Consider the following 57,671-nt stretch of genomic DNA (forward strand, 5'->3'; position numbering starts at 1 on the left):
TCAGCGGCGTCATGGTCGCGACCATGTCCACGATCTGGAAGCGCGCCTGTTTCCGGCTCAGGATACTCTTCTGGCCCGTGATCATGACCATCGGCATCGCGCCGAGCAGCGCATAGGCCGCGCCCGTGGTAAGGTTGAGCGCGCCCGGGCCAAGCGTGGACAGGCAGACCCCTGGCTGACCGGTCAGCCGGCCATGCGTCGCCGCCATGAACGCCGCCGCTTGCTCGTGGCGGGTCAGCACCAGTTCGATGGAGGATTGTCGCAGCGCCTCGACAAGGTCGAGGTTCTCTTCTCCGGGAACTCCGAAGATCCGGTCCACGCCTTCGTTCTCCAAAGCGGATACAAGCAATTCTGCGCCGTTCATGGATACACTCCTCAATCTGACCTGGGGCATCAGGCGGGACCTGTGGCCGGGCGTGACGACCCCAAGTTCGTCGGACCAGGAGAACAATTTTGCGTCCTGGACGTCGAGACCCTCGTTCTCCACAGGCACTGACTGATATTCAAACTTGCAAAATGGAGCGCTTTCCTCGTCAAGGAAAATCGGGATCCTCGAACCTGGCGCTACGACCCGCCAGCCGCAGCGCTCTTATCGGCGAATGCAGATCTGAGATGTCACTGACGTATCCCTATCAAGCGGCAACGTCCTGAAAACGATGGAGGCATCACGCCTTCAGCACATAAGTGCCGGGTGCATCGCAGAGGGCAGGGTAGCCCAGGGCCGGCGCTCCCAACATCGGCGGATCCGTGAGTTCGCCCGAATGCGAATCCAGCCAGCGGATCCATTCCGGCCACCATGAGCCCTCGAAACGAGGCGCGATCTTGATCCACGTGTCAGGATCCAGGTAGTGACCGACGGCGGACCGCGTCAGCACCTGGAAGTGTCCACCGGTTCTGTTCGGATCGGCCACGATACCGGCGTTATGCCCGCCGGTAGTGAGAAGGAATGTCACGTCGGTGTCGGCGAGCAGATGGATCTTGAACGTGGAACGCCATGGTGCCACGTGATCCCGCTCGGTGCCGACTGCAAAGATAGGGACGCGAATATCGCTGATGGCGATGGGACGACCGTCGACCTGGAAGCGTCCTTCGGCCAGGTCGTTGTTGAGGAAGAGCTGTCGCAGGTAGTCCGCATGCATGCGATAGGGCATACGTGTCGCGTCGGCGTTCCAGGCCATGATATCGTTCAGGGGCGTGCGCTCGCCCATCAGATAATGCCGAATGAGTCGCGACCAGATCAGGTCGTTCGAGCGTAGAAGCTGGAAGGCGCCGGCCATCTGCCGGGTGTCGAGATAGCCCTGGCTTCGCATCAGATCTTCGAGGAAGTGAAGTTGGCTCTCGTTGATGAACAGAGTGAGCTCGCCGGCCTCGCGGAAATCGGCCTGCGCCGCCAGGAGCGACAGCGTTGCCAAACGTTTGTCGCCATCCCGGGCCATGGCGGCTGCGGCGATGGAGAGAAGCGTACCGCCGAGACAGTACCCGACCGCATGAACTTTTTGATCGGGCACGACGGCATTCACCGCATCGAGCGCCGCCATCACTCCGAGCTTCCGGTAGTCGTCAAGGCCGAGATTGCGATCCTCTGCACTCGGGTTCTTCCAGGAGATGATGAACACCGTGAAGCCCTGGTCGGTGAGATAGCGAACCAGTGAGTTTTCGGGCGAAAGATCCAGAATGTAGTATTTCATGATCCAGGCCGGCACGATCAGGATCGGCTCCGGCCGAACCTTCTCAGTCGTCGGATTGTATTGGATCAGTTCGATAAGACTGTTGTGACAAATCACCTTTCCGGGTGTGATGGCCACGTCGCATCCGGGCTGGAAGGTCTCTGCGCCGGCCGGAGGCTTCGAGCGGACGATCCGCTCCCAATCGTCCAGGAAATTGCGAAGACCCTGAACAAGGTTCTGCCCACCCGTTTCCAGAATGCGCCGCTGCACGACGGGATTGGTTGCGATGAAATTCGACGGGGAGGCCATATCGAGGATCTGACGCATTATGAACTCGACGACCGCCTGATGCTGTTTGGTGACGCCATCGATATCGGTCGTGGCGTTGTCCCACCATTGTTGCTGCAGCAGGAAGCTTTGTTGAAAGAGATTGAATGGCCATCGCTGCCATTCCTTTTCCATAAAGCGGCGATCCTGAGGTAGCGGTTCGATGCACGGCTCACCTGTGCCGCCATCGATCGCACACCGGGAGGCGAACTGCATCAGCCGGGCCCATTTGCGAGCGCTTCTCGTGGCGAGTTCGACCTGCTTGCCCGGAGAGATGGCAAGGTGCGCGGTCCAGTCCATGAATGCGTCGACAATGGCGGCCGGCGACAGGCCTGCGGTCAGGCGCGCAAGACCGGCATGGGTGGTGTGGTCGAGGGCATCCCGGAGTTGATGGAGCTCTGCGTCGTCCCAGGATTCGAGCGAAACGGTTGGCGCCGAGATCGAGTCGCTCACTATCGTCGGATTGGCCATCAGGGCCGGCAGCGTCGTCGGTTGAGATTTGCGGCTCCCCTTGGACGTGGAGGACGTACGAGCCGGCATCTCAACCTCCCAGATTTTGGCCCTCATTCGAAGGCTGATAGCTGTCATACAGTGACAGGCGCTTTTGTTTTACACGGTGCTCGATCAAAGGATCGATTCCAATTTGGTCTAGATCATGGTCGACACCGGCAGTGCGAGCTGTCGTGTTTCAACAGGGGCGCAAAGCCCGATCATCGTTCCATCATCACGTCACAGGGCAGAACAAGTCGTGGACCGACAATAATATGTTGCTGCAGTGAATAAGTGGAAGATGCAAAAGATGGGTAAGTACAAATACTTAATTTGCCGCTTACAGCTTGTTATGCATTTCGCTCCACCATGAAAGAGGAGGTTGTGCGCAATCTTATTGTTATTTTTATCGGGTCTTGCGTTCCGGAGGGAAGGTTATGTTGGGTTTATTGTCTCAATCGCAATTTGAAATCAAGGCTAAACTTGAGGCTCTCAATAGGGTTCAAGCCGTTATTGAGTTTAATCTCGATGGGACAATCATTACGGCCAATGAGAACTTTCTCCGCACGGTCGGCTACTCTCTTCCCGAAATTCAAGGCAAACATCACAGCACGTTCGTCGAACCAGCGTTTCGCGAGACGGCTGCCTATGCCGAGTTCTGGAGGAGACTGAAGGCTGGAGAGTATCAGGCGTCGCGCTACAAGCGTCTTGGCAAGGGCGGCAAGGAGGTTTGGATCGAAGCCAGCTACAACCCTCTGCTTGGTCGCGACGGCAGGCCTTTCAAGATCGTCAAATTCGCGACGGATATTACGAAGCAGATGGAGGAGCAGGCGGAACTGAAGGGGCAGGTCGAGGCGATTGGAAAATCGCAGGCTGTGATCTCGTTCGATCTCGATGGACATATTCTCGATGCGAACGCGAATTTTCTCACGGCTGTCGGGTATACCCTTCCGGAAATTCAGGGCAAGCATCATAGCATGTTCGTGGAGCCAGGGATGCGGACCAGTCCGGAATATCTGGAGTTCTGGCGCCGGTTGAAGAATGGAGAGTTCCAGGCAGCCCAGTACAAACGGATCGGCAAGGGCAGGCGGGAGATCTGGATCGAGGCCAGCTATAATCCGATCCTCGATGCAAGCGGGCGCCCCTACAAAGTCATGAAATATGCAACCGATGTGACACAGCAGGTCAGCCTGCTGATCAATCTAAGGGGCATGATCGAGACCAACTTCGGTGAAATCGACGCTGCTGTCGGCGCTTCTACCCAGGAGGCGCGTTCCGCGAACCAGGCCGCGGCCGAAACATCCAGCAATGTTCAGATGATGGCCTCCGCCGCCGAGGAATTGGCCGCTTCGGTGCGCGAAATCGCCCAGAGCATGGCGACCTCTCGCACGGCGACCGATGTCGCGTTCGCCGAGGCTAGAAGCGCAAACGAATATACCGACAAACTTTCGTCCGCGGCAGAGGCGATGGGGGTATCATCAGCCTCATCCAGAGCATCGCCGGGCAGATCAACCTCCTGGCTCTGAATGCGACGATCGAATCCGCCCGGGCCGGCGAGGCCGGGAGAGGATTTGCGGTGGTTGCGAGCGAAGTGAAGAACCTGGCATCCCAGGCTGCGCGGGCGACCGAGCAAATCTCCACGGAAATCGATGCCGTTCGGAGCGTATCGAATGGCGTTGTCGAGGCATTGACGAAAATCCGCGACTCCGTTGAAACCATGCGAAATCACGTGATCGGAACGGCAACTGCGGTCGAAGAGCAAAGCGCAGTCACGCAAGAAATGTCGTCCAACATGCAGGATACATCTCAGGCCGTGACGCTTATCGCCACCAATATCGGGGCCATATCCGCCGCGGTTGGAAGAGTTTCGCAGGCTGTCGGAACAACGAAGGAGGCCGCGCGGGTCCTCGCCCGATAGGACGCTCTGGACGATTGAAGAGGTCGCGCATCTCGCCCTTTGATCTCTGTGTCAGAGCAGCGAGAGCGGCTTGCTTCGAGCTGCTTTGGGATAGATCAATCCGGGCCGCACAGGTGTGATATACAGGGAGGTGATCTTTCTGGTGCAGTCTTCAATTTATGAGGGAGGCTTCCTTGTCGCTCCGCCTTCATTTCTATGGTGCCGCCCGAACCGTCACAGGTTCCTGTTTCCTGCTCGAGACGGAGGCGGCCCGCGTCCTTATCGATTGCGGGATGTTCCAGGGATCCAAATCCGAGCGGGAACTCAATTATCAGCATTTCCCGTTCCGCCCGGCCGGCATCGACGCGCTCTGCCTCACCCATGCCCATATCGACCATAGCGGTCTCGTGCCGAAACTCGTGAAGGCAGGCTTCGACGGGCCGATCTATGCAACAGCCGGGACGACGAATCTGGCATCCATCATGCTCCCGGATTCCGGATATATCCAGGAGATCGAGGTCAATCAGCTCAACCGGCGCAACAGTCGCCGGGGCATGCCGACCGTTTCGCCCATCTATACGGCGGAGGATGCGCTTGCCTCTCTCGAACAATTTCGGACTGTGCCTTACGGCCATTGGCAGCCGGTTGCTCCGGGCATTCAGGCACGCTACTGGAATGCGGGCCATCTGCTGGGCTCGGCCTCCATCGAGGTCGAGGTGAAATCCGGTGACAAGGAAAAGCCGGTCCGCCTTCTGTTTTCCGGCGATATCGGGCCCGATCACAAGCTTCTGCAGCTGGATCCGGACGGGCCGCGCGATCTCGATTATGTGGTTCTCGAATCCACCTACGGCGACACGGATCGGGCCGGAACAACCATTGAGCGTCGGCGGCGAATGCTTCGCGACGAGGTCCGCGCGGCCATGCATCCGAGCGGGGCTCTCCTCATCCCGTCCTTCGCAGTGGAGCGAACGCAGGAGCTCCTCGTCGATCTGATGGAGCTGATGGAAGCGGGCGAATTGCCGGATATTCCGATTTTCATCGACTCTCCGTTGGCCTCTAAAGCCAGCGCTATCTTCAAGCAGCATGCCGGTGAGCTCAGGAACGGCTCCGATCTGGTGCAGGCCCTGGATTCGCGGTGGGTCCGCTTTACTGAGAGTGTCGAGCAGAGCAAGGCCATTGACCGCATTCACAGTTTTCACATCATCATCGCGGCAAGTGGCATGTGCGAGGCGGGCCGGATACGCCATCACCTGAAGGCATGGCTCTGGCGGGACGAGGCAACCGTGCTCTTCGTCGGGTTCCAGGCTCAAGGGACCCTCGGACGGATACTGCAGGACGGTGCCTCGAAGGTCAGGATCCACGGCGAGGAGATCAAAGTTCGCGCCCGCATGCGGACCCTGGATCTTTATTCCGGCCATGCGGATGGGCCGGAGCTGAAAGCCTGGTTGTCGGACCGGCTTCCGGTCCGACGAGGGGTCTTCCTTGTCCACGGTGAGGATCCTGCCCTGAAGGCGCTGCAATCATCTCTCGACGATCTCGGCCAGGTCCCTCATGCAACGATCCCTGAGATCGACGATGTCTATGATCTGACGGGAGAAAGAGCCGTTCGTGTCGAGCGTCGGGAGCAGCGCCTTGCTGGCACAAGTGCCGGACATCGTGATTGGCACAACGATTATGCGGAGCTGCTTCTCGAGATCGACGGCGCTCTCGAGGCGGCTGCCGACAAAAAGGCAAAGGCCGTCATCATCCGGCGCATCCGGCAGTCCTTGATGGATGAAGCGCGAGAGTAGACGATCCGGCGAAGCATATCGGGTGCGAGGAGTTGGAAATCGACGTTTCCCGCTCCTCACCCAGCGTATTATTGATTAGAATCGAAGCAGCAGAACGATCCAACTCTAAGCTTTGCCACATTGGTCAGGCCTATGAGGGACCCGCTTGGATTCGGGAGGGACAATTGCTCCACCACATCACGCTTCATCTCGCCCGCAGCAAGCAGTTCCCGGAAGGCAGTGCGCGTTATGGCTACGAGCTGACCGCGCCTCTCGATGAGGAGGGGCGGCTGGACCAAGAGGAATGGGCGCGCAAACGAGCTCTCTGCCGGGTTCGCCGCTTCTGGGCCGACGAGGGCGAGCGGCAGGGCGTTCTGGTGCATCGATCGGGCGGAGCCGGCGGAGCGACCTGGATGATCGACTACAACCAGGACCGGGCCGGCGATGAGGAGGCAGGCTATCGGCTCAACCAGCACCGTTTTGTTGAAGGCGAATACGTCACCATCCAGGATGAGGACGACAAGCCCTATACGTTCGAGGTCGTCTCGGTCCGAAATGCTGAACCGTCGCCAGCGGAAGGGCGCCGATTGTGAGGCGTCTGGCGTTCTGCTGCGTTGCCCTCGTCCTTGGATCCTCGACGATCATGGCCCAGTCCGGGCGTATTCAGCGCGGGTTGGCCTTCGCTCAGACCAACTGCGCCCAATGTCACGCCATTGGCCGTATAGGGGACAGCCCTGTTCCCGAGGCGCCGCCGTTTCGGACGCTGCATACCCGTTATCCCATCGAAGATCTGGCCGAAGCCTTCGCGGAGGGGATCACGACGGGGCATCCCTCCATGCCCCAGTTCCAGCTCGATCCGGCCCAGATCAACGATCTTATCGCCTATCTGAATTCCATTCAGGGCTAGGCTGCGCTGAGGATGTCCTTTTGCAGGCCAACCTTTCAGTAAGAGAGGAAAAGGGGCACCGGGCTATTTTTGAGCAGCGATTGTGTCGTGCCGCCCAGAAGCAACTCGCGCAGACGCGAATGCACATAGGCGCCCATGACGATCATGTCGGCGCGCGTCAGACGGACATGGTTGCGCAGCGTTTCGGCGACATCGCCATCCAAGGCAGGCAGATTTAGGACGCTTACATTGATGCCGTGCCACGTGAGATGCGGAACGATTTCCGATCCCGGCTCCGTATGGGCCAGATCCTTCTCGCTAGTGACGCTGACCAACTCGGCCTCCGAGGCGGCTCTAAATAGTGGCAGAGCGTCATTGAGCGCACGGGCTGCCTTGGCACTGCCATCCCACGCCACGACAATCCTGTTTCCCGCAAAAGCTTCTCGGCCAGGAGGCACGACGACGAGAGGACGGCCGCTCTCGGTGAGTATTGCCTCGATCAGCCCCCGATCGACGGCAAGGGAAATCGGTTCGGAATCAAGAACCGTCAGGTCATGAGTTCTGGCGAGGGAGGTGAAGCTTTTGACCAGATCGAGATAGGCCAATTGCGGCGCCTGGGTCGTACAGGCGACGCCCGATGCGGCGGCAGCGCGCTGGGATGTGTCCGCCACGGCATTCGCAAGAGCATCCAGCCGGCGGTTCTCAGCGGCGACGAGATCTTCCGCGATGCTGCTGATGAAAGCATGCGTGAGCGTCAGTTTCAGCGATGCGGCCTGGACCGTCACATGGGCGCTCGCCTCCTGGGCGAGCGAGAGTCCATAGGCCAGAGCGGAGGGTCTCTCTTCGGGATCTCCTTCCTCGGTGATGCCGATCAGGATGCTGTGGATGTTCTGGAGCATGGAGTTCTCCTTGTGGCGACACGAGATATGCGCCCTGCAACTCTGTTGTTCGGCTTCGCATCAAGGCACCAGAACGGCTGCGCCCTGCAGATGTCCTGATCGAAGATCCGCCAAAGCCACGTTGGCGGCCTCCAGCGGATAGCGCGCCGTTTGCGTTCTGATCTGCGCCCTTGGCGCGATAGACAGGAAGTCGCGGGCATCCTGTCGGGTCAGGTTCGCGACCGACAGGATCTGACGTTCCTCCCAGAGGAGTCGGTAGGGAAACTGCGGAATATCGCTCATGTGGATGCCGCAGACGACGCGCCCGCCCTTTCGCACCGCCTGGAGCGCTTGTGGCACAAGGTCGCCGACGGGCGCGAAGATGATCGCCGCATCCAGTCGCTCGGGCGGTTCCTGATTGGAGCCGCCAGCCCAGACCGCGCCGAGCGAGCGCGCGAAGTCTTGTGACGCGACATCGTCCGGGCGCGTGAAAGCGAAGACATGCCGACCTTGCCAGAGACAAATCTGGGTGACGATATGGGCCGCTGCTCCGAAGCCGAAAATGCCAATCCTTTCTCCCGGTCCGGCGGCGACGAGGGAGCGCCAGCCGATCAGCCCGGCGCAGAGCAGGGGAGCGAGAGCAACGGGATCGCCATCGTCCGGCATCTCGAAGGCGTAGGCCGCATCGGCAATTACGTAGGATGCAAACCCACCGTCACGGGTATAGCCCGTAAACAGCGGATCGTCGCAGAGGTTCTCATGGCCTGAGACGCAATAGGAGCAACGTCCGCAGGTGTGGCCAAGCCAGGGGATTCCAACACGCTCGCCGAGGACGCGATTGGTGATACCTGCTCCGAGGGCATCGACCCGTCCCACGATTTCATGGCCGGGAACGATGGGAAGCTTGGGATTGGGCAGATCTCCGTCGATGACGTGGAGGTCGGTGCGGCAAACGGCACAGGCTTCCACCGCGACGCGAATCTCATACGTGGCCGGCGAGGGCAGCGGACGCTCCTCGCAGATCAAGGGCGTGCGCGTCCTATGCAGAGTCATTGCCCGCATGGAGAAATCTTTCCGTGTCGGAGATCCAGGGCGAGCGGAGCGATACCTTTCGCTATCCGTTCAGCTGAAGGTCGCGTCGATCCGCTCCCGCAGTGTCATGAGTTCCTGGATATAAGGTGCTCGCCGTTCCCGATGCTGGTGCCAAAGGCTTGCGATCATCTCGCTTTTGCGCTCTTCGTCGGCCTCACTGTGCTTGATGGCCTCGAGGTTTTTCTCATAGGCGACATCGATGTCGGCAAGATCAGCCAGAACCGTTTGGAGTAGCGGAAGAATATCAGGTGAATAAAACCTGTCCCTGTTCGACACCTTCTGGAGATGGGAATGCTGGACATTCATGGCCATAGCTTCCTCCGGTGGTATTCTGAATCTTAGGAAAGCTTGAGCTTCCTTTGGATCGTTAACTTAAATTAAGTACATCACTTTGGTGAGGATTAGGCAGCTTGGCTTTCTAAAGGCGGGGCTTTGCCTGTATCCTGAAAAGATGGTCTGATAGCTTGACTGGATCGTCATTGATCCAAATCAAACACGCGTGTGGAATGCCCACCGTAATATTGTCCTGGCCCAAGACCAATCTGTCGAAAACGAAGGGCCGGAAGCGGAGCCCGTGGAGGCGCTCATGATCAGCTGGATCGTTCGGATATTGATGATTGCAGCCGGTGTCGTGACAAGTTGGTTTGTGGCCAAAGACGCCCCAATCTTCGGAGTGGCTCAGGTGATGGTGGCTCTCCTTCTGCTCACGTTCGTCGTCGCGGTCCTGGCTTTCTGGCCGCATCGCTGGACGATCGCCCTGAACCGCTCCCAGAAAAATCAGTGACCGGATAGACGCGGCATTCGGGAGTATAGGCCATAGCTGTTCATTGGATCTGTCTGTTCTATGGAAAAAGCTGGACTATCGCGGTGCACGTGAGGCCGTCTTTCAGGGTTTTCCTGCATCATCTTCAGGGAAGGCCCTGATCCGCTTGGAAGGAGGAGCGTGCTAAGCTGTTGTTGCGATGAGCGTCAGGCCAGCAACCGGTGCGTCCCACAGCAGTAACATCGCAGCGCGCCACCTCACTCCCTCGACATCGCGGCGGGCCCATTGGCTTCAGCACCGTGATGCGTGGGTGCCTTTCAGGAGCGTCCATCCATGTCACCGCTTCTCAATCACACCAGGAGTCTCCTTGGCTCGGCGGTTCTGGCGAGCCTCGTCGGGATCGGCGGAGTCACCACAAGTGCTTTCGCAATCACCGAGCAGGAGGCCCAGGATATCGCCGTCGAGGCCTATGTGTATTTCTATCCGATCGTCAGCTTGGATGTGACGCGCAGGCAGTTCACCAACCTCGAACCCGGCAAGGTCCCGGGCCGCGGTCCGATGAACATGTTCAACAACGTGCCGACCTATCCGCCGGGCGACGACAAGGGCGTGGTCCGCTACAATTTCGACACGCTCTACTCGTCGGCCTTCCTGGATCTCACCAAGGAGCCGATGGTGGTCTCGGTGCCGGATACGGGCGGTCGCTACTACCTGTTGCCGATGCTCGACATGTGGACGGATGTGTTCGCCTCACCGGGCTGGCGCACCACAGGAACCAAGGCCGGCGAGTATCTGATCGCGCCAGCCACCTGGCGGCCCGATCTGCGCGAGCGCTTCGACGAGTTCCGCCTGCCCGCCGGCACGCAGCGCATCGATGCCCCGACGCCGATCGTGTGGATCATCGGCCGCACCAAGACAGACGGACCGGCCGATTACGATGCGGTTCACAATATCCAGGCAGGCTACAAGATCACGCCCCTGTCCGAATGGGGGAAGACCCCGAAGGCTCCCGAGGTGAAGATCGATCCAAATATCGACATGAAGACGCCGCCAAAGGTGCAGGTCGATACGATGCCGCCGCTGAGGTACTTCGCCTATGCGGCGGACCTCCTGAAGCTCGCCGGCCCCCATCTGACCGATGAGCCGATCATCGCGCGCATGAAGCAGATCGGTATCGAGGCGGGCAAGAGCTTTGACGCCGAGAAGATCGATCCGGTCGTCAGAAAGGCGCTCGAGGCCGCGCCGGAGACCGCTCAGAAGCTCATGGAATGGAAGGTCAGGACGCTCGCCCGTGTCACGAATGGCTGGTCCATGAACACGGACACGATGGGCGTCTACGGCAATTATTATCTCAAGCGGGCCATCGTTTCGCAGCTCGGGCTCGGAGCCAATCTGCCGGAGGACGCAATCTATCCCATGAACCTCGCCGACGACACGGGCCGGCCGCTCGACGGTGCGAACAAGTACACGCTCCACTTCGAGAAGGGCCAGACCCCGCCGGCCGCGGCCTTCTGGTCGCTGACGCTCTACGACAGCGAAGGCTTCCAGGTGCCGAACAGCCTCAACCGCTTCGCCCTGAGCAGCTGGATGCCGCTCAAGTACAATGGGGATGGCTCTCTGGACCTGTACTTGCAGAACGAAAGTCCCGGACAGGGCAAGGAGGCCAACTGGCTTCCCGCGCCGAAAGGACCGTTCAACGTAATGCTGCGGCTCTACGCTCCCCGGTCGGACGCCCTGACCGGCAAGTGGAACCCGCCGCCCGTGACGAAGCTCGAAACCACATCGAGCATCACCGCGCAGTGAAAGGCCGTTGAGAGCGCCGGAGCTTCGGCTCCGGCGCGGCCTTGAGAAGTTTTGGATCGGGTCAACCCAGGAAGCAAAAGGTCGCCGGAAGGTCCGGCTTCAGACCTCTCGGAGATCTTTAGCGCAATCGGAATCAGGCGGCGCGACTGACCCGCTGTCCCGCCTGCTTCGCCTGGAGCGTCGCGGTCCGCGTCGCTTCGTCGGCCACCTGAATCGTAAGTTCGGCAATGCGCCGGCTGTTGTCGACGGTCTGCTCCAGGTTGTCCCGGATGAGAGAGCTTTGAACCGCAACAAGGTCGTTTACGGATCGGCAGCGGGCGAGGGCGTTCCACCCCTCGAGATTCGTTTGCAGGCGTTTCTGACTTAACTCGAACCATTCCCGTGAGACGTCTTGGAAGCCTCGCACCAGGACCGTATTGGATTGGGCCATGGCCTTGAATTTCTCTGATGCCTCTTCGGCGAGTCCGCGAGATTCCCCACCAGAGCGACTGAACATCTGCATTGCTTGACCTGTCGAGCTTCGGGCCAATTCAGAGAACGCTCCGAAGCTGTTCTCCACGACCTGTTGCATCGCCTGGGCGATGCTTTGCGCGTTCTTCGTTCCTGCGCGCACGGTATCGGCAAGGTCGCCGGCCACGCTTTGGACCGTTTCGATCTGCTCACGGGTGCGCTGGGCTTCAGACCGCTTCGTTTCGTCAATCGCTGCCACTGCATTCTCCACTTTCTCGACGACCGCTTCCGCCTCGTCTTCACTCAGAACCTTGAGCACGGCTGGAAGCAGTTCCTTCCTGTCATCCCGAATATGCTGCTGGAACACTGTTCTCAGCTCGGCCACCTTGCTGAGAAACGCGCCGCTGTCCTTGGGCATGCGCTCCAGGTCCGTCAGAAGCGCAGCGGTTTCCTCATTGTCGTCGATAGCCTGCCGCACAAGATCCTCCATCTCATGCCGGCGAAGGACCGGCAGGAGATGCTGCTCCTGAAGAGCTGCTAAAAGTTTCAGCTCTTCCCTCAGATCTGCGAACAGGCGCTCGCGGGTTTTGACGGCGCTGTCGGAGGTTGCGAGAAGTTTGTCGAAGAGTTCGCGTGCCCGGTCAGGCGGCGCATGAGTGATTTTTCGCGTGGTCATCAGTTGCTCTCGAGGTTCAGATAGGACATGGTTCAGCATCGAGCGAAGACGTTCCGACGCTGAAAGGTGAAGGGATTCTGCCTAGTGCTGAAGGCCTAACGGCCAGGGCGCAAAGAGGTTCGGCCGTCTCCAGAGGACGAAATGGTCCTGTGTTGCGAGATCCAGGTTCGCGTCTTTTTCCAGAAGTACGATTTGAGCTTCGATGGCTTTGAGTTCCCGCTCGAGCTTGGCTGTGCGCCGAGGCTCAGAGGAAGTGGGCTTTCTTTTTCTGCTCTTCATTCAGCACTCCATGGTCCGGCACGGCCCATGACCTTCTATGAAGATATGGGAAGCGCACGGATGGCCATGATTGTGCCCCCTGCGATGTGTTCATTCTGTGTTTGAGGCGAATGATACCGGAGCGCGGCCGTTCGTCTGTCAGAAACCCGACACAAGGAAATATTTTGTTAACACACGTTAAAGTGCCGCAGTATGCTGACGACAGGTGCTTTCGGGGCCGGAAACCGAATGCAGCGGAACTCGCGTACAGCCAAGGTGTTCATGCTTCAGGTCGGAGATCTGCTGCCTACGGCTCGCCCTTGGCGTCGACGAAGGTCGGCTCCTTCGATGGGGCAGCCCGCCTCAAAAAAATATGGAGGGCAAGGTGGTCAAACGCATCCTCCTCATCGCGGTCGCCGGTCTGGTTCTCGCGGCAGGCGTCTACTTCTTCCTATTCCGCTCTCAACAGCCGCCTTCGCAACAGGCATCGGGGGCTTCCGCGTTGCCAACGCCCCAGGTTGGAATCATCGTTGTCCAGCCGGCCGAAGTGCCATACCCGGTAGACTATGCAGGCCGGGTCTCCGGCTTTCGCGATATCGAAGTCCGCCCGCGCGTCGGCGGGCTCCTCCTCCAACGCGAATTTGACGAGGGCGCGCGGGTCGCGCAGGACCAGGTGCTCTTCCGGATCGATCCCGCCCCCTATCAGGTGGCGTTGAGCCGGGCGGAGGCCCAGCTGCTGCAGGCTCAGGCGGCTGTCCGCCAAGCGGAGGAGAATTTCAACCGGGTAGACCAGCTCGTTCGCCGCGGTGTGTCCACAGATGCGCAGCTCCAGGATGCCCGTTCCCAGCGGGATCAATCTCGGGCCGGCGTCCAGCTCGCCGAAGCGGAGATCCAGCATGCCAAGCTGAATCTGGGCTACACGACGGTGACCGCGCCCGGAACTGGGATCACGGCTCTGGAGTCGCCGCCGGTCGGTGCGCTCATCCAGGCACAGCAGACGCTTCTGACCACGATCTCCCAGATCGATCCGGCCTATGTGAACTTCTCCTTTACCGATGAGGAAAACAGGGCGTTCCGCGTCTTGAACGAGAGGCGGGAAAAGCCGCTCTCCGAAAAGGATCTGAAGGTCGAGCTGCAATTCGCCACTCAGACGAAATATTCCCAGACCGGGAGGATCGATACGGCAGCCCAACGAGTCGACCTGCAGACCGGGACGATTCAGGCGAGGGCCGTCTTTCCCAATCCGGATAATGTATTGCTGCCGGGTCAGTTCGTCAGGGTGAGGCTGATCGGCATAACCTTGCCCGATGCGATCGTCGTCCCGCAGCAGGCTGTCAGCCAGGGGCCGCAGGGACCTCTTGCCTATGTTCTTGGCGAGAACGATGTGGCACAGGCGCGCCCGATCCGCTTGGGCCCTGAACTCGCAGCGGGCTGGGTGGTGCAGGAAGGCCTGAAGGGTGGCGAAAGGGTGATCGTCGATGGTGTGATCCGCGTCCGGCCAGGCCAGCCCGTCAGGCCGGTGCAAGTGGATCCTCCGGCCGTGCAGACCACGGGCACCCCGAGTGCCCCCACGGCTGGGGCACGGCCATGATTTCGAAACTCTTCATCGACCGCCCGATCTTTGCTTCGGTCATCTCCATCGCGATCGTGCTCATCGGCCTGATCGCCATGCGGGTTCTGCCGGTTGCGCAATATCCTGAGATCGTTCCGCCTCAAGTCGTGGTCTCGGCGACCTATCCGGGGGCGAGCGCCGAGACCATTGCCGAGACCGTCGCTGCTCCATTGGAGCAGCAGGTCAACGGGGTCGAGGACATGATCTACATGCAATCGACCTCGACTGGCTCGGGGACCATGAGCCTGTCGGTCTACTTCCAGACCGGCACGGATGCCGACCAAGCCACCATCAACGTCAACAATCGCGTTCAACGCGCGATGGCGGTCCTGCCTGAAGAGGTGCGACGGCAGGGCGTGACGGTGACCAAGCGATCATCCTCGATCCTGCAGATCGTGACCTTGTCCTCGCCCGACCGGCGCTTCGATACGATCTACATTTCCAATTACGCGCTTATCAACATCATCGACGAGTTGCGTCGCACTCCCGGTGTCGGCGATGCCTCCCTTTTCGGCGCATCGGATTATTCCATGCGCATCTGGCTTCGCCCCGACAAGGTCGCGCAGTACAATCTGACCCCCGGAGACGTTGCCGCCGCTGTCCGCGAGCAGAACGCGCAATTCGCCGCCGGGCGCTTCGCGGAGGAGCCGACACCGAGCCGGCAGGCTTTCACCTATTCCGTCACGACCCAGGGCCGCTTCGCGGATCCCCGGGAATTCGAGCAGATCGTCCTGCGCTCCGATGAAAACGGCGGTGCGCTGCGGCTGAAGGATGTGGCGCGGGTGGAGCTCGGTTCGCTGAATTATTCCACCGTGGCGACCCTGAACGGGTCTCCGACGGTGCCGATCGGGATCTATCTCCAGCCCGGCGCCAATGCGCTCGATGTCTCCGGGGCTGTCGATGCGGCGATGAACCGGCTCGCGCAGCGCTTCCCCGACGGGCTGCGCTACGACGTACCCTACAACACGACGAAGTTCATCGAGGTCTCCATCGACGAGGTGGTCAAAACCTTCATCGAGGCCATCGTGCTTGTCGTGCTCGTGGTGTTTCTCTTCCTGCAGAACTGGCGCGCGACCCTGATCCCGCTTCTGGCCGTGCCGGTTTCCATCGTCGGCACTTTCGCTGGCATGTATGCGCTCGGCTTCTCGGTCAACCTCCTCACGCTTTTCGGCCTTATCCTTGCCATCGGCATCGTGGTCGACGATGCCATCATCGTGCTGGAGAACGTCGAACGCATCATGTCGACCGAGCATAAGGCGCCACGGGAGGCGGCTATCCAGGCCATGCAGGAGGTGAGCGGGCCGGTGATCGCGGTCGTGCTCGTCCTCTGCGCCGTCTTCATCCCAGTATCCTTCCTCGGAGGCCTCGCAGGCGAACTCTACCGGCAGTTTGCCGTGACGATCGCGGTATCGGTGGTGATCTCCGGCATCGTGGCGCTTACGTTGACTCCCGCTCTATGCGCGCTTCTCCTCAAGGAGGGGCACAGCGAGCCGTGGCTTCCATTCCGCGTCTTCAACCGGGGCTTCGATTGGTGACGCACACCTTCACCTCGGGGACGGCCTTCTTTCTGCGCCATGCCGCAATCGCTCTTCTGCTCATCGGTGGCATGCTTGGCGCGACCTGGTGGCTGTTCGAGCGGGTGCCCGGCGGGCTTGTGCCGGCGGAGGATCTGGGAAATCTCTTCGTCGTGACGGCGTTGCCGCCTGCAGCCTCCCTCGACCGCACCCTCGACATTACCGCGAAGGTGAGCGAGGAGCTGAAGCGGAATCCCGCCGTCGCCGACGTTGTGACGATTGCCGGGTTCGATCTCCTGTCCAATGCGCAGAAGACCAATTCCGGCGTCTCCTTCGTGACCCTCACGGATTGGTCGGAGCGGACCGATCCCCGGCTCGATGCGCGCAATCTCGCTCCGGCATTCGCCGCTCTCAATGTGAACTTCCGGGATGGAATCGTCTTCGGCTTCAACCCGCCGCCCATCACGGGCATGAGCACGACCGGCGGCTTCGAGTTCTACCTGCAGGACCGGTCGGGCGGCTCTCTCGAGAGTCTCTCGCAGGCGGCGCAACAGGTGGTTCAGGCCGCCCGGCAGCGGCCGGAGCTCTCAGGCGTCTCCACGACCTTCAACACGAACGTGCCGCAGTACCGGATCGATGTCGACCGCGACAAGGCAAAGGCGCTCGGCGTTCCGATCTCGGAAATCTTCGCCACGATGCAGAGCACGTTCGGCAGCTTTTACGTCAACGATTTCACTCTGTTCGGACGTACCTATCGGGTGAGCCTCTCCTCCGAGCCCGAATTCCGAATGACGCCGAACGATCTGCAATACGTGTACGTTCGCTCCGACAGGGGCACCATGGTTCCGCTCAATGTCCTTCTGTCCACCGTTCGCATCGTCGGTCCGGATGTGGTGGACCGGTTCAATGTGTTTCCGGCTGCGAAGATTCAAGGCAATCCGGCGCCGGGATATTCCTCGGGGCAGGCGATCGCCGCCATCGATCAGATCGTGTCGCAGAACCTGTCCTCCGACTATTCCATCGGTTGGGTCGGATCGGCCTATCAGGAACTGCAATCGGCAGGAACCGGATCGCGGGGGTTCCTCTTGGGTCTCGTGATGGTGTTTCTGATCCTGGCGGCGCAATATGAGCGCTGGTCCCTGCCGTTTGCCGTCATCACGGCCGTGCCCTTTGCCGTCTTCGGTGCCATCCTGGCCATCTGGCTGCGTGGCATCGAGAACGACATCTATTTCCAGGTCGGGCTTGTCACGCTCATCGGGTTGGCGGCCAAGAATGCGATCCTGATCGTCGAATTCGCGGCCGAGCGCTACCGGGCAGGGGAAACCGTCTATGATGCCGCCATGGATGCGGCGCGCCTGCGCTTCCGTCCCATCGTGATGACGTCGCTCGCCTTCATCCTCGGCGTCGTGCCGCTCGCGATCTCGACGGGCGCCGGTTCGGCAAGCCGGCACTCGGTGGGCACCGGCGTCATCGGCGGCATGCTGGCTGCGACCTTCCTCGCTATTCTCTTCGTGCCGCTGTTCTTCCGTCTGGTGACGCGGGAGCGGAAACAGGCCGACAAGGCAGCCGGCCCGGTGAGGCCTGAATCCGCACCAGCGAAAGAGGTTTAGAGCCGAGGGCCAGGCGCTGGGAACAGTGCCCGGATCGTCAGCGCTTGCGCAACCGCTCGATGGCCTCCTTGTGCGCGGCGGGATCGACATCGTACTCCTCGGCCAGACGCTGGATCTCGGCCTGCCTTTCTTCAGGAGACAGCTTTGGGCTGAGGCTTGCGACCGCAGCCAGGAAGGAAGCACCTGCAAAAACCGGGTCCCGGCGTCTCGCGGTCTGCTCCCGTTCCTTCTTCAGCTCCGCCTGACGCTGCTTGTAGGTTTCGAGAGGTCCGAGCGCTCGCACGGCGCGATTGCGCAGGGCCGGGATCGGAAGACCGTGCTCCTCGGCAATGTCAGGCAGGGCCTGTTCCGGGTCTTCACCGGCCATCAGGGCTTCGGCAAGTTCTTCGAGTGCGGATACGAACGGATCCATAATGGCCCCCTTCAAATGATTTTATCGTCAACGGATGGTGATCCGTTCGGTTCTGGGCAAAATGTCGCCCGTGGCTCTGCCTGACCAATAATCCTTACGATCGATTCTCGCCCGCCCGACATCATCAAACCGAACGGAACTCACAGCCATGGCCGAACGGATGCAGGAACGTCCCGATCCCTATCTCTGGCTGGAGGATGTGGAGGGCAAGGAAGCTCTCGCCTGGGTGCGCGCTCAAAACGAGATCACGAAAGCTGCCCTGTGCGATGCGGCGTTCGAGGCGGACAAGCGGACGATTTACGAAATCTCGACCCGGGCGGACAACATTCCCTTCATCACCAGAAGGCGCGGCCGGCTCTACAATTTCTGGCAGGATGTCACCTATGTGCGTGGCCTGTGGCGACGCACCTCGATGGACGAATATCGCAAGGCGGAACCCGCGTGGGAGACCGTGCTCGACATCGATGCACTGGCTCAGCAGGAGGGAAAAGACTGGGTCTGGAAAGGCTGCGGCACGCTCCAGCCAGAGCAGCGCTATGGCTTGGTCAGCCTGTCCCGCGGTGGGGCCGATGCCGTCGAGATCCGCGAATTCGACCTCGTCGAGAAGTGCTTTGTCGAGGATGGTTTCATGCTGCAGGAGGCGAAAGGCGGGGCGACCTGGCTCGACAGGGATCGGCTCCTGGTTTCGACGACGCTTGGGGAGAATTCCGCCACGGCATCCGGTTACCCACGCACCGTACGCCTATGGCATCGTGGTTCTGACTTCATGCAGGCTCCGGTGCTCTTCGAGGGCGAAGCCAGCGACATCTATATCTCGGCCTCCGTCGACCTGGAGCCGGGTTACGAACGCACTTTCTACCGCCGCCAGATCACCTTCGAGGAAGGGATCAGCTATCTCGCGCAGGACGATGGCGCGCCACTCCTCATCGACCTCCCGCTCGATGCCCGCTTCGACGTGGAAAAGGATTGGCTGGTCGTGAAGCTCAAGAGCGATTGGGCTTTGCCGGAGGGCACCTATCCGGCCGATGCCCTGCTGGCGATCAGCTTCTCGCGCTTCATGGATGGCGATCGGAATTTCGAGGTGCTGTTCGAGCCCGGCCCGAGGCGGGTTCTCTCCGGGTTCTGGTGGACCAAATCCAGACTGGTTCTGACGGTGCTCGACAATCTAGCCAGCCAGATCTGGCTTGGCATGCCTGGTGCCCCCTGGCACTTGGAGCGGCTGGAGGGGCTGCCGGATACCGCATCTGTCAACGCCATGTCGCTCGATGCGAGCCAGCTCGAACGCACGGACGAATTCCTGCTCTCGATTTCGAGCTTCACCGAACCCACGAAACTGGCCCTCGTGACCGAGGACAAGCGGATCGAGATACTCAAGGAAGCACCTGCCGCCTTCGATCCCTCGGGTCTTGAGGTGACACGATATGAGGCCGTGTCCGTGGATGGCGAGCGCATACCCTATTACCAGATCGGACCGAGGGAACAGAGCGACCCTCGCCCGACCGTGCTCTACGGCTATGGCGGCTTCTCGGTCTCCATGACTCCGGGCTATCTCGGCGGTATCGGCAAGACATGGCTGGAGCGCGGCAATGTCTGGGTCGTCGCCAATATCCGAGGCGGCGGCGAGTTCGGGGCGGCCTGGCACAAGGCGGGCATGCGCGAGGGCAAGCGTCTCTCTCATGACGATTTCGCCGCCATCGCCCAGGATCTCCTGAGACGCGGCGTTACGACGACGAGGCAGCTTGCGGCTTATGGCGGCTCGAATGGAGGCTTGCTCGTCGGCAACATGCTGACCCGCTATCCTGATCTCTTCGGAGCGATTTGGTGCACCGTGCCGCTCCTCGACATGCAGCGCTATACGCAGCTGCTCGCCGGCCCGAGCTGGGTGGCCGAATATGGCGATCCAGATCTGCCCGAGGACTGGGCCTATATGGCGGGTTTTTCCGCTTATCAGAACCTGGAGGAAGGGCGGAGCTATCCGCCGGTACTCCTGGTCACATCGCGACGGGATGATCGTGTCCATCCCGGTCACGCCCGCAAGATGGCGGCCAAGCTCGAAGCCATGAAGCAGCCGGTCTTCTTCTACGAGCCCGATGACGGCGGGCACGGCGCGGCGAACAAGGAGCAGGCGGCCTTCCTTTCGGCTCTGGGATTGTCCTTTCTCAAGAGGACGCTCGCCGGGGAGGCTGGCGCCTGAAACGCGGCAGGGGACAATGCGTTGCGGATGAGGGGCGATCATCGTCAGACAGGACCTTGATATTGTATTCTGCCGTCAACACATAGGGAGAGAAAGATTCGACAGCTCAATGCTTTAGCCTCATTCGGAGACATTGTGGGCCGACCCCGGCTAAAGCGAGCATCGTCACCCGAAAACATTTGCGCCTTTCCAGTGTTGATTCTGGCATGAAGCCGGAACCGTGAGCAGGCGCCTTAATAGGGCCGGAGCGGCAACCAGTGGCTCCGGCATGTGAAAGTTTGAATGTCCAAGAAGTCGAAAAATCTCGTCAGCCTCAATCATCTGCCAGGGATCCTGCTCGCCAGCGCCGCTGAATGCGAACGCTGGATTGAGGCCGGACTGATCCCGGTGGCTGAGCGGCGAACATTCCAGAAGCGCGGACACAAATACGAAGCGCCCCTGTTCGATCCGGACGTCGTTGCTCAGCTGGCGGCGGAGGTTCCGGCTTGGCGAGCGCAGACAGGTGGCGGGCCTGAAAGTCCTACCCCGGTCCGTCGGAAGGTTTCGGAGGATGACGCTTTGCAACCCGTTGACGATGCTAACCATCGTCGCCGGCAGAGCATTCTCGCGCCCGTTCGAAAGAACACGGGGCTCTTCATTGCCGAGGACATTCGTAAGATCGAACGCGGCCGCCGGAAGCCGGAGCGCGTGTTCGCGGGGTACAAGGCTGTCTTCAGCAAGCCGATGGAGATCCTGCCGAACAGCGCTCCCATCGACATCGCCATCGAATTTGCCTTCGCTGAACCATTGGAAGTCGCTGCTGTCGTGCTTTCGCCAGCTCGCGTGGAGCACAACGAGCTTGCCGCCGCCTCGGAAGCGCTCGAAGCCAGGCTCGTCGAATTGCGGGATGAAACCTTCGAGGCCTGCGAGCGGGAACTTGAAGGCTGGCGCGACGAGCTCGAAACCTATCTGGATGCCTATGAGGATCCGGAGGAACGCCAGGCCATTCTCGGCGGCATTCGTACGGCTCTCGATAAGCTCGATCGTATCCACGCCTCGGACAAGAGTGGTCCGGCAGGAGCAGGACGCACGCTGCGGCAAAAGCTCGACGACTTCCGCTCCCGGGCAGCCGCGAGACGACTCCGGCATCTGCGCGAGGCGCAGATCCGCGAGGCATCGGGCTATGAGCGCTATGCAGCAATCTTCCCGGTTGCTCGCTCTCTGAACCGTCGGTTCCTGTTCCTCGCGGGCCCGACCAATTCGGGTAAGACCCACGAGGCTCTCAAGCTTGCCGGGGAAGCCGAGACCGCCGAAATCCTCTCGCCCCTGCGACTTCTCGCGCTCGAGCACTATGAACGCTTAAGCGGGGACGGCTTTGCAGCCGGCATGATCACGGGCGAGGAACGGGTTCTGTCGGAAGGCGCAACGCATATCGCCCGTACCATCGAGACACTGGACCTGCATCGTGTCGTCGATGTCTGCGTGATCGACGAGATTCAGATGCTGGACGATTCCAGCCGTGGCTGGGCCTGGACGCAGGCCATGATCGGTGCGCCTGCTCATCTCGTCGTGCTGACCGGCGCGCCGGAGGCAATCCCCGTCGTCGAGCATCTTGTCGCCATGACCGGCGAGCCGCTGGAGGTGAAGATCCTCAAGCGCAAGGGCAAGCTTCGCGTGGAGGGTGTTCCCGCCAATTTCAACAAGCTCTCGCGCGGTGATGCGGTGGTGGCCTTTACCCGCCGGGACGTGCACGACCTGCGAACACGTCTGGTCGCGGCGGGGCGCACTGTTGCGACGGTCTATGGTGCATTAGGTCCCGAAGTTCGCCGGGCGGAGGCTGCGCGGTTCCGCAACGGCGAGGCGGAAATCCTCGTCGCGACGGATGCCATCGGCATGGGGCTGAATATCGGCCCGCTTCGGAGAGTCGTGTTCTCGACCTTGCGCAAGTTCGACGGTATGCGCGAGCGCCAGCTCACCGCCATGGAGGTCAAACAGATTGCAGGCCGGGCAGGGCGCTTCGGCCACCATGACGAAGGGCTTGTGACCGCGCTGCAGGATGCAGGCGCCTATGCCCAGGTCGAGACCGTCATTCGTAACGCGCTGAATGGCGATGCCGCAAAGCTGCGAGGCAAGGCCTATGTCCGACCGAACCAGGAGACGGTGCTCTCGGCAAGCGAGGTGCTGCAGACCGACCGGCTCGGCCGTGTTCTCCGCCACCTGAATGACACGCTTGTGGCCGGACACCCGGATCTGCGCATGGCCGATATGGAGGAGATGATCGAGCTGGCGACGCTTCTCGATACGGTCGACATGCCGATCCTTGACCGGCTGTCCTACGCGATGGCACCGGTCGATACGCGGGAGCAACTGGCTGTCGAACTGCTGCTCGATTGGGCGCGGCAGCATGCGCGCGATGGGCGCGTCCAGGCGCCGGACTTCGGTGTGAACACGGATCTTCTGAAGCTTGAAGCCAGGGTGAAGATTGCCACCAGCTGGCTCTGGTTGGCTCAACGCTATCCGGATGTCTTCGAGGATGTAGACGTTGTGGTCGAGCTGCGCGCGAGCCTCAACGAGAAGATCGAAGAAAAGCTCGTTGCCACCTCCGTCTCCCATCGTCGCAAACCCGATGAGAAATTGCGGCGCGGCAGAGGCGAGAAGCCACAGCGGCAGCGAAAGAATCGGCGCGCCCGGGGTGCGGCCGAGACGGCAGAGGTCGAGCAGTATCGGGTCAGAAGACGGTAATCCTCAGACTGCGAGTTCCTGCTCCACGAGAGCAACCCAGAACGCGACGCCGGTCGGAATGGCTTCGTCGTTGAAGTCGTAGGCCGTGTTGTGATGCAGCGCTCCATCGACGGCCGGGCCGTTGCCCAGCCAAACATAGGCTCCAGGCGCGAATTCGCCGAAGAAAGCGAAATCATCGCCCGCCGTCGATGGCTCGAAATCGATCACCACCTTGGCACCACACACAGCCTGCGCCGCCTTGAGGGCGCGGGCTGTCGCGTCCACATGGTTGATGACTGGCGGAATGCGACGGCGGAATTCATAAGAAACCTCAATGCCGAACATCGCCGCGACGCCTCGGGCTAAACGCTCGATTTCCACTTCGAGCTGGTCGCGGACCTCCGCCGAATAGGCCCGAGCCGTTCCCCCGATCTCCACGATATCCGGAATGACATTGAGCGCCCGCGGATCACCGGCTTGGACCGAGCAGGCGCTCACCACAGCGGGCTGTAATGGGTTGACCATACGTCCGACGATGCTCTGCAGGGCGGAGAGGAAATGCCCGCTCGCCGTGATTGGGTCCTTGCCGAGATGCGGCTTCGCGCCGTGGGTGCCGATGCCCTTGAAGGTGACATGCCAGGTATCGGACGAGGCGAGTTGCGGGCCGACCGTCACCGCCATCTCGTCGATGGCGAGACCTGGCATGTTGTGCAGCCCATAGACTGCATCGCAGGGAAAGAGTTCGAAGAGCCCGTCCTCCACCATCTTCTTCGCCCCGCCGCGACCTTCCTCTGCCGGCTGGAAGATGAAATGCACTGTCCCGGAGAAGTTGCGGGTTCTGGCCAGATGGCGTGCGGCCCCGAGCAATAGGGTCGTATGCCCGTCATGGCCGCAGGCATGCATCTTGCCAGGAAATTTTGACTTGTAAGGCCGCTCCGCCTGTTCCGGCATGGCCAGCGCATCCAGGTCGGCACGAAGGCCGATGGTTCGCGTGCCGCTGCCGACCTGCAGCGTGCCGATGACGCCCGTCTTGCCCAGACCCCGATGCACGCGAAGGCCGGCCTCCTCCAGCAGGGCGGCGACGATGCCGCTTGTCCGCTCCTCCTCGAAACCGAGCTCCGGATGAGCATGCAGGTCTTGGCGGAGGCTGCGCAGGAATGATAGGTCGGCCTGGATGAGATTCTGTTCGGGCATCGTGCTGTCGTCCTGGGGCAATGGCAGCCCGTTCGATAGCGCGGTGACGACCGGGCCACAATTGCCCTTGTCTTGAGAGCGGAAAGAAACGAGCGATGCAGCCTCACGATTTCTGGCAGGAGATCCACCCGCCTGCGACCTTCGCAAGCGATCCGGCCGAGGGGCATCGCGGATTCTATCCGGCCGCATTCGAGGACGGGCGACAGCTCCGCCTGCCCATCCGCGAGCTCGCGGACGGGGAGCATGCGCTCGCTTCCCTCATCATCAACCAGGCGAGGTTTGCCGTCGAGGATGCGCTCTGCGGCGTGCTGGCGGAGAAGGTCTCCTCCTTCGAGCCGGAAGTTGTGATCGGGCTTCCCACCCTCGGCCTGACGCTGGCGAGCGGCACGGCGAAGAAGCTGGGGCACAGCCGCTATATCCCGCTCGGGACGTCGCGCAAGTTCTGGTATCGCGAAGAACTTTCGGTACCGATGACCTCGATTACCAGCCCGGAGCAGGTCAAGCGCCTCTATCTCGACCCGCGCATGCTGCCCGTGATCGAGAACCGGCGGGTTCTGCTCGTGGATGACGTGATCAGCAGCGGTCGGTCCATCGTTGCGGCCCTGAAGCTCCTGGATTCCTGCGGCGTGCGGCCCGTCGCCATCGGCGCGGCGATGCTGCAGACCGAGGCCTGGCGGGAGCCGCTTGGGGCTTTCGGCGCACAATGGCCCGACCGTGTCGTGGGCGTTCTCCGGACTCCCCGCCTGACGCGGACGGCAGCCGGCGGCTGGGCCGCCGAATAGCCTTCCTCGAATTGCAAGTTTTTTGGGCAAAATGGCGGTAAGGTCGGCGAAGTCTTGGTCGGGCAGGGCTTTCCCAGGGCCGTGGTTGTGTTAATGCGTGGTGCCTGTAGGGCAGTCATAGCCCTTGTGAAGGGTATCGGCACCTATATCCTTGGCTGTGAAACAATAGAACCTAGGAGATCCTGAGATGGTAGGGCGTTGGCGGAAACCGATTGCGAGCATGGCTCTTGTTCTGGGGGCGCTGACTGCCGCTCCGGTCATGGCCCAGAACAAGACTCTCACGATTTCCTGGTGGGGCTTCAACGGCGACAAGCTGGAAGAGATCATTCTCAAGCCGTTCCGCGCCCAATGTGGCTGTGAGCTCGTCTTCGAGACGGGTAACAACGCCGACCGCCTGAACAAGATCAAGATCCGCGGCGGCAGCGGCGTGGACGTCGTCTATCTCACCGACAGCTACTCGCAGATCGGCATCCAAGAAGGTCTGTTCCAGCCGATCGACCGCTCGAAGATCCCGAACGTCAACGGCATCTACGATCTCGCCAAGGAGCCGCAGGGCAAGTTCGGCCCGGCCTACACCATCGGCCGTGTCGGCATCATCTACGACAGCGCCAAGGTGTCGGCTCCCATCACCTCCTGGAACGATCTGTGGCGTGACGATCTCAAGCGCCGCGTGTCGCTGCCCGGCATCACCACCACTGCTGGTCCGATGACGGTTCTGGTCGCCGCCAACAAGGCGGGCGTCGATCCCTACAAGGATGAAAGCGCCGCGTTTAAGGCACTTGAGCAGCTGAAACCGAACGTGGTGAAGAACTACAATACTGGTTCCGAGCTCGTGAACCTGTTCTCGACCGGCGAGGTTTCCGTCGCCATGGCGCAGGACTTCACCCTGGCCCAGATCCAGGCCGCCGTGCCGACCGTGCGCTGGGCCGAGCTGAAGGAGGGCGACTACGCCACCCTCAACACGGTGAACATCGCCAAGGGCGCGGCCAACCCCGAGTTGGCGCACCAGTTCATCAACTTCATCCTCGATCCGAAGATCCAGCAGACGCTGGCGCAGCGCGGCGTGGACGCTCCGGTCGCGACCGCGGTTCAGCTGACGCCCGAGGAGGCTTCGCGCTGGACCTACGGCCCGAAGATGATCGCGTCGCTCAAGCGCCTCGACTACGAAAAGCTCAATGCGGCCAAGAACGACTGGCTCGACGCTTGGAGCGAGGTTTTCGGGAAGTAATCCGGCCATCATGACCGCAAGACGTTTTTGGCGCCGTTCCGGCGCAACAGGGTGGGCGCTGACCGCGCCCGCCACACTCGCCGTGATCGGGTTCCTGATCGTGCCCATCGCGGCCGTGATCGCGGGGACCTTCATGGATCCGCGTGGAGCCTTTGCCCCCTACATCTCCTATTTCAACAGCGGCTTCCGCACGACCGTCCTGTTCCGGACGCTGCAGATCTCCGCCTTTACGACGATCATCTCGCTGATCTTCGGCTTCATGACGGCCTATGTGGTCTCACGAGCGCCGGGCAAGCTGAAGAGCCTTCTCATCGTCGCGGCGGTGTTCCCGCTGCTGACCGGTGTCGTGGTTCGCGCCTTCGCCTGGCTCATCATCCTCGGCCGCAACGGCATTCTCAACCAGACCTTGCTTTCGCTCGGCATCGTCAACGAGCCGCTCGAGATGCTCTACACGCAAGGGGCGGTCGTCGTCGGCATGGTCTATCTGTTTGTGCCGCTGATGGTTCTCTCCCTCGTCGGCGTGCTGGAGAACATCCCCAAGGACGTGCTGCAGGCCTCCTCGTCTCTCGGGGCGTCCCCGATGGCGACCTTCTGGCAGGTGCTGCTGCCGCTCGCCGTGCCGGGCCTCATCGTCGGCGCCGTGCTCGTCTTCACCGGCAGCTTCACGGCTTATGCGACGCCGCAACTGCTCGGCGGCGAGCGCCAGACCGTGCTCGCGACCCTGCTCCAGCAACGCGCCATGGTGTCCTTCGACTGGGTCGGCGCCTCGACGATCGCGACCATCATGACGGTGATCACCATCTCCATCGTTCTCGCGATGAGCCATATCGCCCGCCGCATCAACCCCATGGCCACGTGATGTCCGACAGACCTCATTTCCTCCTGATCGTCGTCACGGCGCTAGTCTACCTTTTCCTGATGGTTCCGCTCGTCATCGTCGTCGGCGCGGCGTTGAGCGACACCACCTACCTGACCTTCCCGCCGCAGGGGCTGTCCCTGCGCTGGTTCTCGAACATCTTCGAGATCAGCGCCTTCCGGCGCACCATCGTCACGAGCCTGCAGATCGCGCTTCTCGGAACGCTCATCGCTCTCCTGATCGGCATTCCGGCCGCTTATGCGCTCAACCGCTTCCGGATCGAGCTGCCGAAATGGCTCGGCACGCTGTTCGTGCTGCCGATCCTTGTGCCCGAGATCGTGTTCGGCTTTGCCCTGCTCAAGTCGCTGACGGTCGGCACCGGCGCGCCGATCTTCCTCTCCCTTCTCATCGGGCACACATTGATCGTGCTCCCGTACGTGGTGCGGGTGATCAGCGCGAGCCTTGCCTCCTTCGACTTCTCCATCGAGGAGGCGGCGATCAGCTTAGGGAGCGCACCGGTGAAGACCTTCTTCACCATCGTGCTGCCGAATGTGCGGGCAGGGGTGATCGCGGCCTTCATCCTCGCCTTCATCACCTCGCTCAACGACGTGTCGGTCTCGCTCTTCCTGACCGGGCCGGGGATCAGCACCCTGCCGATCCAGATCCTTGCCCATGTGGAGCAGTTCTTCGACCCAACCGTCGCCTCCGTTTCCGTGCTTCTGATGTTCCTCACCGTGGCCGTGATGGCCATCGTGGAGCGGACCCTCGGCCTCACCTTTCTTGCGAAGTAGCTTTGACGTGACACAGCCTCTCGACATCAACGCCGTCTCCGCCCATTACGGGACGACCAAGGTTCTCGAAGACCTTTCGCTCTCGGTCCAAGCCGGCGAGCTCGTCTCGCTTCTCGGTGCCAGCGGTTGCGGCAAGACCACCACCTTGCGCCTGATCGCCGGGTTTCTCTCGCCGACCAGCGGATCCATCTCGCTCGGCGGGCGCGACCTGACGCGGCTGCCGACCCACAAACGCGATATCGGCCTCGTCTTCCAGAACTACGCCCTGTTCCCGCATCTCTCCGTTCTCGACAATGTCGCCTTCGGCCTCAAGCAGCGCGGCATCGGCGCGGACGAGCGTCGCAAGCGGGCGATGGCGATGCTTGAGCGTGTGGGCCTCGCGCCTCTGGCGGAGAGGGCGCCCGGCGCACTCTCGGGCGGGCAGAAGCAGCGCGTCGCTCTCGCCCGGGCGCTCGTGATCGAGCCACCGCTCCTGATGTTCGACGAGCCGCTCTCCAACCTCGATGCGAAGCTTCGGGTCGACATGCGCGTCGAGATCCGCCAACTCCAGCGGGCCAACGGCACCACCTCGGTCTATGTCACGCACGACCAGGAGGAGGCCTTCTCGATCTCCGACCGCGTCGCGATCATGAATGCCGGACGGCTGATGCAGTTCGATCGGCCGGAAGTGCTCTACCGGCGCCCTGCCAACACCTTCGTGGCCCGCTTCGTCGGCTTCGAGAACATCATTTCGCTCAAGGTGGTCGCCCGCGACGGCGACGTCGTCACCGCCGAGACTGCGGGAATGCGACTGCGGCTGTCTCAAAGCCTGTTCGGCAGTATCCCGGATACCTTCCTGCTGGCGACACGCCCGGACGGTCTGGTGGTGTCGACAGATCCCGCAGCCGAGGGGCTTCCGGCGCAGCTCGGTCTGCGCACCTATCTCGGTCGCGCCTATCAGTATCAATGCGAGACGCCCGCCGGGCATCTGATTGCCAATGGCAGCCTCACGACGCCGCTCGAGGCCGGCACGAACGTGAAGCTCGTGCCGATGCCGGAGCAATGCACGATCCTTGCCGCCGAGGATGCACGCTGATGGCCTCGATCCTCATCAGGAACGCCTGCCTGCTCCCCATCGACGAGGCGATGAGCGTCATCGAGGGCGGCTGGATTCATATCGAGGGCGGCACGATCCGGGCGCTCGGCGCCAGCGAGCCGCCGCAGGTGGATGGCGCCGAAGTGATCGACGTCGGCGGCGATGTGGTCATGCCCGGCATGGTCAATCCCCATGCCCATCTGGCGATGACCTTGTTCCGCGGCCTTGGCGAGGACGTGGACGACCGGCTGTTCCGCTACGTGCTGCCCATGGAACGCAAGTTCGTGACGCCGGAGATGGTGCGCGTCGGCACGCTCCTCGGCGCGCTCGAATCCATCGAGGCCGGCGTCACCACCATCGCCGACATGTATTATTACGAGACGGAGGTCGGGCGGGCTCTGGACCAGGCCGGCCTGCGCGGCGTGGTCGGCCAGACGCTCGCGACCTTCGATCCGCCGGACCACAAGGATATCGACGAGGGCTTCGCGCTCGTCGAGGAGCTCGTCTCGGTGTTTTCCGGTCACGAGCGGATCGTTCCTTCCATCGCGCCCCACGCGCCGTACTCGACCGATGTCGCAATCATGGCTCGCGTCGCCCGCTGGGCCGAGGCGCATCCCGGCGTGCCGGTGCAGCTCCATCTCGCCGAGATGGACAGCGAGATGGAATGGTGTCGTAAGAACCACGGCCTGCGCCCCGTCGCGGTGGTCGAGAAGGCAGGCCTTCTGATCCCCGGTCTGATCGCCGCCCATTGCCTGCATATCGACCCGTTCGAGATCGAGCAGATGGCGAAGGCCGATGTGCGCGTCGCCCATAACGCGCGCTCGAACGCCAAGGCGGGGCGCGGCATCGCGCCCATCGAGGCCATGCGCGCCGCCGGCATCAAGGTCGGCATCGCCACCGACGGGCCGATGAGCGGCAACACTCTCGACCTGTTCAGCCAGTTCGGCCCGGTGTCGATGTTCCAGAAGCTGCTCGGGCACAGCCGCAAGCCGATGCCGGCGGCGCAGGTGATCCGGATGGCGACGCTGGAAGGGGCGCAGGTGCTCGGCCTCGACAGCCGCATCGGCTCGCTGGAGCCCGGCAAGCAGGCGGATCTCATCCGCATCGACGTATCGGCGCCGCGCATGCAGCCAATCTACGACATCTACGCTACGCTCGTGTTCTCCGCCATGGCGGTCGACGTACAGGACGTGATGGTCGGCGGCCGCTGGATCATGCGCGGCCGCAATGTCGAGAGCCTGGAGCGCAAGAAGATCCTGCGCGATGCGGGCCAGATCGCCGCTGCGTTCAAGGCCGAGATGGCCCGGATCGACGCCGCCGGCTGATCCTACCAGACGACCGGGTGAACCTGCCCGGTCGCCACGTTCACGAATCCCTGCGGCGCAGCCTCGCAGGGCGCGACCAGAACCCAGCGCCAGGGCGCGCAGGTCAGGGTCGCGAATTGCAAGCGCTCGGGAAAGCCCGGATACCAGCGCGGCGAGAAGCTCGGCTCATAGAGCCAATCGATTGTTTCCGCTGCCGCATAAAGCTGCTGCATCTCGGCATCGAGTTCTTCCGCCGGGCGCTGGGTCATCAGGCCGCCGATCTCGTGGCGCACTTCCGCCAGCACCTTGCCGCCGCTGACGAGGACCCAGCCGCCGCCGATCTCCGCGACGCGGTTCGCCACCATCGCCATGGCTTCATCGGAGGAACCGACGATCCAGAGATTGTGCTTGTCGTGCGCGACCGTGCAGCCGACCGCGGTATCGGGAGTCTTCGGCCCGCAGCCGAGCCAGAACATGCGGGAGATCTTCGCCTCGCCGGAGAAACGGTCGACGATGGAAAACTTGGTGACGTTCCGGGTCGGATCGCGCTGAACCTCGCCGCTGTCGACGGGCAGCTCCATGGTGATGAAATCGTCATGCCAGTGGAAGGGGCGCAGCAAAGCCGCCTGCATGGTCTCCCGGCCGGTCTCGGCGGCGATGGCGAAATCCTTCGGTTCGACACGGCGCTTGATATTCATCGTGTTCGAGGCCCATTCCGGCCAGTCGATGGCGGGCAGGGGACCGATATAGTTCATGCCCTTCGAAACGGGCTTCCCGTCGGCCCAGACCTCGGCGATGGAGAGCGTCTCCAAATCGTCGAGCAGCACGATGTCGGCGAATCGTCCAGGCGCGATGCTTCCGACCCAGGGCGTCAGCCGCATATGGCGCGCTGGGTTGATGGTGACGCATTGGATCGCGATCTCAGGCGAGAGTCCCGATCGGATCGCAAGACGCACATTGTGATCGGTCGCGCCCATTTTGAGCGTGTCCGAGGCGCTGCGGTCATCGGTGGCGAAGGCCACCTGCGACCAATCGGTGAGGCCGCGCTCGATCAGGCCCTGGAGAATCTCCGGCATGGAATGCGGTCGGATCTCGATGAAGATGCCGTGGCGCAGCTTGTCCCACACTTCCTCAGCCGTCCAACCCTCGTGATCGGAGGCGAGGCCCGCGGCGGCGAAGGCGTTGATGGAATCGAGGTCGCGCAGGCCCGCGCCATGGCCTTCGACCACGCCGCGCTTCTCGAACGTCGCCTGGACCATGCCCCAGAGCCGCTTGTGCGAGGGGTTCTCCGGGTTCCAGACGGCCGGCCAGTCCATCACTTCGTCGAGGCCGGCGACCATGAGGCTCTCTTTCAGAAAGCCCGCCTGCTCGTCGTAGCCGTAATAGCCGCCGCCCCATTCGTAAGCCGTCGGCGGAACGGCCGAGCCGGGCAGGGGGAAGATTTTCATGGGCGAACCGTGCCGCCGGGCGGTGAGCCAGAATGCGAGGTTGTTGGCGCCGTCCACATTGGAGAATTCGTGGCTCGCCTCGCAGGTCCAGGTGTTGCCGCGCGGCAGCACGAGCGCGGCCTCGTATTCCGGCGTGACATGCGAGCTCTCGATATGCTTGTGGACCTCGCCGAAGCCGGGAACGGCGCTGAGATCCGGTCTTTCGGCACGCGCCGCGGCGGTTCCGGGAAACGATCCCGCCGGCCCCGTCCAGGCGATGCGCCGGCCGCGGATGGCGATCTCCTGATCGTCGAGCCAGGTCCGGGTGTGAACGTCGAGCAGGCGGCCGACGCGCAGAAGCATATCCGCAGGGCGCTTGCCCAGCGCGACCAGAACGAGATCCTGGCGGATTGTCACCTCATCCGCTGCATTCACCAGAAGGTCGTCGGGAAGCGGGGAGGAATGGGTCAAAGATCACCTGTGGATATGGTCAAACGCCGTCCGCTGTCGGATAAGGGGCGGCCGATTCAAAGGAAGGTTTCTACCCCCATCATGTCCCATGCAAAACCCCGCCTGATCGTCATCGATACAGATCCGGGAATCGACGATGCCATCGGCATCCTCCTGGCCCTCTCCTCGCCGGAGCTTTCGATTGCCGGCATCACCACCGTGGCCGGCAACATCGGGATCGAGACGACGACACGCAATGCGGGCCGGCTTCTGGCCTTCGCGGGCCGGGAGGATATTCCCGTCTTCGCAGGCGCTGCAGCACCTCTCTCGCGTGAGGGGCCGGAGCCGCTGAACCTGCATGGTGAGGACGGCATCGGCAGCGTGAATCTGCCCGAGCCCGTCCGCGAGCCCGAAGCCCGCCCGGCCGTCGAATGGCTCGCGGAACTTTTGCTTAAAGAGCCGGCGGGCACCGTCGATGTGCTGGCTCTCGGACCGCTCACCAATCTGGCGCAGCTCGTTCTCGAAAAGCCGGATGCGGCGAAGCGTATCGGCCGGATCGTTGCCATGGGAGGCGCTGTCCACGAGCGCGGCAATGTGGGTCCGCGCTCCGAGTTCAACCTCTGGGCCGATCCGGAAGCGGCGGCGACCGTCGTGGAATCGGGGTTGCCGCTCGTGCTCATCCCGCTCGACGTGACCCGGCGCGTGCGCGCCTCGCGTGAGTTTACGGATGCCCTTTCGAAAAGCGGAGAGTCTGCGGCCGCGATGGTGGCGAGCCTCATCGAATCCTATTTCGAGGCCGCGACGCACCAGGAGAGCCGCCCGCTGCACGATCCCTGCGTGATGCTGTTTGCCCTCGCGCCCGATCTCTTCCGTCTCGAAGAGCTTCGCCTGAGCGTCGATGTCGGCGCAGCCGAGAACGCGGGAGCGCTCGCAATCGACGAGAATGGATCTCCGGTCCAGGTCACCCTGGGGGTTGATGCACCTGCCGCTCTCGATCTTCTCGCGCGGCAGCTGACCGCTATCTAGAGGATCGGACGAATTCGAGAGCATGCGATGCACAATGACCCGACCAAGCCGCCGGAACCGGACGAGGAAACCATCGCCTTCGCCCAGCGCGTCTTCCAGCATGCGCGGGCAGGGCAGGTGCAGGAACTCGGCGACTTGCTGCGCATGGGCCTGCCACCGAACCTGCGCAACGAGAAGGGCGACTCGCTCCTGATGCTCGCGAGCTATCACGGCCATGCCGATGCGGTGCAGCTTCTCATGGAGCATGGCGCCGATCCGGAGCTTGCCAACGACCGCGGGCAGACGCCGCTTGCCGGCGCTGCCTTCAAGGGAGACATGGCGACGATCTTGAGCCTTCTGGACGGTGGAGCGGACGTCAATGGCCGCAGCGACGGTGGAAAGACGCCGCTCATGATCGCGGCCATGTTCAACCGCAGCGAAATCGTCGAGGTTCTGCTCGCGCGCGGCGCGGATGTGCAGGCGCGGGATGCGGGCGGCCTGACCGCCGCGCAGCTTGCCGGTGCCATGGGAGCGGCGGAAACGGCGGAGCTGCTCCTGCGGTTCTAGGTCCCGCTCGAGGCCGGCTTGCAGGCCGTAAGAAGACCGTAACGCATCGAGCCTGTGGCATAGGCCAGCCAGATGCGCGGGAGGCTCAAGGCGAAGATGCGGTTCTTGGAGCGCGCATCGAGCAGGTAACGCCGATAATGCGAATGGGTCAGGAGCTTCTTCGCGACCCGTCCGGCGCAGACAGACCAAGTGCGTCGCACCTTCGCGCTGAGATCCTCGAACCCCTCGATCCTGAAGCCGGCCTTTGCTGCCCAATCGCAGTATTCCGCCTTGGTTCCCAAACCCGGCAGCCGACCTTCGCGGCAGATCGGCTCCAGCAGATAACGTTCCTCCCATGGAAGAGCATTGTCACGGGCGAGCCAGGCGTAGATGGCCAACCGTCCACCGAGACGAAGGACTCTATACGCTTCGTCGAAGAACCGTTGCTTGTCCGGCATATGCTCCGAGCTTTCGATGGCGATGACATGATCGAAGGTGTCATCCTCGAACGTGTTCGTGAGCCAATCCTGCCGCATGAAATGGAGAAGGGGCGATCCGGCGGCGCGTCGCTCCGCCTGCCGCAGTTGCGCCGAGGACAGAGTGATGCCGGTGACCTGCACGCCATGATGCGTGGCGAGCCATTCCGCAGTCGCGCCGTAGCCGCAGCCGATGTCGCAGATGTGCTGTCCGGGCTCCAACGCCAAGCCGTCCGCCAGATGCGCAATCAGTGCTTCGACCGCCCGATCCGGCGTCTCGTGACCAGTGATCCAGAGGCCATGATGGACGTGCTCGCCCCAGATCTCGCGATAGAACGGATCGAGTTCGTCATAGTGCTCGGCAACGTCCGCGGAGGTCTGGATCTGCCGTGGAACGATCATCGGGTGATACATGCTCCGGTCACGGAGGTTTCCTGCACCCGGGTCAGTAATGTCATGTGGCGCATAGCGTCAGGCCATACGCGACAGAGATGAAATACGGCCTGCCGGCCTAGGCGATAGCGCACGGCGGCGTTCAGGGCGGATGCGAAGTGGAGCGAGCGTTGAATGTCCTCCCGAAGCCGGCGGTGGAAGATCGAGCTGGCTTGCCCCTGCGCGAGAAAGGTCGAGGCGGCGAGGCAGCCGCTGTGGAGAGCGATCGACATGCCGTCGCCAGTGAAGGAGGGGATCACGGCGGCTTGGTCGCCAACGCGGAACAGACCCCGCGGCTCCCCGGGATCCGTGGCATGGAGATAGCCGTAAGGGATCTGGAAGATCGACAGCGGCCGTTCGAAGAGCGGCTCTGCACCCTCCATGCGCTCGCCCAGATGAGGGCATTCATGGGCGATGCGGTCGAGCAGCCCGCCCCAGCTCTTGCCGATATCGTCGAAATATTGTCGTGTCACCACAAGGCAGAGATTGGCGATGCCGTCTTCGACGAGCTGCAGTCCGGCGTAGCCGCCAGTGAAAAGGATCACCTCGACACAACCTTCAAGCGCGATCTGTTGTGCTTGGGCCAGCCGATAATGCCCTTTGAAACCGATGAGATCGTTCATCGTGCCTCCTGCCCATCGCTTGGCACCGCGCACATCATGCTTGCCCGATGCCAGAAAGAGGATCTCCGTCTGGATTCCGCCATAGGTGCCCGCATCGAGGCAGATGCCTGTGCCCTCGGGCGAGATCGCTTTCACGGCGACGCCGCGGAGGATCTCGGCTCCACGGGACATAGCCTGCTGCAGCAGGGCTTCGTCCAGGATCTTGCGCGACAATCCGCGGGCGCGGAAAGGCAGATCCGCCTCAGTCGAATATCGGCCATGGGCGAGGCGAATGTGCGCGATGCGGCTTGCTCCCAGTCTGTCGAGGTCGATGCCGAGATGGGCCAGATAGGTCTGCGCCTCGATGCTCAGAAACTCTCCACAGACTTTATGCCGTGGCTCGGGATCGCGCTCGATCAGAAGTGCACAGCGTCCTGCGTCTGCAAGGATGCAGGCAACCGATGCACCGGCAGGACCGCCGCCGACGATCACGATCTCTTCGTTGCGTTCTCCGCTCATTTCAAACGGCTCACGCAGAGGCGGAAGGATGGATACCAGCGGATCCGAGCCGCTCCGGGTTCGATGCCTGCGGAAGCCAGGATTGCCTCCCAATCCTTCCGACGGAAGCTGCGGGCTATCGAGATCGGCCCGTCATGCTGGACGAAGCGATGCCATCCGGCGGCCCAGGACAGAACGCGGAAGAAATGGAACGGGATGGGATGGCGGTAGAGATCGGCGATGAACCAGCCGCGCGCGGCGACCTGCTCTATCCAGCGAACGAAGTCTGCAAGCTCCCCGTTCGACATGTGATGCGTCGTCTGCGAGCAGATGATGAAGTCGATCGGGTGCTCAGGTTTGAAATCGAAGACATTGCCGGTCCGGTAATCGATGGAAACACCAGAGGGCGTCGCAGCGCGGGCAATCGGCTCGCTCATGGGATTGAGATCGACTCCGATCAGGTCGACGGGCCGGTTCCGACGGCGGCTCCATTCATGGATCCGCCGCAGCAAGTCGCCGTATCCATATCCGACATCGAGAATCGTCACGCGCTCGTCTGACGCGAGGGAGCGGGTTGCCCGGTTGAGCCATTTGAGAATCGGACCATGGGTCATGGTCACGACATTGACGGTGGCGAGGTCCTTCAGGCAGGCACGGTAATCGCCGAGGCTGACGGACTCGGTGTCCATCCACTCGGTCTCGGGGCTGCGTTCCGCGAAGCTCCGGCCCATGGTTTGCTTCTATCCGGCAAGGGTGAAACGGAAAGTCTCGGCCACCAGTCCCGGGCCGAATGCCATTCCGAAGCCGTTCGATGTGGGCGGGGCATCCTGCATGATGCGCCCGAGGACGAACATCAGCGTGGCGGAGGACATGTTGCCGAAGTCCCGCAGCACTCCGCGCGACCAGCGCAAGGCCTCGGGGCCGAGATCGAGCCCCTGTTCGACCGCATCGAGGATGGTCCTCCCACCGGCATGCACCGCCCAGAGGTCGAAATCGTCCTTATGCTGCCCGCGCAGGATACCGCCGTCGTCGTTGCGGGTGGCCTCGTGGCGAAGGGCCTTCTCGATCTGCTGGGGCACCTGCCCGGACAGGCTCATCTCGAACCCGGCATCGCCGATGCGCCATGTGATGAGGTCGCGCGTATCCGGAATGGTCGTGACGCGGAAATCCTTAAGCGCGATCCCTTCCGGTTCCGCCGAGACGAGGCTTGCGGCGCATCCGTCGCCGAAGAGCAGGGCGCTGAGGATCACTTCAAGGTCGGAGGTCTCCTGAAGGTGGAGCGTGCAAAGTTCCAGATTGACCACCAGAACCTTGGCCGATGGCTCTGACCGGACGATGTGGTGGGCGACCTTGAGCGCATTGACGGCGGCGGCGCAGCCCATGAATCCCACCATGGTGCGCTCGATCGATGGATTGAGGCCCAAACGCTCCAGGATCTGCTGGTCAAGTCCCGGAGTTGTAAATCCGGTGCAGGAAGCGACCACCATGTGGGTGATGGACGTGAGATCCTCATTCAGGTCGAGAGCCTCGATGGCCTGCTGCGCGAGATCGACCGCATGGGTCTCGAAACGCTGCATGCGGGGGCCTGTCCCGGCAAACTGCCCCGGTTGGAAAAAGCCTTCCCGATCGGCCGCTGCTTCAAGGTTCTCGCTGGGAGTGAGGGTCGAGTAGCGATGCTCGATGCCGGACCGCTGGACCATCCGGCGGAAGATCAGCTTGTCCTTCCGGTCGGGTAGAAACTGGTCGACGAAGCCGATGAAGGTCTGGTGGACATCGTGCTGTGGAACGGCTGTGCCGATCCGGTTGATATATGTGCCTGCCAAGGGAACCACCCTGCCAACCTTGGCCCTGACTCCTGTACAAGCACTCAGAGCCTTCGAGATCGAAGATAATAGGGCAGCCCATAGCGGGAGGAAACAAAGGCCGGCGCAGAAGTCGCACCCGTAAGATCAGAGGGCCGTCAGTGCGGTGTCGGTTTGGCCATCGCTCCGGGCCGGGCAAGCTCGGCCGAGGGCGTTGCCTGGGGCTGGCCGCGCTTAAGAGTCTGTTCCCGTGCGAAAATGAACAGCCCCGCCGCAACGACAATGAAGATGCCGACCAGCGCCAGCGCGTCAGGCCATTCGTCGAAGAACAGCGCCCCGATCGCCAGTGCCCAGAGGATCTGGCTGTACTGCGCGGCCCCGAGCCGGTCAGCCGGCGCGTACATGGTCGCGATGATGAACAGAGCCTGAGCCACGAAGGCGGTGGCAGCAAAGGCGAGCAGCAGCACCCATTGATGCATCGTCGGCCAGGCGAAGCCCGGAATCATCAGGATTCCGGCCAGAACGGTGGTCGCGAGAAAGACGGTACCGATCAGGGTGAACCGCTTCTCCGTGTGACCGATCATCCGGCCCGTGATGACGCCGCCGGCCGCGCACAGGGCGGTGGCGAGGGCGGCCAGATGACCGGGGAGGAATTCCTTGAAACCCGGGCGCACGATGATCAGCACGCCAATGAAGGCCGCACAGACGGCCAGTCCACGACGCCATCTGACATGCTCCTTCAGCACGAAGATCGAGAGAATCGTGACGAGGCTGGGCATGAGGAACAGAAGGGCGAAGGCCTCTGCGAAGGGTAGGCTGCGGAAGGCCATGACGCTGAGCGGCGTCGTGATGGCGATCAGGAAGACCCGTAGCCCCATGAGCCAGGGTCTGTTCCACCGCACGAGGTCCACGATCCTATCGCCGGGCTTCATGAACACGGGCGACAGGAGAAAGGGGATGAGATATCCGAAGAAGGTCACCTCGAACGGGTCAAGGCCATGCCCGATCTCCTTCACCACCGCATCGCCCCAGGCGAAAACGGCAAAGGCGAGGAAGGCAAGGATGATACCTTTGACCATGTTCGGACAATCCCGTGGGAGGGCGACGGCAGGAGGCGGAAGGAGTAGCGGTTGCGATCGGCGCGCCCGGACGGGATGGGAGGATAAGGGAATTATCTCGGCATGACGAGGCGAGGGCGCCTGCGCTCAACCACTACGACCTTAGGCCCTTCGCTCCGCTCGTGCATGGGGAAACGCTCGGGCAGACGCTCGGGACGGCGGATCTGGGATGCCGATCGCAGGACGACGGGCCGCACCTCGTCGTGCGAAAGCCCCATCAGTTGTGCGGCGATCTCGACTTGGCTTTCGATATCATCCGTCAGCCCCTGAGCGGCGACAACCGCCTCCTCAAGGACAGGAGGTTCGACGCGCGTCACGCGCCGGTTTCGGCTCTCGGAGGATTTCTTCTTTGCTAGCATTGGGCTTCTCCTGCGCAGACCCCTTAACCCATTGAACTTCCGATTGCGTAGTGCGCGATTGAGACGGCAGGGCTGCGCTCAGCGCAAGCGAGGCCGAAGCCCTGTCGCTGCTGTTGAACGCGGCCCGGAGAAACTTTGATCCACGGCAAGCCGCTAAAAATGCCAAGGCAGAGCGTTTTTGCCGCGCCCGCGGACAAAAGGCATGTGGGCCCTTGCCCTATGTGAATAAGGCCGATCTTGCCTGTATGAACGAACCGGGACTCGACCCTGCCGCTTCCGCCGGCCATTGAGCATTTGAAGGCGATGCCCTTCCCTGTGGTTGAAAGAATTGAGTTTTTGCGCAATGTCGTCCCGACGCAGCCGCCCGGCCCTGAATGAAAGGCATTCCCGTGTTCACAGCCAAGATTCTCCTTCTCGGATCGGGCGAGCTCGGCAAGGAGTTCGTCATCTCGACCAAGCGATATGGCTGCTACGTGGTGGCCTGCGACAGCTATCCGAACGCTCCCGCCATGCAGGTCGCGGACGAGTCCGCGGTCTTCTCCATGCTCGATGCGGAGGCCCTCCGCAACGCCATCGAGAAACACCAGCCGGACTTCATCGTACCGGAGATCGAGGCGATCCGAACGGAGGTCCTGCAGGATTTCGAGGACAAGGGCTTCACGGTGGTTCCCTCCGCCCGGGCCGCGTCGCTGACCATGAACCGGGATCGCATCCGCGATCTCGCAGCAACCGAACTCGGTCTGCGTACGTCCAAGTATCGCTATGCGGAGAGCCTGGAGGAGGTGAGGGTGGGAGCCGAGCACACCGGCCTGCCCTGCGTGATCAAGCCCGTCATGTCCTCATCCGGCAAGGGGCAGAGCACGGTGCGCACGGCCGATCAGCTGGAACAGGCCTGGAACGACGCCGTGGCGAACATGCGCGGGGACCGGAAGAAGGTGATCGTGGAGGAGTTCATCGCCTTCGAATACGAGATCACGCTGCTCACGATCCGTTCCCGCGAGGGCGTCTCCTTCTGCGAACCTATCGGTCACTGGCAGGAGCGAGGCGATTATCAGGAATCCTGGCAACCGACTCCTATGACCGAGAAACTGTTCAACGACGCCAAGGACATGGCCCGGAAAGTAGTCGACAATCTCGGTGGTTACGGGATCTTCGGGGTCGAGTTCTTCATCACCCGTGACGAGGTGATCTTCTCGGAATTGTCGCCACGCCCACATGACACGGGGCTCGTGACGCTACTTTCCCAAAACCTGTCAGAGTTCGACCTTCATGCCCGCGCCGTGCTGGGCCTGCCGATCCCGCCGGTCCGGTTGCACGGCCCCACCGCCTCGGCCGTGATCCTGGCCGATCGCGAGGCCGAACGATTCACTATTGAAGGATTGGCGGAAGCCCTCGCCTTGGGCTCGGCGGATGCGGACGTGGAGGTGCGCATCTTCGGGAAGCCCACGACTCGCAGGCACCGCCGCATGGGTGTCGCATTGGCCTCCGGGGGGACGGTGGAGCAAGCGCGCGAGCGGGCGCGGCAAGCGGCGGCGAAAGTGCAGATCAAATACGAGACCTGAGCGGACGCTTAGAGCATTTTTCGGCGAACCGGATCCGGTTCGCCGAAAAATGCTCTAAGCAAAGAAAAGAACAGCTCTAATCGACCTCTCACAGGGCATTGCGGCCTTCGAGCGCCACATAGGCCACAGTTACACGGTGAGTGGTTAGAGTATCGTTCAGAGCGAAAAACCGGGTCCGCTTTCCACTGGTGTGGCCCTTCGGTTCCGCACGATGCGCTAACCTAACGGCGCCACTAGATGATGTAGAAGTGGCTGTATTTCAGCTCAAGACCTGCCTTGATCTTGGCGAACTCCACTGCCTTCTTGGCGCCCGAGCCATCCGCATCATAGGACAGGACACCCGCCTTCTTGTTGTAGATCAGGTGGTCGTTCTTGTCCTTGGCCGAAGTGCCGATTGTGAAGAAGTCCTTCTTCATCTTGACCGGCTTCGATGCCATTCCTTTGCCGAGATTCTTGAAGATAGCGTTATCGAGATAGAAGCTGTCGTCCCTCACGCTGAAGTCGCTGACGCTGTCGAAGTTCACCTTCCGGTCCGTCGCAGCCGTTCCCAGCTTCGTGTCGAACACGAATTTGTCCTTGCCGGATCCGCCGGAGAGAATGTCGTTGCCGAAGCCGCCGGAGACCACGTCATTGCCCTGGCCGGCCTTGATCGTGTTCTTGCCAGCATTGCCGGCGATCACATTGTTCAAATTGTTGCCCGTGATATCGATGGCCGTATCGCCCGAGGCCGCCACGTTTCTGACATCCGCGGCAAGGGTCAGGCTGCTGGACGTCACCAGCGTCGTCTCGTCCAGGAGCCACTGGAGATCTCCGGCAAAGGCCTGAGGTAGTGTGATCCCCTCAGGGATGTCGTCGCCGAAGATGTAATCGACACCGCCTGTGCCATACAGCCTGTCGGAGCCGCTTCCACCAACGATGAGATCGTCGCCGCCATTGCCATAGCTGATATCGTCGCCTGTTCCGCCGAGCATGGCATCGCGGGTGTTGCCGCCGAACAATTGATCGTCACCGTCCTTGCCGTTGAGGCCGTTGACGCCCTCATTGCCGTAGAGGTTGTCATCACCTGAGGCGCCGATCAACTTGTCCTTGTCGTTGCCTCCATAGCGGTTCAGGTCTTTGCCCAGCTCGCGCCACTCGTAGCTACGAAGAGCGACCTGCCGGTCGTCGTTGGACTGGGAACCTGCCGGTTTCTTGCCGGCCATGCCCAGAAGCTGAGAGAAGCTGAGGACCGTTCCATCAGACAGCTTGATGGCCGTTGCCGTGCTGGTGTCCAATCCCGAATAGTCGTTGAAGAGGATGGCGCCGCCATCGCTGAAGGTCAGCGCGAGCTTGTTGTGCTTGGGGGTGTCGATCCAATTGGCGATCTTGCCGACCCAGGTCGCCTTGATATCCGCGAGGGAGTAACCGGTCAGCTCGATGACATCGTCGCCCGGCCTGAAGTCCCAGATCAGGTCGACGCCATCGCCCTTGGCATAGCGATAGGTATCGCGGCCGTCATTGCCATAGAGATTGTCGCCGATGAGAACCTTGTTCAGTTTTCCATTGCCGGGATTCCAGGCGATCTCACCGCGATCGGTCCCGCCATAGATCGTGTCGTCGCCGCCTTCACCCTGCATTTCATCGTTACCGCTGCCGCCATGGATGAAGTCGTTGTCGTCGCCGGCTTCGATCAGGTCGTCATTTCCTGCGACGGGAGGCGTGATGATCACCGGCGGCGTGGTCTCAACCTTATACAGCCCGGCGTCGATCGCTCTGACGTCCTTGTTGGTATCGTCGATTTTGTAGGCAGCCGTGCGCCCGGTTATTGCATCGGCGTCGCTGTCCTTGTCGTCAGAGCCGATGTCCTTCGCGGTAAACTTGTACGTGCTGCTGTCGAATTGGACCTCATAGGACCCATAGGACAAGTTGTCGAACAGGTAATCGCCAGCATCCCCCGTCGTGGTCTTGAGAACACTGCCACTCGCGCCGATCAGCGTGACCTCGATCCCCCTGACGCCAATTTCCTGACCGTCGTCGTCCTGCACGCCGTCCTTGTCGAGATCCAGCCAGACCCGACCGCCGAGAGAGCCGGTTGGGGCCGGCGGTGTGATGGACGGTGCCACGGGAGCCAATCCCCAGAGCTTGAGGCTGTCGCCGCGGTTGGACCCTGCCACGCCCACGCTCGTGAGCCGCGCGCCGAAGCCTTGTTGAGCAAGGTGCTCGAGCGTCAGATCGTCGGTAGCATGATTGAGGAGGAAGGTTACCGATTTAACATCGTCATGCCCGATGCCGGACGTTCCGATGCCAACGCCGACATCGTACGGCGTGAGCGGACGCCCGTTCATATTGTCGCTGTTGCTGCCCTCCGGAACATCCTTGACGCCCTCGGCGCCGAGTGCGATCCCCTGAATGTAAGGCGCGCTGCTGCCCAAGCCTGTGATCGACAGGCCATTCAGCCAGGTTTCGTCGGCGGAATTATTGTCGATGCCTGCGATGTGAAAGAAGATACCTCTGATGTCAGCAGTATCCACATCGCTGTCGCCGTCGTTATCAAAGACAGCGGCAGTCACTCTCAACGTTCCATCATCGAGTTGCTCGATGAGAAACTTGATCGCCGGGCTCCCGATCTCGTAGACGGTTCCGCTGTTCCCGATGCGCTCATTCTGATCGATAATGAAATCGATGGAACGCACAACGCTCGACATGTCTCAGCCCCTCAAATCAAGAGCGAGCCGGTGTCAGCGCAATATGAGCCAGGACGAGCTACTCTGGAAGATAATCTACCTATCAACTCTGACTCTGCCCTAAAGTCAATAACAGTCAAAATGAGAACCGAATTGTCCGCTGGCTTTGGCGTTCAGAATGTTACTTAGTTTCGAAAGGCTCAGTCAGTCCTGTTTTGATGATTCTTCTTGGACAGTCCTGCGCTTAAGCGCGCCTTGATCTCTCCGATAATAACGTTGAGTTCGCGCTGGAGGCGGTTCAGTCGAGACAACAATTCACCGTCTGGCATCCCCGTCGGATTGGGTCGGGACTCACCATTGGGGGCGGTGTGCGTCATGCTGCGCAACTCCTCCAATGTTGTTGGGCCGATATTGGGGACGGTCAGCCATTGGGCATCTGAGATGCTGGCAACTTCGCGGATGGTGGGGCACCGTCCTTGAAATTCCGCCAGGATCGCTCCCCGGACGCGTCCGGAGCATTTCTCGATTGGAAATGGATCGTCCAAACCCATCTCACGCCCTCGCACACCTAACAGTGAGATACCGTCAATCAACGCCCGAACCGCCTTGGAACTTAGCTTTTTAGGACACTCCATGCGTACCGATTATACGGGGAAAAGAGCAGACGACCTTAAGGAGATGACGGCATGCGTAAGGAGTAGCCAAATTGGTGCTGGCTAAGGCTTTGCGATTTTTGCGTTTATCCTGGGACCCTAAGGATTAAGCCGCTCTTCCTGGCAGAACGCCGGGGCGTAGACGGCTCCAAGACTCAGCCTTCCCGACAAGGACATCGTCCATCCGTGGCGTCCGGGGCGATTTTCTGAAGATTAATCCGGTACATGATCATTATTAGCCGGCAACCTTATTGCCGTCGCGCCAAATGGCCGGTAAGCAGGGAGATTGTGCCTTATCTGTCGAATCCAGAGGATTGAATGTCTGCAACCTCCGTCTTGATCCACCTTTTCGGTGAGATTGCCCTGCTTCTATGGGGCATCAACATGGTCAATAGCGGGGTTCAGCGCGCCTTCGGCAGCGATCTGCGCTGGATCCTTGGGATGGCACTGAGGACGCGCCTGCAAGCCTTTCTCGCCGGTGTCGGCGTGACGACGGTTCTGCAAAGCAGTACGGCGACGGCCTTGATGGTGGCCTCCTTCACGGCAGGCGGGGCGGTCGACATCGTGCCGGCTCTGGCCGTGATGCTCGGAGCGAATGTGGGCACGACGCTCATTGTGCAGGTTCTGTCGTTCGACGTGTCCCTGATTTTTCCCGCTCTGATCTTCGGCGGCTTCGTGGCCTACCGGAGGGGGAGGACGAGTCGGACTAAAGATCTGGGTCGAGTCGCTATTGGTCTCGGATTAATGCTGCTTTCGCTGCACCTCCTAACCGATACGATACGGCACATCGAGTCCTCCGCGATCCTCAAAGAGGTTCTCACGGTTGTCGCTTCCGATCCGCTGATCCTGGTGCTTCTGTCCGCAATTTTTGCGTGGCTTGCCCATTCCAGCGTCGCCGCCTTGCTGTTCATCATGTCGCTTGCGGGCGCTGGCGTCATCGATGCACACTCAGCCCTGGTAATGGTCCTGGGCGCCAATCTCGGCAGCTCTCTCAACCCCCTGCTGGAGGGCACCGGAGGAGATCCCGTCAAACTGCGCGTGCCGTTCGGTAACTTCGCCATGCGGGTGATCGGCTGCCTCGTGACATTCCCGCTGATCGATCCGATCCTGTCGGCGATGTCGGCTTTCGATCCGCATCCGGCGCGTCTGGCGGCGAATTTCCACACGCTGTTCAACGTTGTGGTGGCTGCGATCTTCATCCTGCCGCTGCCTTGGATCGCACAGCTTTTGCTCAAGATCTTTCCGGAGAAGCTCCGCGCTTCCGATCCGGGCACGCCGCAATATCTCGACAAGGATGCTCTCGATACGCCCTCCGTCGCGCTTTCGAACGCGGCCCGCGAAGTCCTGCGCATGGTCGATACGGTGGAAACCATGCTGCGGAGTTCTCAGGATCTCTTTCGCGAGGACGATATCAGCCGGGTCGATCAGGTGAGTCGCACGGACGACGTGCTCGACCGGCTCTTCAGCGCGATTCGCCGCTATCTGAGCTCGATCAACCACGAGGCCTTGAGCGAGGCGGAGGCGAAGCGTCTGTCCGATATTCTCGCCTTCGCCATCAACCTGGAACATGTGGGCGACATCATCGACAAGAACCTGATGGAATTGGCAGCCAAACGCATCAAGAATCATCTGCGCCTGCCGAAGGACAGCCTGGACGATATCACCAGCATGCATGCGAAGCTCCTGGAGCATCTACAGCTGGCAGCTTCCGTACTGATGTTCCAAGACCACGGTTCCGCGCGCAGGCTCGTTGCCGAGAAGGAACGATTCCGGGATCTTGAGCGCGCGGTCGCACAGAAGCATCTCGAACAGCTTCGGTCCGGCAGGACTATGGGCGATACGAGCGCGATCCAGCTCGACATCGTGCGAGATCTCAAGCGAATCGAGGCACATATCGCCTCCACAGGGCATTCGCTCCTCGAGGAGAGCGGAGAGCTTAAGCCCAGCCGCCTGACGTCCTGACCAATGGGCTATCTTTCTCGTCCTTCAGGGCGCGCCAATCCATGTAGCGGATCGGCTCCGGGAGACCGATGTCACGCCTCTCGTGATCGGAGAGATGGCTCAGATCGGCGATGATCGGTCTCTTTCTCGGATGGTCTGAACGGAACCAGAGCTTCAGGCGCAGCCAAACGCTCTCGACGCTGCGAAGGCGGCGGGCATCTTCGTATCTCATCATAGCCTACCGTGGTTGTTTGTCGGGGCCTCATGGCCCTCGGTGATGGGATTGAAGATGCGCCTGCCGGGGGAGCTTGACAAAGCAAATGCCAATGGGCTGGCATAAGGTAGCCTTATGGATCGTCATGTCTAAACTGCCGTCAAAACTTCCCCCGATGAGCGCCGTCAGAGTCTTCGAGGCGGCCGCCCGCCATCAGAGCTTTACCCGTGCGGCTGAAGAGCTCGGCATGACGCAGGCTGCCGTGAGCTACCAGATCAAGATCCTCGAGGATCGCGTCGGGGCGCCGCTGTTCATCCGCTTGCCGCGTCAGGTGACGCTCACGGCGAAGGGCAGGAAGCTCGCTCCGGCCGTGACGGAAGCTTTCGAGGCCCTGCGCAATGCATTCGCAGGCGTCGAGGAGGTGGTCCAGTCGACGCTGTCGATTACCACTCTCTCGACCTTCGCATCGAACTGGCTGGTTCCGCGTCTGGGACGCTTCCGGCAGCTCCATCCCAATATCGCAGTTCAAATCTCCGTCTCGACCGAGATGATCGAGTTCACGCAGAGCGAGTTCGACATCGGAATCCGAAGCGGCACAGGAGACTGGCCGGGTCTTGAGACGCATGTTCTGTTTCCCAACCAGTTCGTACCCGTCTGCAGCCCGGAGTTGCTCCAGGAGGTCGACCTGCGAGAGCCCGTGGATATTCTCAAACTTCCGCTCATCTCACCGAGCGATCCATGGTGGCAGGATTGGTTCGCGGCGGCCGGATTGAAAGATGTCGATCTCTCGCGGCGTCCGGACAATTCGCTTGGGGTGCAGCAGTTCGAGGGGATGGCGGCCATCGCAGGTCAGGGTGTGGCGCTCATCAATCCCTTCTTCTTCCCTGACGACCTGGCGTCGGGCAGGCTCGTGAAACCGTTCGATCTCCTGGCGATGACGGATCGGAGCTATTGGCTGGTCTATCCGAAAGCCCGCAGACGCTCCGCCAAGATCGAGGCTTTCCGCGACTGGGTATTGAGCGAGGTGGCGGGCGACAGCGAGAGAGCCTCTCCCACGGCCCAAATGCAAACCGGGGCCTGAAGCCCCGGTTTCGAGAGAGTACTACTCAGCAGCTTGAACCTCGGGAGGCTTGGCCTTCAGATGCACGAGCATGCCGATGAGCGCCCGGTCGTGCAGAACGACCATGCGTTCCTTGCCGTGCAGCCAGCTGACCGCATCGTCGATGGTCTCCGCATCGATCAGTTTGGCCTCGGCCAAGGCCCGCTCCGTTTCGATGACGCCGCGCTTGCGGGGCAGGGCGGGCGGAAGCATCGCCATATGGTTTTCCCTCAAGGTCGCATCCGCATAGATGGCCCGGAGGCTGTCGGCATCGTCGAAGCCGAAGGTGGCATTGCGGGCCTGCAACTCGTTGGCACGCATCGCAATGGCCGGCGGCCGATATTCTTCGGGCGTTCTCAGAAGTCCGAGCCGTTTCAATGCAAGTCCTGCCCCGAGCTGGCCGCTGAGCCACGACAGCGGGATTGCGAGCAGGAGGCCAATGATCGTGGGCGACATCCATAGGAACAGGGATGTGGCGATCATGAAGGCGGAGATGCCGGCCAGCGCGCCGAGAACCGTATGCGCCCGATGGCGACGGACGATATCCTTGAAGGGAATGGAGCCGTCGTCGCGACGCTGCGGCTGCCAGCCGGTGTCGCGTCCGAGCAGGATCTGGAACACCGAGCCCGACTGGATGAGCATCAGGATCGGCGCCAGGAGCGCCGAGAGGATGATCTCGATCGTTGACGAGATGATCAACCGGATGCCGCCGCCCGAGGCCCTACGATCATCACCACGAATGAGCATCAGCAGCAGTCCGAAGACTTTCGGTGCGAGCAGGATGCCCATGGTCAATGCGAAGAGCGCCAAGGCTCGTTCGGGGTCGAACCGGGGCCAGATCGGATAAAGGCGGAAGTCGCGGGCGAAATATTCCGGCCGGATGTAGGTCGTCTGCAGGACGAGCGCGATACCGACGATCAACTGGAATAACCAAAACGGCGAGGCCAGATAGGACATGATGCCGGTGGCGAAATGCTGCCGCGTCGGCAGCTTCAGTCCCTTGGCCCCGATGACCCGCATATGCTGCAGATTGCCCTGGCACCAGCGCCGGTCGCGGGCTGACAAATCGATGAGGGATGGGGGACTCTCCTCGTAGGAGCCTTGGAGATCCGCCAGCATGTAGACCGACCAGCCGGCGCGCCGCAGCAGCGCCGCCTCGACGAAGTCGTGGCTCAGGATGTGCCCGCCGAAAGGAGGCTTGCCCTTCAGGTCGGGCAGGCCGCCATGATCCGCGAAGGCCTTGGTGCGGATGATCGCGTTATGGCCCCAATAGTTGCCGTCGCGTCCCATCCAGACCGCAAGACCCATGGCGATGACCGGGCCCGTCACTCGCGCCGCGTATTGCTGGACGCGGGCGAAGAGCGTGTTGCGGTTGATGATGAGCGGTAGAGACTGGATGATGCCGGCATCGGGATCGGCTTCCATGGCGGCGGCCAGGCGCACGATGCACTCGCCCGTCATGAGGCTGTCGGCATCGAGCACGAGCATGTGCTCGTAATGGCCACCCCAGTGCGACACGAAGTCGGCGATGTTGCCGGCCTTGCGGTGGTGGTTCTTCTGCCGGTGGCGGTAATAGAACCGCGCTCCGGGCCCCAGACGTTCCCTTAAGGCCAGGAAAGCCCGCTCCTCGGCGACCCAGGCATCCGGATTTGTAGTGTCGGAGAGAATGAAATAGTCGAAATGATTGCCAAGACCTGTCGCCTGAACCGATTCATAAATCGCTTCCAGAGCGGCAAAGGTACGGTCCGTCTGCTCGTTGTAGACGGGCATGACGATGGCGGTGCGCTGCTGCAGCGAGGTGGGCAGCGGTCCCCGATGGCCTGGGCGCCTGAGCAGGGCAAAGAAGCCCAAGAGTGCACTGGTGAACGCGATTGCGATCCAGGAAAAGTTGATCGTGAACAGCGCCACGAGCACCCACTGAAGCGCAGTCGTGCGGCTCACCGACACGACCTGATACATCTCGTAGGTGCCGTAGGCCGTCAGCAGCAAGCCGCCTCCGAAGACGAAGAGACGGGCGAGCCAAGTCCCCATCCGGGGATGCTGCAAAAGTGGCTTACGCTCCTCCGGTTCCGACCAGCGCCGAAGCGACTGGGTCGGCATGTCGAGGTGCTTCTCGGGGGGCATAGAAGATGCAGGCCGCTCGAGGGCGGCTACATTCGGGTTTGAGTCGGGACTTACGGTGTCCAACGATAAAGCCATGTCTCGCTAATCGGTTTCCCGCCTGCTTCAAGGATCAGGCGCATCTCACACGCGTTTTCGTTGCCCGGGTCAAGCTCGAACGCAACGCGTACTGTCTTTCGCTCCGGATATGGCAAAAGTTTGAGGTTCTGGAACGTCCCAGGGGCAACGGTTAGGACCGATTTAAGGTCCGCCGGCAAATTGTCACCCAGCATATCTCCGGAAAAGTCGACCGTGAAACGCCGCCGGCGGCCCCCGCTGCCTCGGCCCGAGCGCGTGGCCGATACGGTTGCGAGTGGCGGACGCTCAGGCGAGTTCCATCCCCAATACTGCCGATACGCGACGGCAACCTCTGATCCGGCCGCCATCGGCGCCTTCGGGCGCCAATAGGTGAGAATGTTGTCGTTGATCTCGGCGTCGGTGGGAATTTCGAGCAGCTGAACGCTGCCCTGACCCCAATCGCCCAATGGCTCGATCCAGAGGCTCGGGCGGCGTTCGAAGCGCTGGTCATCGTCCTGGAACGATTCATAGGAACGATCCCGCTGCAGAAGGCCAAAACCGCGCGGGGAATTGTCGACGAAGGCCGAGATCTGGAGAGTCTCGGGATTGTGCAGCGGACGCCACAGCCATTCGCCCGAACCGTTCAACATCTGAAGCCCGGAGGAATCGTAGACCGCAGGACGGATATCGTCCGAGTTCAGGAGATCATTCGGTCCGTAAAGGTAGGTCGACGCAATGCCGCCCAGGCCCACGTGCTCGAGGTTGACGCGAGGGAAGAGAGTCATCTCCACATCGACGATGGTCATGTCGCCCGGACGGAACGTCATGCGCACCGCGCCCGTGGTCGATTCCGAATCGAGCACGCCATGCACGGTAATGGTATTGCTGCCCACGGCGGGGCGCTCGAGCCAGAACGCCCGGAAGACCGGAAATTCCTCACCGCGCGCTTCGGCAGGCCGCAAGGTCAGCGCTCTCGCAATCGCGCCGTAGGTCTGGCCGCGAGCGATCGCCCGAAAGAAGGTGCCGCCTTGAACGAAGGCGAAGTCGAATGGCTTGCCGTTTCCGAGCTGCGCGATCAGCTTGAAGCCTGAATAGCCGATATCCGGTATATTGTTCGGTACCGTGATGCGGCCGTAATCGAACTGAGTTGGGCTGAAGGCGAGCCGGCGGACGGCTCCATCCTCCACGAGGTAAAGGTCGACGGCATCCCTGAAGACGAAGCCGCGGTGAAGTGGCTCCACGGAGATGCCGCGGGCTTCCGTGCTCCAGATCGCCGGCTGGGTATATCGGATGGCGGAGTACTGCTCCTGATTCAGATTGCCGAAGACATCCGGCAGATCATTCGGGGGCGGCACATAGGGCTTCTTCGAGAGCTGCCGTGCGATGTCGACCACAACCGCCGGATCGAACCGCTGATTCTCGCCCATCCTCGCTGAAATCGTCGCTTGGGGTGTTTGGGCTCGGACGGCTGGCGCGTATGCGAGCCCGGCGACGGAGACGCCGATATAGGCCAGCATGTCGCGCCGGCGAGGATGGAAGGGGGACGGACCCCTTGGCGAAACCGGCACAGCGATACTCTTGTGTGAACGAGGCTCTTCAGCCAGACAGTTGGAATGCCTTATACATATCGTCAATCGTGAGCATGAAGTAAACGAGGCCACAGGCGGAAACCGCCTCATTGCTCATGAAATGATTGCCGAAATACCTCTTCTGATTTAGCTCGACGGCAAAGTGCCACCGGATTGAAACTGTATGACCTCGATTGATGCCTTCAAGACGCCCTCGTCCCGGAGCTGTCTCGCCATCGTGCTGGCCGCCGGTGAGGGCACCCGGATGAAATCCGGAAAGCCCAAGGTCCTGCATCAGGTCGCCAACCGCTCCATGGTCGGACATGTGCTCGCGACCCTCACGAAAGCCGGCGCCACGAGCGTCGCTGCGGTTATCGGACCGGATCGTGAGGATGTAGCGAAAGAGGTGCAGAAGAATTTCCCTGAGGCTCGGATCTTCGTTCAGAGGGACAGGCTCGGCACCGCCCATGCGGTCCTGAGCGCGCGGGAGGCTCTGGAGCAGAGTGCGGACGACGTGATCGTCGCTTTCGGCGATACGCCGCTCGTCCTGGCTGAGACCTTCGCCAAGCTGAGGGCGCCGCTCGCCCAGGGCGCCGGCGTGGTTGCCATGGGGTTCGAGGCCAAGGATCCCGCGGGCTATGGCCGCTTCATCACGTCGGGCGATGAGCTGTTGGCCATCCGTGAGCACAAGGACGCCAGCGAGGCCGAGCGAGAGATCACCCTCTGCAATGGTGGCCTGATGGCGATCCGCGGCGACCTGGCACTGACTCTGCTCGACCGGGTCAGAAACGACAACGCCAAGGGTGAATACTATCTGACGGATATCGTCGAGATCGCCCGCGAGCTCGGGCATCGGACGGCCATCGCCGTCGTGCCGGAAGAGGAGGTCCACGGTGTCAATGATCGGGCCCAGCTCGCGGCCGCCGAGCGCATGATCCAGGACCGTCTGCGCCACGAGGCCATGGCTGCCGGCGTGACTCTCGTTGCACCCGAAACGGTCTTCTTCAGCCATGACACCCAGCTCGGCCAGGATGTGATGGTCGAGCCGCATGTGGTCTTTGGTCCCGGCGTGTTCGTGGAGGCGGGGGCTGTCGTTCACAGCTTCAGCCACCTGGAAGGCACGCGGATTGCCTCCGGGGCCGGTGTGGGCCCCTTTGCACGACTCCGTCCCGGCGCTTCCATTGGCCCCAAGGCGAAGGTCGGCAACTTCGTCGAGATCAAGAACACAGAGCTAGGCGCCGGCGCCAAGGTGAGCCACCTGACCTATCTGGGCGACGCGACCATTGGGGCCGAGGCCAATATCGGCGCCGGCACCATCACCTGCAATTACGACGGCTTCGGCAAACACCGGACCCAAATTGGCGAGGGAGCCTTCATCGGCTCGAACTCCGCGCTCGTGGCACCCATCACGATCGGCAAGGGCGCCTTCGTCGGTTCCGGCTCGGTTATTACGGACGACATCCCGGATAACGCCTTGGGTCTCGGGCGCGGACGTCAGATCGTAAAGGAAGGCTGGGCTCTCGAATTCCGGGCAAAAGCCCTGGCGGCCAAGAAGAAATAAGGCCGTTTGTCACAATAGGTTACGCAAGTTGATTCCGCTGTGAGGTTGGGCCTCTGTAAGAGAGGCATCAAGCTTAGCGCTGTCGAATTGGATCAAGGAAGCTTTTGGGAATGTGCGGAATCGTTGGAATCGTCGGGAAAACCCCTGTCGCGCCACAGATCGTGGAGGCTCTCAAGCGGCTTGAGTACCGGGGCTACGATTCTGCCGGCGTCGCAACCTTGGAAGAGGGGCGGCTCGACCGCCGCCGGGCCGAGGGCAAGCTGCGTAACCTGGAGACCAAGTTGTCACAGGCCCCCCTGTCCGGCGTCATCGGCATCGGCCATACCCGTTGGGCGACCCACGGCAAGCCGAACGAGACCAACGCTCATCCCCACGCAACCGACAAGCTGGCGGTGGTTCATAATGGCATCATCGAGAATTTCCGCGAGCTGAAGACGGGGCTTGAGGCCAAGGGCATTCGGTTCGAGACCGAGACGGATACGGAAGTGGTGGCCCAGCTCGTCACTTACGAGATCCGCCAGGGCCGCCTGCCCATCGAGGCGGTTGCCGTGACCCTGCCGCGTCTGCGCGGCGCTTTCGCCCTCGGTTTCCTGTTCTCGGGCGAAGAGGACCTCCTGATCGGCGCCCGCCATGGAGCGCCGCTCGCCATCGGCTACGGCGAGGGCGAGATGTATCTCGGCTCCGACGCGCTGGCACTCGCGCCATTCACCGACGAGGTCGCCTATCTGGACGACGGCGACTGGGCCATCCTGACCCGCAAGGGCGCCGATATCCGCGACGAGTCGGGCAAGCCTGTGCACCGGACCCGCCACAAGATCCCGGTCGGCTCCTTCCTCGCCGACAAGGGCAATTACCGCCACTTCATGGCCAAGGAGATCCACGAGCAAGCCGAGGTCGTGGGACGCACGCTTGCGCATTACGTCAACTTTGCCTCAGAACGGGTTGAGCTTCCTCTCGAATTGCCGTTCGACTTCAAGGATCTGAAGCGCATCTCGATCTCGGCCTGCGGAACGGCCTATCTGGCCGGTCTGATCTCGAAATACTGGTTCGAGCGCCTCGCCCGCATCCCGGTCGAGATCGATGTGGCGTCCGAATTCCGCTACCGTGAGGCTCCGCTCCAGCCGGGCGGGCTTGCACTCTTCGTATCTCAGTCGGGTGAGACAGCGGACACGCTCGCCTCGCTTCGCTACGCCACGACGGAGAAGCAGCATACGCTCTCTGTCGTGAACGTGCCGACCTCCACCATGGCCCGGGAGAGCGATGTCATCGCTCAGACCCTCGCCGGCGTCGAAGTGGGCGTGGCTTCGACCAAGGCCTTCACCTGCCAGCTCACCGTACTCCTGTCGCTGGCCATCGCGGCCGGCCGTGCCCGTGGCACGTTGAGCGCGGAAGATGAGAGGGAACTGGTGAATGCTCTCATCGCCATTCCCGGTCAGATGACCGAGGCGATGAAGCGCGAGCACCAGATCGAAATCCTCTCCCGCGATCTCTCCAAGGCGAAAGACGTGCTCTATCTCGGCCGCGGCACGTCGTATCCGCTCGCCATGGAAGGAGCCCTGAAGCTCAAGGAAATCTCCTACATCCACGCGGAAGGCTATGCGGCGGGCGAACTCAAGCACGGCCCCATCGCGCTCATCGACGAGACGATGCCGGTCATCGTGATCGCACCGCACGACAACATCTTCGAGAAGACCGTCTCGAACATGCAGGAAGTGGCGGCCCGCGGCGGTCGCATCATCCTCATCACCGACGAGCGCGGCGCGCTGGAAGCCGGTCTCGACACCATGGCGACCATCGTGATGCCGTCCGTGCACCCGATCGTGGCTCCGATCCTCAACGCGGTTCCGATCCAGCTGCTCGCCTATCACACGGCTGTCTTCATGGGCAAAGACGTGGACCAGCCGCGCAATCTGGCGAAATCCGTGACGGTGGAATGAGCGTCGGCAACGCGACTGTCATTCCGGGGCGCTGCAGGCGAGCCCGGAATCCATAGCCGCTGCCGCGCAGAATTAAGTACAACGCCGCTCGCTCATTTCTGAGGCGTCGTGTTTATGGATTCCGGGTTCCGCTGCGCGGCCCCGGAATGACAGTGAAGCTGTTTCAGCCCGCCCGCAGCAGCCGGATCGCCGCATCCCGCTCGAACATGTAGAGCAGCACCCTCAACGCCTGCCCGCGTTCGCTGACGAGATCTGGGTCGCGGTCTACGATCAGGCGCGCGTCGTCTCTCGCCGCGCCGAGGAGGTCGCCATCCACCTCGAGACGGGCGAGCTTGAAGCCGGGCGTACCGGACTGGCGCGTGCCCAGCACCTCACCTTCGCCGCGCAGGCGCAGGTCCTCCTCGGCGATGCGGAAGCCGTCCTCCGTCTGGCGCATCATCTCGAGCCGCGCCTGGGCGACCTGACCGAGCGGGCCCTTGTAGACCAGAAGGCAGGTCGAGGATTTCGAGCCGCGGCCGATGCGTCCGCGCAGCTGATGGAGCTGCGCGAGGCCGAAGCGCTCGGCGTGCTCGATGACCATGATCGTGGCGTTCGGCACATCGACGCCGACCTCGATCACGGTAGTGGAGACGAGGATCTTGGTCTCGCCACTGGAGAAGCGCTCCATGGCGGAGTCCTTGTCCTTGCCGGCCATCTTGCCATGCACGAGGCCGACCTGATCGCCGAAGAAGCTTTTGAGCATGTCGAAGCGCTCCTCGGCGGCGGCGAGATCGATGGATTCCGACTCGCCGACGAGCGGACAGACCCAATAGACCTGATCTCCATTGGCGATGGCGCGCCCGATGCCGCCGACGACCTCGTCGAGGCGGTCGATGGCGATGAGCTTTGTGGCAATCGGTTTGCGGCCGGCCGGCTTTTCGCTGAGCACGGATACGTCCATGTCGCCGAAATAGGTGAGCGCCAGGGTGCGCGGGATCGGGGTCGCGGTCATGACGAGGATGTCGACGGCCTCACCTTTTGAGCCGAGCGCCAGACGCTGGTGCACGCCGAAACGGTGCTGTTCGTCCACCACGGCGACGCCGAGATCCTGGAACGCGACACCTTCCTGGAACAGGGCGTGGGTTCCGACCGCGATCTGGATCCTGCCATCGGCAAGCCCGGCAAGAATATTCCTGCGTGCCACGCCTTTCTCGCGTCCGGTGAGCAGCGCGATGGTCAGGCCGGCCTGTTCGGCCATCGGCGCAACGCGCTCGTAATGCTGGCGGGCGAGGATTTCTGTCGGGGCCATCATGGCTGCCTGGCGTCCCGCCTCGATGGCGCTCGCCATGGTGAGCAGGCCGACGACGGTCTTGCCCGAGCCGACATCGCCCTGGAGCAGGCGCAGCATCTTCTTGTCGGAGGTGAGGTCGTTGCGGATATCCTCGATGGCCCGGGCCTGCGAGCCGGTGAGCCCAAAGGGCAGGGCGCGTTTCAGGCGCTCGACCAGATGCCCGTCTCCGGCATTGACCCGGCCGGGCAGCCGGCGCATGCGGCTTCGAACCAGAGCCAGCGCCAGCTGGGAGGCCAGCAACTCGTCATAGGCAAGACGGCGGCGCGGGGCGGATTTGGCGAGCGCCTCCTCGGACAGCTGAGAGGCAGTGTCCGGCCTGTGGAGAGTAAAAAGCGCCTGCCGGAAATCGGGCAGGGCGTTCCGGTCGAGCCAAGCCGGATCCTGCCATTCCGGCAGCTGAGGGATCTTTTCGAGGGCCGAGCCGATATACTTGCCCACCATGCGCGAGGAGAGGCCCTCCGTCAGGCCGTAGACGGCTTCGACGGCCGGCAGATCCTCGATGCCGCGGTCGTCCAGAATCCGGTCCGGATGGACCATCTGGCGCCTGCCGTCCCATAGCTCGATCTTGCCGGAGATGTAGCGACGCTCGCCCACGGGCAGGATCTTTTCCAGGCGGGCCTTCTGGCCGTTGAAGAAGATCAGCGTCACGTCCCCGGTCTCATCCTCCACGAGGATCCGGTAGGGTGCGCGGCGGCCGGGCGGTGGGGCGCGGTGAGCGACGACGGTCACGGACAGCGTCACCGGCTCTCCGACGGGAGCGTCCGCCACCGATCCCTTCATCTCGCGCGAGATCCCGCTGGTCGGCACGTGGAACAGCAGATCCACGACGCGCGTAGGCTTGCCCGGCTCGCCGAGGAGGCGGTCGAGCAATGGGGTAATCTTCGGTCCGACGCCGGGCAGGGTGCTGGCAGGAGCGAACAGCGGATCGAGAATGGAAGGACGCAATGACATTCAAATGGGTGGCAACGGTGAGGGAGATGGTTATATAGCGGCCAAGCCGCCCGGAGGCGACGTTATCTTTGATTGATCGGAGCAATGTCATGAGCGGAACGACACGCAGCAGCGCCGGCCTCGACACCCGTCGCAGGCAGATCTTGTACCGCTCCTGGCACCGGGGCATGCGGGAGATGGACCTGATCATGGGCCGCTTCGCGGATGCGGAGATCGGCGAGCTCTCGGACGAGGATCTGGCCGAATTCGAGCGCCTGATCGAGGTGACCGACCGCGACCTGCTCGGCTGGATCACCGGCGAGATCCAAACGCCCTCCAATTACGACACACCCCTGTTCAATAGGCTGAAGGCGTTCCACACGTATACCTCGCCGATCCATAGCTGAGAGAAAGAGGTGTGAGCCGCTGTTGCTTCTCGTCATGGCCGGGCTTGTCCCGGCCATCCCGATGCGAAGAAGCGAGGCGCCTCACACAATCGGGATCACCGGCACAAGGCCGGTGATGACATGGAAGGGCGTCTCCCTAAGAGGAGACAAGCCATTTCAACCGGGGATGACACGCGGTCCTGCATCGGACTACACCATCCCTCTTTTCTGTTATCCAACGAACTGGGCCGACCAGCCCGCGTTCTTGTTATCTACGATCTGACAACCTGCCATGAAGCCAGCCCTGACCCGTGCTCTCGATGTCCTGAAGAAGGGCCAAAGCCTGACGCTGTCCAGCGTGCCGGACGGCTTCGACGCCCTTGCCGTCGCCGATCTCGCGAGGGGTCTGTCGGGGCAGGTGGAGGGACCAGCGGTTCTGGTCCATGTGGCCCGCGACGGGCAGCGGCAGCAGAATTTTGCCAATAGCTTGGGTTTCATTGCGCCCGAGATCGAGATCCTGACGTTCCCGGCCTGGGACTGCCAGCCGTATGACCGCGTGTCGCCCAACAGCGCGATCACGGCGCAGCGGATGACGACGCTGGCGCGGCTTGCCCGCTCCAAGACCTCCGAGGACAAGCCGCGCCTCCTCTCGACCACGGTGAATGCCCTGGTTCAGCGTGTTCCTCCCAAGGCCCGCATCGCCGCAG

General features: G+C 61.9%; 44 protein-coding genes and 2 pseudogenes (1 of these 46 running past the window's edge). 25 read left to right on the top strand and 21 right to left on the bottom strand.

Going from position 1 to position 57,671, the window contains the following annotated elements:
• Together ACS5Q1_RS07240 and ACS5Q1_RS07245 are read right to left on the bottom strand one after the other, a co-directional pair.
• Positions 1-364, bottom strand: a 364-nt coding sequence (locus tag ACS5Q1_RS07240) for a thiamine pyrophosphate-binding protein (protein ID WP_473097529.1), incomplete at its 3' end; no start/stop codon positions are given.
• A 301-nt stretch (positions 365-665) separates the two neighbouring features.
• Entirely contained in the window at positions 666-2,534 is a 1,869-nt protein-coding gene (locus ACS5Q1_RS07245; RefSeq protein ID WP_473097530.1) for a PHA/PHB synthase family protein, read from the bottom strand.
• Between the two features lie 386 nt (positions 2,535-2,920).
• Here ACS5Q1_RS07245 and ACS5Q1_RS07250 point away from each other — a divergent pair.
• From ACS5Q1_RS07250 to ACS5Q1_RS07265, 4 genes and pseudogenes are all read left to right on the top strand, one after another.
• Positions 2,921-4,401: pseudogene (locus ACS5Q1_RS07250) on the top strand (methyl-accepting chemotaxis protein).
• A 158-nt stretch (positions 4,402-4,559) separates the two neighbouring features.
• Entirely contained in the window at positions 4,560-6,170 is a 1,611-nt protein-coding gene (locus ACS5Q1_RS07255) for an MBL fold metallo-hydrolase (protein ID WP_473097531.1), read from the top strand.
• 164 nt (positions 6,171-6,334) lie between these two features.
• On the top strand, positions 6,335-6,742 hold the full coding sequence (locus ACS5Q1_RS07260; RefSeq protein WP_203439671.1) for a hypothetical protein: 408 nt from the start codon (positions 6,335-6,337) through the stop codon (positions 6,740-6,742).
• Between the two features lie 50 nt (positions 6,743-6,792).
• Positions 6,793-7,056: a c-type cytochrome gene (locus tag ACS5Q1_RS07265; RefSeq protein ID WP_473097532.1), complete on the top strand. Its 264-nt coding sequence runs from the start codon at positions 6,793-6,795 to the stop codon at positions 7,054-7,056.
• A 35-nt stretch (positions 7,057-7,091) separates the two neighbouring features.
• Here the strand turns inward: ACS5Q1_RS07265 and ACS5Q1_RS07270 are convergent, their stop codons facing one another.
• Genes ACS5Q1_RS07270 through ACS5Q1_RS07280 form a run of 3 tightly spaced genes read right to left on the bottom strand, consistent with a single transcriptional unit; the run spans position 7,092 to position 9,317 of the window.
• Positions 7,092-7,934, bottom strand: coding sequence for a universal stress protein (locus ACS5Q1_RS07270; protein WP_473097533.1), 843 nt, complete (start codon positions 7,932-7,934; stop codon positions 7,092-7,094).
• 60 nt (positions 7,935-7,994) lie between these two features.
• Complete coding sequence (locus ACS5Q1_RS07275; RefSeq protein WP_473097534.1) at positions 7,995-8,975, bottom strand: zinc-dependent alcohol dehydrogenase family protein; 981 nt, start codon at positions 8,973-8,975, stop codon at positions 7,995-7,997.
• Positions 8,976-9,035: 60 nt separating this feature from the next.
• A complete protein-coding gene (locus ACS5Q1_RS07280; RefSeq protein WP_473097535.1) occupies positions 9,036-9,317 on the bottom strand; it encodes a hypothetical protein in 282 nt (93 codons plus the stop codon).
• 274 nt (positions 9,318-9,591) lie between these two features.
• On the opposite strand from ACS5Q1_RS07280, the gene ACS5Q1_RS07285 reads away from it, so the two are divergent.
• Entirely contained in the window at positions 9,592-9,789 is a 198-nt protein-coding gene (locus tag ACS5Q1_RS07285) for a hypothetical protein (RefSeq protein ID WP_473097536.1), read from the top strand.
• 312 nt (positions 9,790-10,101) lie between these two features.
• A complete protein-coding gene (locus ACS5Q1_RS07290; RefSeq protein ID WP_473097537.1) occupies positions 10,102-11,571 on the top strand; it encodes a DUF1254 domain-containing protein in 1,470 nt (489 codons plus the stop codon).
• Between the two features lie 133 nt (positions 11,572-11,704).
• Here the strand turns inward: ACS5Q1_RS07290 and ACS5Q1_RS07295 are convergent, their stop codons facing one another.
• Entirely contained in the window at positions 11,705-12,697 is a 993-nt protein-coding gene (locus tag ACS5Q1_RS07295) for a phasin family protein (RefSeq protein WP_473097538.1), read from the bottom strand.
• 643 nt (positions 12,698-13,340) lie between these two features.
• On the opposite strand from ACS5Q1_RS07295, the gene ACS5Q1_RS07300 reads away from it, so the two are divergent.
• Positions 13,341-14,546: an efflux RND transporter periplasmic adaptor subunit gene (locus ACS5Q1_RS07300; RefSeq protein ID WP_473097539.1), complete on the top strand. Its 1,206-nt coding sequence runs from the start codon at positions 13,341-13,343 to the stop codon at positions 14,544-14,546.
• Positions 14,546-17,691, top strand: a pseudogene (locus ACS5Q1_RS07305) (efflux RND transporter permease subunit). The gene ACS5Q1_RS07300 and the pseudogene ACS5Q1_RS07305 overlap by 1 nt, the downstream one beginning before the upstream one ends.
• 37 nt (positions 17,692-17,728) lie before the next feature.
• Here the strand turns inward: ACS5Q1_RS07305 and ACS5Q1_RS07310 are convergent.
• Complete coding sequence (locus ACS5Q1_RS07310; protein ID WP_473097540.1) at positions 17,729-18,103, bottom strand: hypothetical protein; 375 nt, start codon at positions 18,101-18,103, stop codon at positions 17,729-17,731.
• Positions 18,104-18,251: 148 nt separating this feature from the next.
• On the opposite strand from ACS5Q1_RS07310, the gene ACS5Q1_RS07315 reads away from it, so the two are divergent.
• Positions 18,252-20,297, top strand: coding sequence for a prolyl oligopeptidase family serine peptidase (locus ACS5Q1_RS07315; protein ID WP_473097541.1), 2,046 nt, complete (start codon positions 18,252-18,254; stop codon positions 20,295-20,297).
• Positions 20,298-20,579: 282 nt separating this feature from the next.
• Positions 20,580-23,018 (top strand): helicase-related protein, encoded by a 2,439-nt coding sequence (locus ACS5Q1_RS07320; protein WP_473097542.1) that lies wholly within the window; start codon positions 20,580-20,582, stop codon positions 23,016-23,018.
• Between the two features lie 3 nt (positions 23,019-23,021).
• On the opposite strand, the gene ACS5Q1_RS07325 is transcribed toward ACS5Q1_RS07320, so the two are convergent.
• Complete coding sequence (locus tag ACS5Q1_RS07325) at positions 23,022-24,191, bottom strand: M20 aminoacylase family protein (protein WP_473097543.1); 1,170 nt, start codon at positions 24,189-24,191, stop codon at positions 23,022-23,024.
• Between the two features lie 95 nt (positions 24,192-24,286).
• On the opposite strand from ACS5Q1_RS07325, the gene ACS5Q1_RS07330 reads away from it, so the two are divergent.
• The 6 genes from ACS5Q1_RS07330 to ACS5Q1_RS07355 all read left to right on the top strand — a co-directional run bounded on the left by ACS5Q1_RS07330 (position 24,287) and on the right by ACS5Q1_RS07355 (position 30,248).
• A complete protein-coding gene (locus ACS5Q1_RS07330) occupies positions 24,287-24,973 on the top strand; it encodes a phosphoribosyltransferase (RefSeq protein ID WP_473097544.1) in 687 nt (228 codons plus the stop codon).
• A gap of 187 nt (positions 24,974-25,160) precedes the next feature.
• Complete coding sequence (locus ACS5Q1_RS07335; RefSeq protein WP_473097545.1) at positions 25,161-26,201, top strand: ABC transporter substrate-binding protein; 1,041 nt, start codon at positions 25,161-25,163, stop codon at positions 26,199-26,201.
• Positions 26,202-26,211: 10 nt separating this feature from the next.
• Positions 26,212-27,060 (top strand): ABC transporter permease, encoded by an 849-nt coding sequence (locus ACS5Q1_RS07340; protein WP_473097546.1) that lies wholly within the window; start codon positions 26,212-26,214, stop codon positions 27,058-27,060.
• A complete protein-coding gene (locus ACS5Q1_RS07345) occupies positions 27,060-27,848 on the top strand; it encodes an ABC transporter permease (RefSeq protein ID WP_473097547.1) in 789 nt (262 codons plus the stop codon). Before ACS5Q1_RS07340 ends, ACS5Q1_RS07345 begins: the two co-directional genes overlap by 1 nt.
• Before the next feature lie 7 nt (positions 27,849-27,855).
• Positions 27,856-28,923: an ABC transporter ATP-binding protein gene (locus ACS5Q1_RS07350; RefSeq protein ID WP_473097548.1), complete on the top strand. Its 1,068-nt coding sequence runs from the start codon at positions 27,856-27,858 to the stop codon at positions 28,921-28,923.
• The gene (locus ACS5Q1_RS07355) at positions 28,923-30,248 is read left to right on the top strand and encodes an amidohydrolase family protein (protein WP_473097549.1); all 1,326 of its coding nucleotides are present in this window, start codon (positions 28,923-28,925) and stop codon (positions 30,246-30,248) included. The genes ACS5Q1_RS07350 and ACS5Q1_RS07355 overlap by 1 nt, the downstream gene beginning before the upstream one ends.
• Positions 30,249-30,250: 2 nt before the next feature.
• On the opposite strand, the gene ACS5Q1_RS07360 is transcribed toward ACS5Q1_RS07355, so the two are convergent.
• A complete protein-coding gene (locus tag ACS5Q1_RS07360) occupies positions 30,251-32,125 on the bottom strand; it encodes an adenine deaminase (RefSeq protein WP_473097550.1) in 1,875 nt (624 codons plus the stop codon).
• 81 nt (positions 32,126-32,206) lie between these two features.
• Here ACS5Q1_RS07360 and ACS5Q1_RS07365 point away from each other — a divergent pair, with 81 nt between their 5' ends.
• Positions 32,207-33,130 carry a nucleoside hydrolase gene (locus ACS5Q1_RS07365; protein ID WP_473097551.1) on the top strand — a complete coding sequence of 308 codons (924 nt, stop codon included), beginning with the start codon at positions 32,207-32,209 and terminating at the stop codon, positions 33,128-33,130.
• A 27-nt stretch (positions 33,131-33,157) separates the two neighbouring features.
• Positions 33,158-33,676 (top strand): ankyrin repeat domain-containing protein, encoded by a 519-nt coding sequence (locus ACS5Q1_RS07370; protein WP_203439650.1) that lies wholly within the window; start codon positions 33,158-33,160, stop codon positions 33,674-33,676.
• On the opposite strand, the gene ACS5Q1_RS07375 is transcribed toward ACS5Q1_RS07370, so the two are convergent.
• The 6 genes from ACS5Q1_RS07375 to ACS5Q1_RS07400 form a co-directional block, all read right to left on the bottom strand.
• Positions 33,673-34,533, bottom strand: a complete 861-nt coding sequence (locus ACS5Q1_RS07375) for an SAM-dependent methyltransferase (RefSeq protein WP_473097552.1) — start codon at positions 34,531-34,533, stop codon at positions 33,673-33,675. The genes ACS5Q1_RS07370 and ACS5Q1_RS07375 overlap by 4 nt on opposite strands.
• Positions 34,530-35,684: an NAD(P)/FAD-dependent oxidoreductase gene (locus ACS5Q1_RS07380; protein WP_473097553.1), complete on the bottom strand. Its 1,155-nt coding sequence runs from the start codon at positions 35,682-35,684 to the stop codon at positions 34,530-34,532. The genes ACS5Q1_RS07375 and ACS5Q1_RS07380 overlap by 4 nt, the downstream gene beginning before the upstream one ends.
• Complete coding sequence (locus ACS5Q1_RS07385) at positions 35,681-36,394, bottom strand: methyltransferase domain-containing protein (protein ID WP_473097554.1); 714 nt, start codon at positions 36,392-36,394, stop codon at positions 35,681-35,683. Before ACS5Q1_RS07385 ends, ACS5Q1_RS07380 begins: the two co-directional genes overlap by 4 nt.
• Positions 36,395-36,403: 9 nt before the next feature.
• The gene (locus tag ACS5Q1_RS07390; RefSeq protein WP_473097555.1) at positions 36,404-37,495 is read right to left on the bottom strand and encodes a type III polyketide synthase; all 1,092 of its coding nucleotides are present in this window, start codon (positions 37,493-37,495) and stop codon (positions 36,404-36,406) included.
• A 128-nt stretch (positions 37,496-37,623) separates the two neighbouring features.
• Complete coding sequence (locus tag ACS5Q1_RS07395) at positions 37,624-38,544, bottom strand: DMT family transporter (RefSeq protein ID WP_473097556.1); 921 nt, start codon at positions 38,542-38,544, stop codon at positions 37,624-37,626.
• Positions 38,545-38,636: 92 nt separating this feature from the next.
• The gene (locus ACS5Q1_RS07400; protein WP_203439645.1) at positions 38,637-38,942 is read right to left on the bottom strand and encodes a hypothetical protein; all 306 of its coding nucleotides are present in this window, start codon (positions 38,940-38,942) and stop codon (positions 38,637-38,639) included.
• A gap of 389 nt (positions 38,943-39,331) precedes the next feature.
• On the opposite strand from ACS5Q1_RS07400, the gene purT reads away from it, so the two are divergent.
• Complete coding sequence (purT, locus tag ACS5Q1_RS07405) at positions 39,332-40,504, top strand: formate-dependent phosphoribosylglycinamide formyltransferase (RefSeq protein ID WP_473097557.1); 1,173 nt, start codon at positions 39,332-39,334, stop codon at positions 40,502-40,504.
• Positions 40,505-40,737: 233 nt separating this feature from the next.
• Here the strand turns inward: purT and ACS5Q1_RS07410 are convergent, their stop codons facing one another.
• Together ACS5Q1_RS07410 and ACS5Q1_RS07415 are read right to left on the bottom strand one after the other, a co-directional pair.
• Positions 40,738-43,188: an SdrD B-like domain-containing protein gene (locus ACS5Q1_RS07410; protein WP_473097558.1), complete on the bottom strand. Its 2,451-nt coding sequence runs from the start codon at positions 43,186-43,188 to the stop codon at positions 40,738-40,740.
• A 179-nt stretch (positions 43,189-43,367) separates the two neighbouring features.
• Positions 43,368-43,718 carry a hypothetical protein gene (locus tag ACS5Q1_RS07415; RefSeq protein WP_203439642.1) on the bottom strand — a complete coding sequence of 117 codons (351 nt, stop codon included), beginning with the start codon at positions 43,716-43,718 and terminating at the stop codon, positions 43,368-43,370.
• Between the two features lie 420 nt (positions 43,719-44,138).
• On the opposite strand from ACS5Q1_RS07415, the gene ACS5Q1_RS07420 reads away from it, so the two are divergent.
• Positions 44,139-45,782, top strand: a complete 1,644-nt coding sequence (locus ACS5Q1_RS07420; protein WP_473097559.1) for a Na/Pi cotransporter family protein — start codon at positions 44,139-44,141, stop codon at positions 45,780-45,782.
• Here ACS5Q1_RS07420 and ACS5Q1_RS07425 read toward each other — a convergent pair.
• Positions 45,757-45,996 (bottom strand): hypothetical protein, encoded by a 240-nt coding sequence (locus ACS5Q1_RS07425; RefSeq protein ID WP_473097560.1) that lies wholly within the window; start codon positions 45,994-45,996, stop codon positions 45,757-45,759. The two genes, ACS5Q1_RS07420 and ACS5Q1_RS07425, sit on opposite strands and share 26 nt — an antisense overlap.
• Before the next feature lie 124 nt (positions 45,997-46,120).
• Between ACS5Q1_RS07425 and gcvA the strand changes: the two genes are divergently transcribed.
• Entirely contained in the window at positions 46,121-47,056 is a 936-nt protein-coding gene (gcvA, locus tag ACS5Q1_RS07430; RefSeq protein WP_473097561.1) for a transcriptional regulator GcvA, read from the top strand.
• 21 nt (positions 47,057-47,077) lie between these two features.
• Here the strand turns inward: gcvA and mdoH are convergent, their stop codons facing one another.
• Positions 47,078-49,273 carry a glucans biosynthesis glucosyltransferase MdoH gene (mdoH, locus tag ACS5Q1_RS07435; protein ID WP_473097562.1) on the bottom strand — a complete coding sequence of 732 codons (2,196 nt, stop codon included), beginning with the start codon at positions 49,271-49,273 and terminating at the stop codon, positions 47,078-47,080.
• Positions 49,249-50,820 carry an OpgD/OpgG family glucan biosynthesis protein gene (locus ACS5Q1_RS07440; protein ID WP_473097563.1) on the bottom strand — a complete coding sequence of 524 codons (1,572 nt, stop codon included), beginning with the start codon at positions 50,818-50,820 and terminating at the stop codon, positions 49,249-49,251. The genes mdoH and ACS5Q1_RS07440 overlap by 25 nt, the downstream gene beginning before the upstream one ends.
• Positions 50,821-51,004: 184 nt before the next feature.
• Here ACS5Q1_RS07440 and glmU point away from each other — a divergent pair, with 184 nt between their 5' ends.
• Positions 51,005-52,381 (top strand): bifunctional UDP-N-acetylglucosamine diphosphorylase/glucosamine-1-phosphate N-acetyltransferase GlmU, encoded by a 1,377-nt coding sequence (gene glmU / locus ACS5Q1_RS07445; protein WP_473097564.1) that lies wholly within the window; start codon positions 51,005-51,007, stop codon positions 52,379-52,381.
• 110 nt (positions 52,382-52,491) lie between these two features.
• Positions 52,492-54,318, top strand: coding sequence for a glutamine--fructose-6-phosphate transaminase (isomerizing) (gene glmS / locus ACS5Q1_RS07450; RefSeq protein ID WP_473097565.1), 1,827 nt, complete (start codon positions 52,492-52,494; stop codon positions 54,316-54,318).
• Positions 54,319-54,481: 163 nt separating this feature from the next.
• Here the strand turns inward: glmS and recG are convergent, their stop codons facing one another.
• Complete coding sequence (gene recG, locus ACS5Q1_RS07455) at positions 54,482-56,599, bottom strand: ATP-dependent DNA helicase RecG (RefSeq protein WP_473097566.1); 2,118 nt, start codon at positions 56,597-56,599, stop codon at positions 54,482-54,484.
• Positions 56,600-56,688: 89 nt separating this feature from the next.
• Here recG and ACS5Q1_RS07460 point away from each other — a divergent pair, with 89 nt between their 5' ends.
• Both ACS5Q1_RS07460 and mfd read left to right on the top strand, forming a co-directional pair.
• Positions 56,689-56,985 carry an FAD assembly factor SdhE gene (locus ACS5Q1_RS07460; RefSeq protein WP_473097567.1) on the top strand — a complete coding sequence of 99 codons (297 nt, stop codon included), beginning with the start codon at positions 56,689-56,691 and terminating at the stop codon, positions 56,983-56,985.
• Between the two features lie 271 nt (positions 56,986-57,256).
• Positions 57,257-57,671 carry the 5' portion of a transcription-repair coupling factor gene (mfd, locus tag ACS5Q1_RS07465; protein ID WP_473097568.1) on the top strand. Its footprint extends 3,107 nt past the window's final position, so 415 of the gene's 3,522 nt are visible here — the first part of the coding sequence; it begins with the start codon at positions 57,257-57,259; the stop codon falls past the right edge of the window.

It is taken from the genome of Microvirga sp. GN3, assembly GCF_055792825.1.

What these genes read in the sequence shown, in the direction of transcription:
- ACS5Q1_RS07245 (WP_473097530.1), bottom strand. Translation starts at nt 2,534, where the DNA reads ATGCCGGCTCGTACGTCCTCCACGTCCAAGGGGAGCCGCAAATCTCAA.
- ACS5Q1_RS07255 (WP_473097531.1), top strand. Translation starts at nt 4,560, where the DNA reads ATGAGGGAGGCTTCCTTGTCGCTCCGCCTTCATTTCTATGGTGCCGCC.
- ACS5Q1_RS07265 (WP_473097532.1), top strand. Translation starts at nt 6,793, where the DNA reads ATGGCCCAGTCCGGGCGTATTCAGCGCGGGTTGGCCTTCGCTCAGACC.
- ACS5Q1_RS07270 (WP_473097533.1), bottom strand. Translation starts at nt 7,934, where the DNA reads ATGCTCCAGAACATCCACAGCATCCTGATCGGCATCACCGAGGAAGGA.
- ACS5Q1_RS07275 (WP_473097534.1), bottom strand. Translation starts at nt 8,975, where the DNA reads ATGCGGGCAATGACTCTGCATAGGACGCGCACGCCCTTGATCTGCGAG.
- ACS5Q1_RS07280 (WP_473097535.1), bottom strand. Translation starts at nt 9,317, where the DNA reads ATGGCCATGAATGTCCAGCATTCCCATCTCCAGAAGGTGTCGAACAGG.
- ACS5Q1_RS07285 (WP_473097536.1), top strand. Translation starts at nt 9,592, where the DNA reads ATGATCAGCTGGATCGTTCGGATATTGATGATTGCAGCCGGTGTCGTG.
- ACS5Q1_RS07290 (WP_473097537.1), top strand. Translation starts at nt 10,102, where the DNA reads ATGTCACCGCTTCTCAATCACACCAGGAGTCTCCTTGGCTCGGCGGTT.
- ACS5Q1_RS07295 (WP_473097538.1), bottom strand. Translation starts at nt 12,697, where the DNA reads ATGACCACGCGAAAAATCACTCATGCGCCGCCTGACCGGGCACGCGAA.
- ACS5Q1_RS07310 (WP_473097540.1), bottom strand. Translation starts at nt 18,103, where the DNA reads ATGGATCCGTTCGTATCCGCACTCGAAGAACTTGCCGAAGCCCTGATG.
- ACS5Q1_RS07315 (WP_473097541.1), top strand. Translation starts at nt 18,252, where the DNA reads ATGGCCGAACGGATGCAGGAACGTCCCGATCCCTATCTCTGGCTGGAG.
- ACS5Q1_RS07320 (WP_473097542.1), top strand. Translation starts at nt 20,580, where the DNA reads ATGTCCAAGAAGTCGAAAAATCTCGTCAGCCTCAATCATCTGCCAGGG.
- ACS5Q1_RS07325 (WP_473097543.1), bottom strand. Translation starts at nt 24,191, where the DNA reads ATGCCCGAACAGAATCTCATCCAGGCCGACCTATCATTCCTGCGCAGC.
- ACS5Q1_RS07330 (WP_473097544.1), top strand. Translation starts at nt 24,287, where the DNA reads ATGCAGCCTCACGATTTCTGGCAGGAGATCCACCCGCCTGCGACCTTC.
- ACS5Q1_RS07335 (WP_473097545.1), top strand. Translation starts at nt 25,161, where the DNA reads ATGGTAGGGCGTTGGCGGAAACCGATTGCGAGCATGGCTCTTGTTCTG.
- ACS5Q1_RS07340 (WP_473097546.1), top strand. Translation starts at nt 26,212, where the DNA reads ATGACCGCAAGACGTTTTTGGCGCCGTTCCGGCGCAACAGGGTGGGCG.
- ACS5Q1_RS07345 (WP_473097547.1), top strand. Translation starts at nt 27,060, where the DNA reads ATGTCCGACAGACCTCATTTCCTCCTGATCGTCGTCACGGCGCTAGTC.
- ACS5Q1_RS07355 (WP_473097549.1), top strand. Translation starts at nt 28,923, where the DNA reads ATGGCCTCGATCCTCATCAGGAACGCCTGCCTGCTCCCCATCGACGAG.
- ACS5Q1_RS07365 (WP_473097551.1), top strand. Translation starts at nt 32,207, where the DNA reads ATGTCCCATGCAAAACCCCGCCTGATCGTCATCGATACAGATCCGGGA.
- ACS5Q1_RS07370 (WP_203439650.1), top strand. Translation starts at nt 33,158, where the DNA reads ATGCACAATGACCCGACCAAGCCGCCGGAACCGGACGAGGAAACCATC.
- ACS5Q1_RS07375 (WP_473097552.1), bottom strand. Translation starts at nt 34,533, where the DNA reads ATGATCGTTCCACGGCAGATCCAGACCTCCGCGGACGTTGCCGAGCAC.
- ACS5Q1_RS07380 (WP_473097553.1), bottom strand. Translation starts at nt 35,684, where the DNA reads ATGAGCGGAGAACGCAACGAAGAGATCGTGATCGTCGGCGGCGGTCCT.
- ACS5Q1_RS07385 (WP_473097554.1), bottom strand. Translation starts at nt 36,394, where the DNA reads ATGGGCCGGAGCTTCGCGGAACGCAGCCCCGAGACCGAGTGGATGGAC.
- ACS5Q1_RS07395 (WP_473097556.1), bottom strand. Translation starts at nt 38,544, where the DNA reads ATGGTCAAAGGTATCATCCTTGCCTTCCTCGCCTTTGCCGTTTTCGCC.
- ACS5Q1_RS07400 (WP_203439645.1), bottom strand. Translation starts at nt 38,942, where the DNA reads ATGCTAGCAAAGAAGAAATCCTCCGAGAGCCGAAACCGGCGCGTGACG.
- ACS5Q1_RS07410 (WP_473097558.1), bottom strand. Translation starts at nt 43,188, where the DNA reads ATGTCGAGCGTTGTGCGTTCCATCGATTTCATTATCGATCAGAATGAG.
- ACS5Q1_RS07415 (WP_203439642.1), bottom strand. Translation starts at nt 43,718, where the DNA reads ATGGGTTTGGACGATCCATTTCCAATCGAGAAATGCTCCGGACGCGTC.
- ACS5Q1_RS07420 (WP_473097559.1), top strand. Translation starts at nt 44,139, where the DNA reads ATGTCTGCAACCTCCGTCTTGATCCACCTTTTCGGTGAGATTGCCCTG.
- ACS5Q1_RS07425 (WP_473097560.1), bottom strand. Translation starts at nt 45,996, where the DNA reads ATGATGAGATACGAAGATGCCCGCCGCCTTCGCAGCGTCGAGAGCGTT.
- gcvA (WP_473097561.1), top strand. Translation starts at nt 46,121, where the DNA reads ATGTCTAAACTGCCGTCAAAACTTCCCCCGATGAGCGCCGTCAGAGTC.
- mdoH (WP_473097562.1), bottom strand. Translation starts at nt 49,273, where the DNA reads ATGGCTTTATCGTTGGACACCGTAAGTCCCGACTCAAACCCGAATGTA.
- glmU (WP_473097564.1), top strand. Translation starts at nt 51,005, where the DNA reads ATGACCTCGATTGATGCCTTCAAGACGCCCTCGTCCCGGAGCTGTCTC.
- glmS (WP_473097565.1), top strand. Translation starts at nt 52,492, where the DNA reads ATGTGCGGAATCGTTGGAATCGTCGGGAAAACCCCTGTCGCGCCACAG.
- recG (WP_473097566.1), bottom strand. Translation starts at nt 56,599, where the DNA reads ATGTCATTGCGTCCTTCCATTCTCGATCCGCTGTTCGCTCCTGCCAGC.
- ACS5Q1_RS07460 (WP_473097567.1), top strand. Translation starts at nt 56,689, where the DNA reads ATGAGCGGAACGACACGCAGCAGCGCCGGCCTCGACACCCGTCGCAGG.